Raw genomic sequence first — 54782 nt, forward strand, 5'->3', positions numbered from 1 at the left:
GCGTAGCGCGGTAGCCAAGGGACGAACGCGGGAACCCATGACATTTTTAAAAATACTAAAGTAACTAAATGCGACAACTATATTGACAAACACCGTAACTAACAAGGGACGGCTGCAAAAGTAGTTGTCCTTTTTGGCTTTTACTATTGTAATTCGTCTATTTTCGTCGTCTCAATAATCAAATCGTGTAATCAATTAGATTTGAAAAAAGCCTTTGTATTTCCAATAAGTATGTGAACAAGATGTTGTTAGGCATGGAAGTTATAATGGGTACAAATGTAGTATTAAGACATTTAATGATTGTTCTTCTCAACAGCTTTTGAAATCGAAGAACAGTGAATAGTACAACTTTAGTTAAACATAAAATGGAACAAACCGTTGGAAAAGATGTTGCATCTTTGTCTAAACATCAAGACGCACTTAAACGCAGTAAGGTATATTTGTGCTATATATAGACATATAAGGCTTTTATACATCATATAAAAAACGCAGTCCCGACCTTTGTGTTGGATGCCCCAGGTGGTGGAGGGAAAATTTCCCTGCAACCGAATTACCTTATTTCTCAAAGTGCTTCTAAAGTGGTCGTCCGTAATTTTGAAGGAGTCATCTCCACCTATCCGGAACCGGAAGAATACGTAGCAGGCAGGGCAGATGATTACTTTAAAGAAGTGTATCATGATGAAGAGATTAAAGAGCCTACCATTGGAATTGCCGGCTTGATGAATCAAACCCATTCTTCACTCACCCCAAGTGGACTTAAGCGTTTGGAACGGCGAAAGGAATACCAGGAAAATCCGGATCATAATTCCCTTAAGGACTTTAGGGGGAAGAGAGATCAGCTTAAAGAAAAGAAGCATAAAGCGATGCTATCGAAAATGGAAAAAGATAAAAATGATGATAAGGAAAAAACCATCAATGGATAAAAATAATGCAAAAGTGTGCGAATGGTGTGAAGAAGAGACAGCTCATGAGGAAAAAGCGAACGTGTATTGGGAGCTCCCTGATGGTTCAAGAGCGATTCAAATCTCGAATGTCCCCAGTATGAGCTGCAGTCATTGTGGAATGGAGTATCAGGAAGAAGCGGTCATCAATGAAATAGAAGACCAGCTTATGTTAATCGACACCAAATTAATCGATAAAGTGATCGCGTACACAGATTTAATGGAGCTTCCCCGGTTACTAAAGAAAAATTACTTTCGGTATTAACCGTGGGTCATACAGGGGAAAAGTACTCACCTAAAGCAAAAGCTTTACGAATTCACCTTCTTCCGCTATCCTTTTAGAAAAGAAACAACAAGGGTAGGTGGAACAGGTGAGAAAATCCTTTTATCATTATTTAATGAAATACAGGCAGCCTACTGCCAAGGATGAATTAACTCATTTCGCAAATTCGGCTTATGATGATCATAGCTTTCCTAAACAATCAAAGCAATACCATGAGATTAGTTCTTATCTTGAAATGAATGGTCATTATCTTGAAAGTATGTCCATTTTCGATATGGCATGGGACGCCTATTTATTAGAAGAAAAAGTGTAACTAGATAACCTTAAAGCCAATGAAGCCAATGGACCGACATTTGTTCTAAACAAATGTCGGTCCATTTTTAAAAAGGCTTTTCGTGTATACCGATATGCTTGTTGTTGCATATCATATAAAAAAGGCGATTAAGGGTGAGGGGAGAATGAAAAAACGAAAAGAGCCTAGATTCAGAGTTGGAGAAACGGTAGTTGTAACAATTTATGGTACTGTCGGAAAAATTACCGATATTAAGAAACTCGATGGTGAGTTTTTATATGAGGTAAACGAAAGTGAAGGACTTTTCAAGGAGAAATCATTAGAATTGCTCGATTCTTATGATGGATACATTTTTGAACAGGAACAGATCGATATTGAATATAAATTTCTATTCGGAGATCTTGTTATTGTCAAGGGGTATGAAGAGGATCTCTTTAAGGTGGTAGGATTCAGGACGGAAATATGGCGTTATAAGGACGATGCCTGGGAAGATGTTATTTATGAGTTAATGAGAATTACAGATGGTGAGTGGTTGGAAGCAGACGAAGATGAAATCACCTTAGTTGCAGATGAAGAGCAAGCAGAAGCCTTTATTAAGAAATACGGATTCGTATTTCCGCAGAAAAAAGAAGGCAAAATAAAATCCCTTCGTTCACCTGCTCACCCAAAGCCAAGTTGGATTGATCAGCTTCTGGACCATTATAATGATTACAAAGCACTGTATCTTCTCTTTGAAGATACTAAATATAAGAATAAGATGGACTATGTGTTAGAACAATTGAAAACTCATACAAACTCACAATCTATTGTTAAAGAGAAGGAATAAGCCACATGATATACAGAAAAACCGGAACGCTTATGATTAAAAATGATAGCAATACAACGCGAAGAATCCACTGCATTCCTGAAACAATCATTCCCTCACCATTTTCTAAATCTTTTAACATCATTTTCGTTTTTTGAGTAAATGTGTTTAACATCGAATCGCTCCTTATCTTTGATGATAAAGTCTATGCTTGTCTTTTACGTCTTATGAAAACTTTTTTCTCATAGCATAACTGGAAGCATTCTGTCATAAATTGAGAATCAAAGGGGGCGATCACATGCGGGAGATAGAAGTCTTTATCGACACAGAGGAAATTGCCGAGTTCTTCATGAAAGAACTCGTTCAAAGAGGATTTGTACCGTCAGAAGATGAGCTGGAAGAAATAGCGGATATCACATTCGAGTATCTGATTGCCAAATGTATTATTGATGAAGAATGGGAAGAAGATGTATAGGATCTTTTCAACCATCGAAATGAAAGTCACATCGTAAGGAATGTCTTTTCACATAATGGGGATTAACTCTTAAGTGTCTGTCATGTTTTTTGGATTCCAGAAAAACATGGCGGCACTTTATTTTGAGTTAATCCCTCTTTAGATTCACAAGAAATGAGGTAAATGCTTTCCACTTTTTGGTCATAGAAAAACGATCAGGTACCATCATCGTCATAAGAGGTGCCATCACTTCGATCGGCCGGTCAGTAAACCAGTCAGAATAAGAGAGTGTGAAAGAAGGCATGTTATCCCAAACAGAACATAAAGTGGGACTATATAGACGAGTTTTTTTATTTTCCTTCGAATAAATGTGAGGCCAGTAATCCGCTCTCGATCCGCTGTGGCAATGGTGAATCGCAAATGAGTATGCAGTAGGAAAGACAGAGTGATGAAATAAAATTCCGTATAACCTCTTGCCTAACAGAATTCTGCGCTTAACCTGTTCAAAGTGAGAGACTGAAAGACCGGCTAGAGAGAAGGGGGATTGTTTTCCATATGGGAAGAGAATAGAAGTGAATTCTAAACGATCCTGCAACAGGAAAAGCCATTCATCCACTCCAATTGGTTTCTTCATACCTGTTAATATTCTCTTTTGAATCATATGCTGTTCATTCATGATGAGCCCTATAGTTAAAACTTGTTTATTACCCGTTATAAGAAAGTCCTTCCATATACATTTCATGAACATGGAAACGTTGAATTTTTTTAGAAGATGAAAAGAAGAATGCCCCGTTCTTTTCCAATGTTCATATAGTAATAGTTGAGGATACGCATCTTGGAAAATGGCTGCGTTACACAACTCGAGAAATGAGAAAAACGCATTTTGCCCTTTTTTGGACAAGACGAGTGAAATCAGGTTATTTCGAATGTCAGTCATATGATAGCCAGCATTCCTGGAAACCATATGAGCAAGAAACGACCAGTGGATTTCAGGGTGTTTCTTGAAAAAATCAATGTAACATGCAGTTCTTGTTACGTTATTGAGATTAGCATCCTTTACTTTCCTGACAATCCGTTCATACAGTTGAAGATCCTCTTGGAAATAAACTATCGGAGCAGGCTCTTGGATTGCTTGATTATAAAGCTCACCAATAGATTCCTCTTTAAGGAGCGGCCTCGTATGGTCATTGTTCCCAGGCTTGATAAGGTTTAAAAACTTCTGAAACGGTGAATAGATCAAGGGATCACGCTCCCACAAGATATTTTTTTTTGTTTGAAACTAATTTCAAAATGAGACGTATATAGTAATACAAGTGGAATAGAAACATTTTGGGGAGGTTTGCTTATGTTAAAGAAAATAATCAAAAGTCTGTTAGGTTCGAAACGTCATGGATACAGCTCCAGTGATGCGTGGAGAAAGCATAAATCACCTAAACATAAACATTTTGGACATCAGCATTATAAGAAGCATAAGAGTAAAAGCTTTTTTTCCAGCTTTTATAGCAGCTGATGGAATGAAGGGAAATGGGATATGCCACTCACGCTTTTTCGCAGACTGATCGATGGCTTTGAACAGACGTGGAAACCGGGGGAAAACATCAATGGCTACCATATCATCCGACTAGTTGGAAAAGGAAGCTATGGTACAACTTACTCGGTCATCGACCACTCGAGTGGAAAAGAAGCCATATTAAAAAGAATTCGCCCTTACAAAAAGTTATTTTCTAATCACGTCCAATATGTTCAAAATGAAATGAATGCACTACAAACTTTATCTCATCCTCAGTTTCCATCCGTTTATACAGCAGGTAAGTATAAGAAGACTCCTTATTTCGTTATGGAAAAAATGGAGGGTCAAACATTTGAGGAGTTAATTTTTCAGGAAGGAAAAACATACTCAGAGGGAGAATCACTAAAGTTAGGTGTACAATTGGTTATCCTCGTTCAATGGATCCATGAAAATGGATTCGTTCACAGAGACTTAAGAATCCCTAATATTCTACTGGATCATGGATTGCTTCAAATAATAGACTTTGGCCTTGCTTGTGAAATGAATGCAACACGAGAGACTATCCCAGGGAAACTGAAGGATTATATGAGGGATAAATCCAAGAAAAGTGATTTCTACGCAATCGGGCATTTTCTGTTATTTTTATTGTATTCTTCTTATGAACCGACGATGAAAAAGGAGAGAAGCTGGGAAGAAGAACTTGCCATTCATCATGATACCAGGATGGTGATCAGAAGACTTCTGCAGATTGATTCAGGGTTTAGTGACTCTGAAGAGATTCTGGGGGAATTATACCGGGTGATTGACACATTACAAGAACGATAATCGAGGAGGAAAATCATATGTCTTTTTTTAACAAAGTGTTTGCTTCAATAGGAATCGGAGCGGCTACAGTAGATACAAAATTAGAAAAATCAAGCTACCAGGCAGGGGAAACAGCAAAGGGGATAGTAGAAATTACGGGAGGAAGCGCAGATCAAAACATCGATTCTATCTATTTAACTCTCTTTACTACATATATTCGTGAATCAGATGACAAAAAGTATACTGATTATGCTCCCATTCAAAAAGTGCAAATATCCGAGCCGTTTACCATCGGTGAAAATGAAAAGAAAGAGTTTCCTTTTACCTTTACCTTACCATTTGAAACTCCAATCACATATGGAAATACAAGGGTGTGGGTAGCCACTGGCTTGGATATTAAAAATGCAGTTGATCCTAAAGACAAAGATTATATTGAAATCGTTCCGAATGGATTGACGAATGCGGTGCTCACATCTGTTCAGGAACTGGGCTTCAGGATTCGCAAGGTAGAATGTGAGCAGGCACCACGCCGCTACAGAGGTCGCTATCCATTCATACAAGAATTCGAATTCGTTCCGGTCAATGGTCCATATCAACGAAAATTGGATGAACTTGAAGTGATGTTCCTAAATCAATCTGAAGAACAAGTGGATCTGCTTCTGGAAGTGGATCGACGGGCAAGAGGGTTAGGTGGATTTTTAGCAGAAGCTCTTGAAATGGACGAATCCATGGTTAGACTAACCATTAGAACGTCAGATATCCCTCATCTTTCATCAAAACTGCAAGGTGTGATTAATAAATTCACTTAATGAAGCAATTCGACAAAGATTCCTATGTTTCCATGAAGGATTCGACAAGGTCTATGTGTAATAGTATGAGTACAACATAATGACGGAGGGGTACTCATGCCTTTACTTGAAAAAATCATTCGTCCCAAGCTTTTGAGATCGACCTATGACATGACCATTTTCCAAACTCCAAAGTATGGAGAGGATAAAGGCTATGAAGAGGTATATCGAATCTCGGTTGAAGCAAATAATCATGAAGAAGCCCTGTATAAAACGTTCAGAACATTTAACGTACCAGATTTGGTTCCTAAAGATTATCAGGGCCGATACATTGCTACACGTGATATTATCTTTATTGACGAGGGGCGGAGAGGTCATTATTATTACCGTCTTCAGCCTAATGGATGGAAAAGAGTGAACCGGATCTTGATTCATTAAATAGGGAACAACGAAAAGTAAAAGGAAAGAATCTTCCTCAAGGTAAGATTCTTTCCTTTATTTTATTGGAATTCCTTATATGTGATTACCCGGACCGTTTTTTCGGTTCTGAGCTGAATTTTCCTTCGCATGTGCATTGTGCTCTGCTTCCAGGGCTTCTTTTGGAATATGGTTATTTTTCTTAGGAGCATTGATTCTGTTTCTGTGTTTTTTACCCATAGCAATCTTCCTCCCCGTTATGATTTAAGTCTTTCAGTTCTTGAAGAGTTAGGTTGTGTCCCGGATCGGGTAGAAGGGTTTGTTTCATTTGCATGCTGTACTGCTTGCTTCAATTTCTTACTCATTTTTTCTTTAGCCATGTGAATCCCTCCTTCTGTCGTTAGTTTGACCCCATGCACTGCTTTCTATCCTTCCATTTTCAAGCGTTGCATAAGAAATAAAAAAGGATTACAATGGTGTTTCAATAGACTTGTTAGGAGGAAAAGTAAATTGAGTATACATATTAATGCAAAAGAAAATGAAATAGCAGAAACGGTTTTATTACCAGGAGATCCACTAAGAGCCAAGTACATTGCAGAAACATTTCTGGAAAACCCGACATGTTATAATGAGGTTCGTAATATGTTTGGGTACACAGGGACATATAAAGGGAAAAGAATTTCGGTTCAAGGAACAGGCATGGGCGTACCTTCCATTTCCATTTATATCAACGAATTGATGCAAAGCTATAACGTACAAAACCTGATCCGTGTCGGTACTTGTGGAGCTATCCAAAAGGATGTTAAAGTTCGTGACGTCATTCTGGCTATGACCTCATCAACTGATTCTCAAATGAACCGATTAACGTTTAACGGGATTGACTATGCTCCGACAGCTAACTTTGATCTGCTTAAACGTGCTTATGATGCCGGTGTGGAAAAAGGCCTTAACTTAAAGGTCGGAAATGTATTTACTGCCGACATGTTCTACAATGACAATGCAGAGCACGAAAAATGGGCTCAATACGGTATTCTGGCCATTGAAATGGAAACGTCTGCTCTATATACATTAGCTTCGAAATATGGACGCAATGCATTATCTGTACTTACAGTGAGTGACCATATCTTAACAGGTGAAGAAACGACAGCAGATGAGCGTCAAACAACATTCAATGAAATGATCGAAGTTGCATTGGAAGCTGCTATTCAAGAATAGATTCAACTATTATTAAAAGAAACTGCTTACATTCCCATTTCCGGGTTTATAGGCAGTTTTTCATTTTGTGAAGTTTGTCCTGCTTACAGAAATCTGATTACATGATAAGATGAAGGATGGAACCATTTTAGAGAAACTAGGTGAAAGTATGAAAAAGATCATCTTCGTAACGACTGCTTCCTTGATTATGTTATCGGGATGTTCGCAAGTACAAGATTGGTCAGAGAATTTATTTGGCCAGAAACAACAAGAAACAAAAGAAGAGAAACCTAAGAAGCAAACTCCAGGAGATCAACCGGAGCAGGATGAACAACCGGAACAAGAACAACCTCCCACTTCAGAGGAAGAAGCGGTTCCTCCAGAACTACAATTAGAGTCTCACTACTTTAACGATGTGAAAGTAGTGGGTGGAAAACAAGTGATTCAAAATCCATCCAACCTTTTAGCTCTTGTAAATAAGGAATATGCATTAGATGAATACAAACCAAATGATTTGGTTCGCCCGGATGTTCCGTTCGTATTTGGTAATCAAGAACTTGAAAAGGCATATCTTCGTCAAGAAGCTGCATTGCAGCTTGAGAAAATGTTCGCTGACGCCCAATCACAAGGGATTTTACTAACGGCTATTTCAGGTTATCGTTCATATGAATATCAAAAAATGCTGCTGGAAAGAGAAATTGCTCAATTCGGAGAAGAAAAAGCCGTAATGGCCGTGGCTCCTCCGGGACAAAGTGAGCATCAATCCGGTTTAGCCATTGATATTTCAAGTCAAAGCAATAATTTCCAGGTAAACATTGAATTTGCCGATACGAAGGAAGGGAAATGGCTTGCTGAAAACGCCTATAAATATGGGTTCATCCTTCGTTACCCTAAAGATAAGGTTTCCATTACACAATATCAATATGAGCCTTGGCATTATAGGTATGTTGGTAAGGATGCTGCCAAAGTCATTCATGAAAATGATTGGTCTTTAGAGGAATATTTCAATAATGTGAAAAAGATATAATGATTTTTCAAGGGTTAGGGGCTTTAGGCTTCTGACCCTTTTCTGTGTCACTTGTGATTCATATTGGATGCTCTTATTAAATCCATTCCACCCTGGGGTTGTTCTGTTTTCTCACGAGTTCACATACAACAATAATAGGGGCTGTCCCAGTTTGAGGTGAGTGGGTGAGACGTATGATGAGGACTTTTGGCATTATTATCATAGGAAGTGTGTTTGTAGGGATCGGTATTAATCTCTTTTTCGTACCACATCATTTCCTGGATGGGGGTATGATTGGGATTGGCCTGATTGCCCATTATTGGTTTGGTTTTAAGCCGGGGCTCACGATTATCTTACTGAGTGTCCCGTTATATATGCTGGCTTTTTATGTGGACAGAAAACTTTTCTATAATAGTATTCACGGTCTCTGGTTATCCTCGTTAATGATAGATTTTTTTCATCAGTGGAAGAATATTCTCACTCTTCCCCCGCTTATGAGCGCCTTCTTAGGCGGGACATGTGTTGGGATTGGAATCGGCCTTATGTTAAAAGGAAACTCGGCCACGGGAGGATCTGATTTATTGGCTCAACTGATTGGAAAAAGTTTTCAAATGAATGTGGGGAAGTTAATCTTTGCTTTTGATAGCATCGTGCTGGTGGTCGGCTGGCCGATCATCGGTACGGAGTCTTTCTTATATTCTTTGTTTGCTGTCAGTACAGTAGGGTTTTTTACAACGATTTTGACACATCATAATCATGATAATGGATTTTCCTTTCGTAAATATTGAAAAGCTGATAGAATAAAGAAGCTATGAGTGGGAAGATTGCTCATATAGATGTTTCGTGATAGTGTAGTCGGTAAATTCACACAAGATACATAGCAACGAAAGTGGTGGAAGCTTTGGAACAAGATAAGACAGATCAGTCACAACAAGAAACCCATTCAAGTTTTATAAAAATGAAGAAGTTTAAATTTGTTATGCTCTTGTTTTTCCTTGTATTTGCAACTGCAGGAATTACAACATTTGCACTGGCCTTCGGGGACGAGAAGGCAGTAAATGTAGGGGTAACCGAACGTTCAGAATTTCAAAAACTTTATGAAGCGTATGATAAGTTAAATGAAAATTACTTTAAAGACCTTGATCAGGACACCTTAGTAAACGGTGCTATTAATGGGATGCTTGATAGTGTGGGAGATCCTTATTCTGATTATATGAATGTAGAAGAAGCTGAAAAGTTCCAGGAAAGCATCTCTTCTTCTTTCGAAGGAATCGGTGCAGAAATACAGGAGAAAGAAGGATATATATCCATCGTATCTCCCATAAAAGGTTCTCCGGCAGAGAAAGCCGGATTACAGCCGAACGATACAATCACGAAAGTTGATGACAAAAGTATTCAAGGAATGTCTGTCACCGATGCGGTTCTCCTCATTCGTGGTGAAAAAGGGACAAAGGTTACACTGACCATTCAACGACCAGGTCAGGATAAGCCAATGCAAGTAACCATTACAAGGGATGAAATTCCTATTGAAACGGTTTATGCAGAAATGAAAGAAAATGGTGTAGCGGAAATCCAAATTACGAGCTTTTCGGAGAATACGTATAAAGAATTAACGGAAGCTTTAAATGAAATGAACGATAAAGGCATGAAAAAACTTGTTCTTGATTTAAGACAAAATCCAGGTGGATTACTGGATCAAGCTGTGAAGATCTCTAACTTGTTTGTTCCTGAAGGTGAAGTTTTATTCCAAGTGGAAGACAGCAACGGTAAAGTGGAAAAGTATGTTTCTGAATCAGGGCAGAAGGTAGATGTGCCTACAGCTGTTCTTGTAGATGGTGGAAGCGCAAGTGCTGCCGAAATCTTAGCAGCAGCTGTAAGTGAGTCAAACGATATTCCCCTTGTTGGAACGAAAACCTTTGGTAAGGGAACGGTCCAAACAGCGGAAACCTTCCAAGATGGATCAAACATGAAGTTTACAACGGCTAAATGGTTAACGCCAGATGGCAATTGGATTCATGAAAAGGGGATCACTCCCGATATTGAAGTGAAGATGCCGGAATATGCGCAACTTCCATACATCAATCCTGAAAAGGAACTGAAGGAATCAGACTTATCCGATCAGGTGAAAACAGCAGAGCAGATGCTCAATGCACTGGACTTGAATCCAGGAAACGTTGATGGATATTATGATGAAGATACGACAAAAGCGGTTAAGCAGTTCCAGGAAAACAATGAACTAGAGGTAACTGGAACGTTAAATGCTGAGACGACGGTTAAGCTTATGTCCAATCTTCGAGAAAAACTAAAAGAAAACGATCCGCAAGTGAAAAGAGCGATCGAAGAGTTAACCAAAAATAACTAAGTGGAAGATCTCAGGTGAAAGCACCTGAGATCTTTTTTTTTTGGCTATTGGTTTCTTCTTACTCGTATAGAATATATGAGATGTACCAACAATGAGAGTATATATGAGGTGATGTTATGAAAAAAACGGCGTTACTGCTGACTTTATTATCTTCTGTATTCATTGTTGTAAGTTGTTCACCTTTCTGGGGTGAGAGAGAACAACCTGCACCAAAAGAAGAAGTTCAATCTCAAAAGCATTTCTTAGATGAAAAAGATGAATCGATTTTTCCATTAGTCCTTCAAGAAAAAAAGTCTCCTGTTCATGTACTTCTAATCGGTTCAGATCAACGAAATGACGAACCTGCACGTGCAGATGTTTTAATGATTGCTCAATATACTCCGCAATCAACATCCATGAAGATTGTTTCCATTATGAGGGATACATTTGTAAACATCCCTGGATATGAAAAGAGCAAAATCAATCATGCGTATACGTGGGGTGGAGAAGAGCTCTTGGCTGAAACGATAAAAAGTAATTTCAACATAGAGGTTCACCATACCGTGAAAGTAGATTTTAATGATTTCATAAACGTAATGGATCTCGTTTTTCCAGAAGGGGTCGGGGTTACAGTGTCAGAACCGATGATCAAGTATTGGAAATGGTCAAAAGATCCCGGGAAGCAAGTGTTAAAAGGAGAAGAAATCTTACAATATGTAAGGTTTAGGGGAGACATCAATAGCGATTTTGGACGAGTGGAGAGACAGCAGGAAATCATTTCGTTAGCAGAAAAAAGTCTAATGGAGCAAATGCAGTCTGGAGAAGGAATTACAACCGTCCTTTCCATTATGAGAGAAGGCTTAAAACACGTAGAAACCTCTACACCAATGAGTGAAGTGATTAAGTATGGAATGTCATTAATGCTAAATCCCGTAAACTCTGTGGACACACTTCGAGTACCAATAGAAGGAAGCTTTACGGATCTTTCTACAGTGAATGCAGGACAGGTTTTAGACATGGATGAACAGAAGAATCAAGAAGCCATCAGTGAGTTTCTAAAAAACGGTTGAGTGATTTACCAAGAATGAAACTCGGATAAATATTTCTTGTACTTCGGATCTTCCGCTTGATCATGTTCCACATGCAGAATTTTAAGGTGTTCCAGATGTTCTCTTAATGTACGCTCATCACTGTCCGATCCACCTGACTGGACCTTGCGGAGAATGACGTCCACCAATTTTTCGTGGCTGGCTTCGATTGACTTTGTTCCTTGCCTGGCATAAATGGCCCCATACCTTAATTCACCTCTTGTCACAATAGAGGTATAGGGAACGTATCGTGGATCATAATCAATGATGAGAACCTGGAATCGTTTTAAGTTCAACAAAGGGTGAATCCCTTTAGGGAAAATGAAATCCTCGGTGCGATAACGTAAATATTTAGGAAGCAGATGCTGTAGTTTATTATCAACATCTGCTTTATCTAAAAATTCCTCATCTGACAATCCCTTTAAATCTAACGATCCATCATCATATTGCATCACTCCTATAATGATGCATCCGCCTCCTGTATTGGAGATAGCCAGAATATGCTTCGCCATCTTCGTGAATTCAATCCAATCTGATTTGAAATCCACGTAATCCGTTTCACCCGTATTATGAAGCAACAGATCCTTCAATGTTTCATGAGAAGGATTCTTCAAAAAGTCCCTTAACTTAAGCGGAACGATCTTCTCATAGTACAATGACAACCCCACCTTTTATAGTACTCACATGTGTATTGATCCTGCCGAAACGGAACGGTCTTTTATGATGATAAATCAAAGAAATAAATAACATCCATAAATGATCATAGATGACCCAATTCCTCTTTAGTTCATTCTATGCGTATAAACATAATAAAACGCTTTTTACAATCGCTATTTTCCAAAAGTATGTTGTTTTTTGATTTCATTGTGTTCATAAGCGCTTTCTAATAGAATATGTATAGGATCTATAGAGAGGAAGATTAAATGAAGAAAGATGTATATATACTATCCGGATTCCTTGGAAGTGGAAAAACGACGTTATTAAAAGATTTGCTTCAAGCTTTAAAGGACGAGAATAAGAAACCGGCTGTATTAATGAATGAATTAGGAAGTGTATCCATCGATAGCGATGAAGTTGAAAAAGATACGGCTTTACGGGAGTTGCTTGATGGATGTATATGCTGCACCATATCAGAAAAGCTGGAGTCACAGCTTCAGGAGTTACTGCTTAATGAAAATTTCGATGTACTGGTCATTGAAACAACAGGAGCAGCCCATCCCGTTGAGGTTGTCGATTCCATCTTAACCCCACTGTTTGCAAATCAGTTCGAATTTAGAGGGATTGTTACTGTTGTGGATGGACTACAATGGCGAAATAGAGGTGAATTCAGTCCGGCCGTATTACATTTGATGAGAGAACAAATTCGCCATGCGGAGTATATTGTGGCGAATAAAATGGATTTACTTTCAGAGATGGAGCAGGGAACATTCTCGTATGAGCTTCAGCAAATCAACCCAAATGCGAGAGTGTACTTAACGAACTACTCAAAGGTCTCAATGACAGATCTATTTTCTTTAAAATCGGACAACCGAAACGGTTCCTATGAGAAAGCATCGATCGGCGAGCATTTAACCTTACAAGCAATCGTGTATACATTCAATGGAACAGTAAATGGAGAAGCGTTTGAAGATTGGGTGAAAAATCAACCTGACAGCATCTATAGAATGAAGGGGTATGTTCCTTTACAGGGTCGGAAAAATCCAACCTTGTTTCAATATTCATATGGTATGCCTTTATTTATGCCGGGAGATATGAAATATCCTACCAATTTCGTCATAATTGGAGAAAAATTACATAAATCAGAAATAATACGTTCATTGCAGGAGATAGATATAACCGAATAACCTAAGGGGTGGAGAAACAATTCATGGTGTTTCTATTGTTTAGTGTAGAACTGATCATATTTATCGGTGGACTCTACGGGCTGAGTATACATGAGACAACACTGCAGTTCATTATCTTTACCGGCCTAATCGTACTTAGTGTCATCATGTTTTTATCAACGATCGCGTATTATCAGCGGAAAAAACATAAAAGGGAAAGGACCAATGATTGTTGGGACTGTGCAATTTATTCACCTGACTGCCTTCCTTTGCCACGGGGAAAGAAATTTGACTGTGATTCACCGGACTGTGATTGTACACCGGACTGCAGTCCATAGGGGGGGATAGAGTGAAAGGAATCCTTACATTATCCTTCATGCCGTGTCATAGAATACGAGAACGTTCACTCGTCGTCAGGGGAAAACAATTTCCCTTATGTTTCCGCTGTATGGGTATACTCGCAGGAATCTTAATCGGGATCCCGTTCGTTTGGTTGTATTTCCCTTTGGTAACATTCGTTCATTTGCTATATGTGGGGGTGCTCATCATCCCGCTACTTGCAGATGGATACACCCAGAAGTGGAACTGGAGAACAAGTACAAATTCGTTACGGTTGCTGACGGGTCTCCTTTGTGGGATCGGATTATCGATCAGTATCATTTTATTCTCCAAGATGGGAGTCAGAACCGTCATGATCTTGACTGGTTCATAACCATTGACAGATTATAATAAAATGTTTAAACTATAATAGTTAACTTAGTGAACTATTTATTTAGTGCAAGAAGTGAGAAAGGTCGATTTTTAGTGGGAAAAGAAATGTACGAGTTAGAGGGATTATTCAGATCCGTTTTTAGAATGATGAAATCAGATATTCGAACCATCTTTGGTGAGTTCATTTCCAATGGAGAATTCCGGGTGCTTCAGCTCATTAGCGAGAATGGGGCATTGAAATCCTCGGAAATATCCAAACGTATGGAAGTATCGGCAAGTCACATCACTTCCATTACAGATACATTAGTAGAAAAAGGCTATATCACAAGAATGCGGTCTAACGAAGATCGTAGGGTAGTAGAGTTAGCTTTGACCCCTCAGGGCGAAGAAATGCTTTCTCAATGTGAAGAAAAAAAGACTCAATACTTTCAGGAGTTATTTGTGAAATTTGATACAGAAGAGATAAATCACCTGATTGAACTTTTTGAAAAACTATTGGCATCAAATCGCAAGTAATAAGTGTAAGCATGAGAGAGCAAGGGTTGACCGGATTGGGTCATCCCTTCTATTATGCTGAATTACTTAAGTAAGTGAATTATTCTTATTATAAATATTAAGGGAGACTTAAAAATGGAGCACTTAGAACATCGAAAAAAAGTAATGATCATGATAGCCATCATGTCAGCCATGTTATTTGCGGCATTGAATCAAACGATAGTGGGAACCGCTTTACCACGAATCATTTCTGAAATCGGCGGAATTGACTACTATAGCTGGGTATTTACAATCTTTATGTTAACCAGTTCGGTAACAGCCATATTAGTAGGGAAATTATCAGATATGTATGGAAGAAAGCCGTTCATTCTCCTTGGTATCGGTGTCTTTATGATCGGGTCATTCTTGAATGGACTTTCTTCTTCCATCCTTCAATTAATCATCTTCAGGGGGATTCAGGGCTTTGGAGCCGGGATGATCATGTCTACTGCGTTTACGGCTGTAGGAGACCTATTTTCGCCTCGGGAAAGAGGGAAATGGCAAGGTTTGATGAGTAGTGTATTTGGTCTCGCAAGTGTGTTCGGCCCAACATTAGGAGGCTGGATCGTTGATAATGCAGACTGGCACTGGGTATTCTGGGTATTCCTTCCAGTAGGTTTCGTCGCCTTTGGGATGATTTATAAAATGTTTCCTTCACAGAAACCAAATAGAGGATTGAAAGTGGACTACTTAGGTTCCATTATGCTCACCCTGACGATTATTCCTTTATTATTGGCCTTTACGTGGGGTGGGAATGATTATGAATGGGTTTCCTTTCCGATAATAGGTTTACTGTCAGCAACGGTGTTATTTTTTGTCCTATTTATCATTACGGAAAAGAGAGCAAGCAATCCCGTTCTTCCACTTCAATTGTTCAAGAATAAAATCTTCACGTTATCCAATATCATTGGGTTTATCCTGGGTGCCGGGATGTTTGGAGCCATCATGTATATGCCGTTCTTTATTCAAGGGGTCATGGGGACATCTGCCACTAAGTCGGGCTTGGTGATGATGCCGATGACATTAAGTATGGTGATCACGAGTACAGTTGGTGGACAGATCATCACTAAGACAGGCAGATATAAATTTCTTGCCCTAATCGGTTTGTTCGTAATGAGTGCAGGAATGATCCTTTTATCCTTTATGGATACGAATACAACCAATACAACGGCTCTAATCAATATTATTATAGTAGGAACAGGTCTTGGGCTGAGCTTCCCTGTATTCACTTTAACCGTTCAAAACGCTGTTCAGCATAAGTTCCTTGGTGTGGCTACCGCTGCGACTCAATTATTCAGACAAATCGGCGGTACGATTGGTGTAGCCATCATGGGTACCGTGATGAATACTTCCATGTCCTCGAAGATGACGGAACAAATGTCAGAAGTGAAAGACTCACCACTACTTACGAATCCTGAAACATCAGGAGTGCTGAAGCAGCTTCAGGATCCTCAAAACATTATGAATGGTGAGAAATTAAAAGAATTACAATCAACATTACCTCAAGAATACCAAGGGATATACGCAACCATTCTCGATGGGGTGAGAGAGTCGTTAAGTTTCGCTTTAACGAATGTCTTCTTTATTGGTGCTATCATTCTTCTTGTTGGTTTTGTATTAACGTTCTTTATGAATGAAATCCCTTTACGTATGTCGAATAAAGATGTAACTGAAGAAGAGAAAGATACAAAGCTTAAAGAAGCTTCCAATCATTGATTGGATCCAGTTCTAAAGTAAGAAGAGGGGTAACCGGGTGGATCTGTACTCAAACACAGAGCCAACCAGTTACCCCTTTTTAAAAATGAATTACATCGTACTTTCTCCAAATTTCTTAAACGTCATCTCATCCTCTACCAAACCGCAAGCGGCACATTGTACTTTTAAATCCGGTCCATTGTATGCCAGATGAAAAGGCTCGGTCTGCCCTTCTTCATAACTTTGAACAACTTCTCCAGAGGCAGGATCGAGTTTCACACTCTGAGATACTTGTTGTATAATATTAAACCGGGTACGATTCGTCTTACAGCTGGGACAGCGATAGGGTGTAGTCATGTACATCACCTTTCTTTGTTTTTTTCTAGTATGCTTAATAAATAAACTTTTTATGTAAAGGTTGTTGGATCATGAGATTAGAATCATTCGAAGCATTATTAGATGCCTACAGGCAGATATGGAAAAACCGATTATTGATAAGTGAGGGTACTTCTTCAGAAAAGATCCTGAAGGAAACCATTAAACGTGAACTATTGGACGGAAATAGTCATCCAAGAGTGCGTAAATCAAAAGAAGAAAAATACCTCTCAGCTACGAAGAGAATCATTGAATCAGACCTGACTAGTGAAGAGAAAGTTTCATTAATAAAGGTACATCTTGAAATGGTCTCACAATTGAACGGAGATACATAAAGACATTTAAACGTTTAGCATGTATAACTGAGGACAGACTTTGCGTATGCTTTCATGATGTGGATTATCAGAAAATAAACAAACCATCTCATTCTGAGCGTTTCACTTTCTTATATACCTGCATAGGTATATAATGATGATTAGATTATTAAAAAGGATGATGCCAGTATGCTAGTAATAAGCTTACTTCTATTTAGTGTACTTTCTTATATGATGTTCTATCGATATTTCCCTGTTAGAACTAAGCAATGGTCTTCTCTCGAGGTGACTTCCCGGTATGTAGTGGTGGATGTTCGGGATTATCAAGATTCATCTAAAGAAGTGTGCGATAATATTGTAGCGATCCCATGCGGATATATAACAAGGCATTACCACGATATCCCTGAGGGACCAATTGTCGTAATGGGGAGTAATCCTATTGAATGCAATGTAGGGGTTAGACAATTAAAACGTCTTGGCTTTCAAGTAGAAGGATATATTATCATTGAATCTGACAAAAAATGTAATGAATACCTATCTTTAGGATAAAGTTGCAGGTTTTGTGAAATGTAACTGTAACATCCGTTACAATGAAAGCAGCTTATAAAAGCTGTCAATATTGATATACAGGTAATTATTAGTCTTCAAGACTAAATAATACAACTAATGGAAATGTAAGTTAATCATTATGGAAATACATTTCTTCCTACTAGAATCAGTGGTTACTATAGTACTATAGAGTAATTGTCTTTCAAAACAGAACAATTGATTCCTAGTTACCAAGTTCTCCCGTAAATGTAACAAAAACAGGGTGGTATGATGAATGTGCAGCAAAGAAAAACACATTCACTAAGGAGGAATTCATTTTTATGAACAAGAAAATGATGATTTCAACTGCAACAGCATTCACTTTATTAGCAGCACCATTCGCGGCAGGTAAAGCTGACGCAGCAGCACCATGTCCAACAGATAAGGTTGCTCAACAAGTGAACGCATTTAAATATAGTGGTAATCAAGAAGATTTAAATAAATTTGTACAAGATACTCTAGCAAAATACCAAATCGATGGTAAGGATATTAATGTACAAGAGCTGTTAAAAGGACAAGCTCCTAAAGCTCAGGCAGCGCCAGCGCCTGCTAAGGAAGCACCAAAAGCAGAAGCGCCAGCACCAGCGCCTAAACAAGAAGCACCAAAAGCAGAGGCGCCAGCTCCAAAAGCAGAAGCACCTGCACCAGCTCCTGCAGCAAACGAACAGCAACAGCAACCAGAACAACAGGCTAGTGAAGCAACAGGTCAATTAAGCCAATATGAGCAAAAAGTAGTGGAATTAACAAATCAAGAGCGTGCAAAACAAGGTCTTCCAGCACTTAAAGTAGATACTGAGCTAAGTAAAGTTGCACGTGAAAAGTCTCGTGATATGCAAGCGAATAACTACTTCTCTCACGATAGCCCGACGTACGGTTCACCATTCGACATGATGAAGCAGTTCGGCATCCAATACAGCTCTGCCGGTGAAAACATCGCTATGGGTCAACCTACTCCAGAAGAAGTAGTACAAGCATGGATGGACAGTGAGGGTCACCGTAAAAATATCTTAAGCACAAACTACACTCACATCGGTGTAGGATATGTAGAGAACGGTAACTACTGGACTCAACTTTTCATTGGTAAATAATATTACGCACCATGAAAGCAGCCTCTCTTTTGGAGAGGTTGTTTTTTGTGTTTTTCCACTTTAAAGTTAAAGTGATGTTCACATTTTGCACAACAAAGCCTATAAAGAAGGTTTGAGGTTAGGTTTTCACTCAACTAGGAAAGGTATACAAAGAATAGTGAATGTAAGTTCATGAACACATGACTTAAGAGCTCACATTTGCAATTCAGCCTAATCATTCTTACTATTGAAGTATAACGAGTACGTGGAGTGAGCTTGATGAAAGAAAAAGTTGTGCTAATAACGGGAGGGTCGAAGGGGATCGGCCGGCGAACGGTAGAAGAATTCTCGAAACAAGGCTATACCGTTATCATTAACTACAGGCAAGACGATCAATTTGTTAAGGATCTTGTCTCCCACTTGAAGGAGAAATTTAACAATAAATTAATAGCGGTCAAAGGTGATATTTCTGTACCGGAAGAATGTGAACGAATGGTAACGGAGATATGGACTGAAGTCGAAAGTATCGATATTTTAATTCATAATGCAGGTCCTTACGTGAAAGAGAGGAAGTCATTTGTGGATTACACCCCGGAAGAATGGAATTACATAGTAAATGGAAATTTAAATAGCGTTTTTTATTTATCAAGGCTGATCATTCCTAAAATGCGTGAAAAGAACTGGGGAAGAATCATTACGTTTGGATATGATCGAGTTGAAACAGCACCAGGCTGGATCTATCGTTCCGCGTTTGCGGCAGCAAAAGCGGGACTCGCTTCCTTTACGAAAACGATATCAATAGAAGAAGCTCGTAATGGAATAACCGCCAATATGATTTGCCCTGGAGATATCGTAGGCGAATGGAAAGAGGAAAAGATCCATAAAGCAAAAGAACATCATGATCCGGGCACACCGGTCGGGCGACCAGGGACAGGGGAAGACCTTTCGAGGATCATTTCTTTTCTTTGTAAAGAAGAATCTGATTTCATTACCGGCTCCATCATTCCCGTTACAGGGGGCAAGGATGTGCTGGGAAAGGTATTTCGTCAGTGAATGAAAGAATAGACACGGCAGAAAATAGAATCTGCTGTGTCTATTGATTTCATTTATGGGTTTATTCACTTATAAGGCTATATTGTTTACGATACTTTTTTTGTATGAATAACAGCCTGGCAGTCAATGTTATGGCACCTGCCGTTAATCCGGATGTCAGACCGAGCCAAAATCCATATGGACCAAAGTCAGTGTAGTTTGCCAGGACATAACCCAGGGGTAATCCAATGACCCAATAGGATATGAGGGCCATCATAAAAGTGATATTAACATCCTTGTATCCTCTGAGTGCCCCTTGTACCGGAGCCTGAACGGCATCTGATAGCTGAAAGAATACGGCATATAATAAGAAATGCGCCGTTAATTCCAATACATATGCATCATCTGAATAAAGGTACGAGATTTCTGTACGGAACACGAGCAAGATCACACCGTATATGACTGCCAATAGTAATGCAAAGCATACCCCCATCCAGCTGTAGATCTTTGCATCCCGAAGCCTTTTCGCTCCTACCTCAAACCCTACAACGATGGTTAATGCCATCGATATACTTAGAGGGATCATATAGAGAAAGGATGCAAAATTGATCGCTGCTTGATGAGCTGCGATAACAACGGTGTCATAGTTGCTCATTAACAAAGTAACGGCAGAGAAAATGCTTACTTCAAAGAAAATCGATAAACCGATGGGTACCCCGATTTGAAAGAGCTCTTTCCACTTATGAAGGTTTGGCTTATGAAGGGTTTTAAAGACAAAGAATTGGTCAAAAGGACTTTTCGTATGCACGACCCAAAAGGCAATGAGAGTAATGACCCAATAGGTGATGGCTGATGCATAACCCGCACCTACTCCTCCTAATGCAGGGAAACCGAGTTTTCCGAAAATCAGTATATAATTAAACACCACATTGATTGGAAGGGAAAGCAAGGTAATAAACATGGTGACCCTTGTCATTCCTAAAGCATCAATAAACGATCTCAGCACATTATAGATAAACAATGGAATCATCCCAAACGAAAGTCCTATAAGGTACTCCTTGGCTACAGTACGGACCTGTGTTTCGATATTCATTCCGTTCAGAATTGGATTAAGAACGAATGCACCGACAATCATCACGAAAAGTGATAGAGCAATGGCAGCATAGACACCTTGAAGCACAGTGTGAGGCACATCTTTCTTATTTCCTCCTCCTATTAATTGAGCGACGATGGGGGTAACTGCGAGCAGGATGCCACTTAACCCTGTAAATACCGGAACCCAAAGGGAGGAACCTATGGCGACACCTGCCAGGTCGGCGGGAGAATACTTTCCTGACATGATGGTGTCAAAGAAATTCATCGCAAACATCCCAAGCTGGGTGACCAGAATGGGAATGAGTATAAGTGACAATTGTTTGATTTTCTCTTTAATAGTGTGTGTTTCTCTCATAGAATGAACTCCTTTGCATAACGGCACTTGAACATATGATAAATTCACTATCATACTGTATCATATTTTCAAGTGATAGAGAGTCAAATATGCATTTTAACGCAGCACTCTTATATAATGGTTGTTGAATAGATTAAGTTGTCATGGAGGCAGAGAATGACTATACAATGGCAGGACTGGATTTGGATTGTTTTTTTAATATGGTACGGAGTGGGGATCATTCTCGTTTCTCTCGATTGGCTACCACCGTCCCTTCAATGGGCAAATGCCGTTTTTTTATATTTGGCCGGTTTTTTGGCTATTCTTTATGCAATGAGGAAATTCGGAAGACAGAATGGGGCCATCATCGCGATGTGTATAATGCTGCTTACGATTTTTGCAGAGTCTTTAGGTGTTCATTATGGTCTGATATTTGGTTCTTACCATTATGAAAAAGACTTTGGCATTCAACTGGTTGGTGTACCCGTCACCATAGGCTTTGCCTGGGTCATGGTAATCTTCACGAGTATGGCACACTATGAATTTCTACTATACCAAAGAAGGACTGTAATGGGAGCGTTTATTTATAGCACGTTCACATCCCTTTTAGCGGTGACGATGGACTTGATTATTGATCCGGTAGCTTTTAAAGGCCGTGAGTACTGGATATGGGATGAGGGAGGGATGTATTATGATATTCCATCTCAAAATTTCTTAGGCTGGTTTTTTGTTTCGTTCTTCATTCAATTTATCCTGTACTATTGGATAAAACACGAGGATGTTTCTTCACATTGGAGCTCGCGGATGAGACGGTTGTATTTCCTCGTGATCTTTATGTTTATCGTGACAGCGATCGTAGAAGGCCTGTGGATGGCTGTTTGGATTACATTGGCACTTTACGGTGTGTCTCTCTTACTTAGAAAACGATTGGAGAAGGTAATATGATCGAACCGAAGAAAAGTCCGGGATTTCAACGCATCTTCGCCAACTACCTTACTTATCTGCTGAAAAAACATTTTTATCGTGTATGGATCGATGATCGGAGGGAGGAAAGGAAATCACCTTCCGGACACTTGATACTCGCGAATCACTCGAGCTGGTGGGACGGGTTGATGGTCTTTTACTTAAATCATTATGTTATAAAAGAAGACAGCTATGGGATGATGAGTCGGAAAGGGATGGAGGAATTCTCTTTTTTTCGTAAAATCGGGGCATTCTCTGTGAACCCTGATTCACCTAAAGACTTATTGTCTTCTTTAAAGTTTGCTGAAACACGCCTGCAACAGAAAAAAACTGTCTGGATCTTTCCCCAGGGGAAGGAAGAGCATCTTGAGAAGAGACCTCTTTCGTTTATGAGTGGACCTGGCTTCTTAATTGAACGGAACCCAGGGATAAAGGTGACGATGGTCACGTTTTACTACACATTTCGTCATGATCAAAGGCCTGAATTATTTATCCGGATCTTTGAAGAGAATGGTGATCATAGCAAGCAATCAAGAAAAGAGCTTACAGACAGTTTAAGGACGATTATGGAAAAAAGGCTCGATTCCCTAAAAGCTGATATCATTAAAGAAGACCTATCGAGCTTTCAATTATTACTCAAAGGATTCCCTACGAATAGTGAATGGTTGAGTTTCTGGAAAAGAAGGAAGCGGGGGTGAATAGACATTGAATTATTATATACTCATCACGCTCTTATTTGTTCTGGTCACATTCATCAATCTCCTCTTCTTGCCGAAGCTTTCCAGTAAATTATCTTCGAATGAACTTGTTTCAGTCCTGGTGCCAATGAGAAATGAGGAAAGGAATGTGAAGGGATTAATTGCAAGTATAAAGAAGATTACCCATTCACATGTAGAATTTATCATATTAGATGATGGCTCGACGGATCGTACCGAAGAGCTCCTATCTCAACTGACGAAAGGGGATTCCCGTTTCAAGGTAGTCAATGGGAAGCCCCTTCCAAAAGGATGGGTAGGAAAGGTTCATGCATGCAAGGAGCTTAGCAGACATGCAGGCGGAACCTATTATTTATTCCTTGATGCTGACGTCAGGGTGTCCCCGTCCGTCATTGAGAAAGCATTATTCCAGATGAACCACTACGATGCAGGGCTTGTAACGGGATTTCCCCAATTTCCCATCCCTACTTTTCTCGGTAAGATGCTGGTTCCGTTTCAACACTTCCTGGTATATTTTCATTTACCCATTGCAGTTGCCAATCATACGACTAATAAAGCATTTACCGCGGCTCACGGGTCCTTTATGTTTTTTAAGAGGGAAGCGTATGAAGAGTGCGGTGGTCATGAAGCGGTGAAATCGTCTTTATTAGAAGATGTGCATATTGCGAGGAAAGTGAAGGAGAAGGGGTGGAAGGTAACAATCGTCAACAATACATATGATGTGACATGTCATATGTATGATACCAATAAGGAAGTTTGGGCAGGTTTCTTGAAAAATGTTTATATAGGTTTAGGGAGAAATCCCATTTCGGTTTCACTGCTTTCCCTTTTTTACATCATATTTTACATACTGCCGCTTCCCCTGTTCCTATATGGGTTAATGGCAGGGGAATGGAGCTATTGTGTTCCGTTGGTTACGATCTGGGTACAAACCCTTATTATTGATTTGGCATCCAATCAATCCAGGTGGCATTTTCTTATCATGCCGCTTGCTTCTATAAGCTTTATCATCATTATGTGGGCTTCTATGCTGAGAGGAATGAAGAAACAGGGATACGTTTGGAAGGGGAGGACCTACTCATGAAGGATATCGTCATTATTGGAGGCGGATTAGGCGGATTGTCCGCCGGTATTTCTCTCCAGAGTAAAGGCTATAACGTAACGATCATAGAAGAGAACCTTCATCCTGGAGGGAAAATGATGCCTGTTGAAATGGAGGGGTATTCCTTTGATTTTGGTCCGAATACCATTACCATGCCTGAAGTGTTTCAATCGGTGATCAATGATGCAGGAGGAGACTCTTCTCATTATTTTCAGTTTAAGCGACTTGTAAAACATACGAAAAACGTCTTTCACAATGGGAGAATTCTATATCAATCAGCGGACCCGGAGGAAATGAGAGCGGAACTTGAAAAACTGGATCCGTACGGGGCATCTCATTACAAAGAATACTTAAGGGAAGTGGAAAAGCTGTATACATTAGCCGAGCGGGGTTTTTTCTACCGGGTTTTTGGTTCATGGCGGGATTATCTTTCCCCTCAGCTATCCTATAGCTTTATGAAGGTCCGTCCCTTTGAAAAGATGAATCATTTTCACCGAAGGTTCTTTCAGGATGAGGATGTGTTGAAGGTGTTTAATCGTTATGCAACGTATATTGGATCCTCACCGTATGCGTGCCCAGCGACCTTTTCGTTGATCGGCCACCTCGAGATGAAGGAAGGGGTGTATTATACGCATGGTGGAAACACTGGGATAGCGAAGGGCTTCTGTCAATTCTTTAAAGAACTGGGAGGGACTGTCCACCTGGGGAAAAAAGTTAAAGAGATTGTGGTCAAGGACAAAAGAGCAGTGGGTGTTGTAACTGGAGACGGCGAAACGATATCTGCTTATGATGTGATAGTGAATGGAGATTTTATCACGGCTACGAAAAACCTTATTGAAGAGAAAGATCGACCAAGCCACCCTGATAGGAAACTGGATGCCTATGAACCTTCCATTTCCGCTTTTGTCATTTTGGCAGGGTTACGGACCTTTCAGGATTCCGTTCATCATCACCAGGTGTATTTCACAGAAGATTATCAAAAGGAGTTCTCGGAGATTTTCATGAAAAAAGAGCTTCCAAGTGATCCTACAATCTATATCAGTCATTCAGCTGCCACTGATTCCCGTGTTACAAAGGGAAGTAATTTGTTCATCCTTGTGAATGCTCCAGCCGCTCCGTTATCCGACGAGCAAGCCGATGCTTATAAGGAGAAGATTTATCAGAAATTAGAAGCAAAAGGTCTACCTATACGAGAATCATTAGAAGTAGAGAGAGTATATACCCCGGATACGATCAAACAGAAATTCTCCGCCTATAAAGGCTCTTTATATGGCCTTGCTTCCCACCGGATGACAGAAGCGTTTCTTCGCCCTTCCAACGTCAGCAAGGACATTGAGCACCTCTTCTATGTCGGAGGTACGACTCATCCGGGTGGAGGCTCCCCGATGGTTACGATAAGCGGAAGAAATGTAGCGAATTACATACTGAAGCGAGATAAAGAAGCACTGTTTTAGGAAGTCTTCATTGCATCCTCCTATGGGTTCTTCGCAGAGATTGAAAGGGTTCTTATTGAGCATAACAGGAGGAACCCTTTCCTTTTGTCAAATTTTCTTAGTTCTATCCTACCTGCATTTTTGGTAAAGTGTATAATGATGAATGAGAAAGATAGTAGAAAATCGAGTTAGGAGTCTATACATATGAATAAACGTATTTTATTTACAGGTGGTGGATCAGCAGGTCACGTTACAGTAAACACGGCACTGATCCCACACTTTGAAAAAGAAGGCTGGGAGATAACGTATATTGGATCGGAAGACGGAATCGAAAAGGAAATCATAACAGAACAGTTTCCTCATATTCCGTACGAAAGTATTTCAAGCGGAAAGCTCAGACGATATTTTTCATGGAAAAACTTTTCGGATCCATTCCGGGTGATGAAGGGCGTGTTCGATGCATTAGCTGTCATTCGAAAGACGAAGCCAGACATCATCTTTTCAAAAGGGGGATTTGTTTCCGTTCCCGTCGTCATGGCTGCCAAGATGGCAAAGATTCCAGTAGCGATTCATGAATCAGATGTAACGCCGGGACTCGCGAACAAATTAGCGGTTCCATTCGCGACCAAAATCTTCACCACTTTTCCTGAAACGGTTCAATCACTTCCAAGTGATAAATCATTATGTGCAGGAGCGATAATACGTGAAGAGTTGTTTACAGGAGATGCACGGGAAGGAAAACGATTAACCGGGTATTATGAAGATAAGCCTGTATTGATGATCATGGGTGGGAGTCTTGGTGCCAGAAAAATTAACGAAGCGGTAAGAGGGAATCTGGATGACCTGTTAGCGGATTTCCAAATTTTACACATATGCGGTAAAGGGAATATTGATGAAACTTATACCCCTCAAGGCTATCGACAATATGAATTCATAAAAGGTGAGCTTCCTCACTATTTAGCGATGACAGATTATGTGATTTCTCGCGCGGGATCTAATTCGATCTTTGAATTTCTTGCGTTGAAGAAACCAATGTTACTGATCCCCCTATCAAGGGAAGCCAGTCGGGGAGATCAGATCCTTAACGCTAACAGCTTCGTAAAGCATGGATATGCATTAAAGCTGGAAGAAGAAGAGCTGACAGAAGCAAGCTTCCTCATGAAAGTCAAGGAGTTAAAAGAAAATCGAGATACCTATATCCACAGCATGGAAAAAGGTCAAAAAGCATATACCATAAAAGACATGTATGAGGAACTTTCATCTATGTCCCGATAACAAGTCATTGTACTCACCTTTAAGCATATAGTATATAAATGGTTGAAGGGGAGAGGCACGATGGCTTATCAATTTTCAAAAGGATGGTACCTTCAAGAGCTTAAAAAGGCGGGAATCCATTATCATCCGCTGGAAAAAAGAAAATTGGAGAACTATAAAACCTATGTCGTAAGAAATTTGTATTTCGAGAAAGTAGCGAAAAAGAAATAAAAGAGGGAGCTGCCTGTAGTTTGTTTATCTTTTGAAAAAGAGATAAAACGTCAACGATCAGCAGCTCCTTTTTTTATGAGCTATAATCTATTTATGTAGGCATAGAGAGGAATCGTATATGCATAATTAAACAAAAAACCGATTTCCTCATAGGGAAATCGGTTTATATCCTAAGCTTCCAAAGCTTGCTCTTCTTCTTGGGATTGTTGATGCTGATATAGATAGAGTGTGTATAAGTCTTTAGGGATTTCATATAAATCATATACTTCTTCTTGAGCATTTAATTGTTCGTAAAGAGATTTTCTTGTGTCATTCGCTTTTATTACATATGGAAGTTTTTCTGCTGCTTTTTGGGAGCGGGTATTCACTTTGCGGATTCTCATGAAGATGGTTTCCATACCCAGTTCAAAGAAAAGCTCAGCGAAGAAAGCGTCTTTGGCTGGCTGGTTGTATCCTTTTCCATGATAGGGTTTGCCAATCCAGGTTCCCAGGAATCCAGCATTTTCTTGAATATCAAATAAGTTTATTGTTCCGATCGGGTTGCCCCATTCGTCCAAAATGGTTCGTGAAATGAGTTCTCCACGTTCCTCAGCTTCAATCGTTTGTTTCGTTAAGAATAGGAGTTCGTCATAGGAATGAGCTTTTTGACGCACAAAAGGGAAGACATCCGGGTGCACCATCAGGTCATAGAGCTCATGACACTCATGTAATTCACGTTTCTTGATCATAGTAGACCCTCCTTGAGGGCAGTCTACTTGCGTACGATCCCACCCTCGAAATTTTTAAATGGTAACTAAAAAATTTCGGGGTGGGAATCGAACCCACTAAGACCAGTCAGAAACTGGTGGCGCACCTTTTGCCTTCCCTTCATTACAATCACTCTATAAAGCGTTTTTAGAATAATGTAACCGGAAATATATTATCCATTTGTATCATATACGAAATTTCTCAAAAAGGAAATAGGCAAAATGCTAAATTTTGATGAAAATTTTTAACAAATTTCTACACGTTTTGATAAGCGATTTCTCCATTCACCATCGTAATGATGGGCTTCGCCATAAAATGAAATGGATGGTGACTCCAAAGGACTAAATCCGCATCCTTGTTCATCTCGATACTACCGATCCGGTCAGATACACCAAGGTTTCTTGCGGGTAGGATGGTAATGCCTTCAAGAGCTTTATGTTCTGCCAAACCTTCACGTACAGCTATAGCCGCACACATATTTAAGTATTGAATGGGAGTGTACGGGTGATCTGTCGTGATGGATACTTCGACACCGGCTTCTGTCAATTTTTGATAGGTGATCCAGCTTTTGTTTTTAAGCTCTACTTTCGATCTTCTCGTGAAGGTGGGACCTACCGAAACCTTTAAATTCCTACCGAGAAATTCCTCAGAGATGAGATGTCCTTCTGTACAATGTTCGATTCGTAAATCCAAATTGAATTCGTCGGCAAACCGGACCGCAGACAGGATATCATCTGCACGGTGCGCATGTATCCGAACCGGAATTTCACGTTTTAAAGCGGATACTAAAGGTGCAACCCTCAGCTCTTCGGGTTGATCGCAATATTTAGCTGAGAAAAAGGCTTCTCTAAGCATACCCATAATGCCCATTCTAGTAATGGAATCATTGTTGCCAGTGCTGTGAATCCGCTTCGGGTTCTCCCCCAGGGCAATTTTCAATCCGGAGGTTTCTTTAATGATCATAGAACGAATCGTTGAGCCATGGGTTTTGATCACAGCAGTCGTACCACCGATGACATTTGCGCTCCCCGGCATGACATTAACCGTTGTGACACCGTACTTCAGAGCATCTTTAAAACCGGGATCCAATGGATACACGCCGTCAAAAGCCCGGATATGAGGCGTCATGGGCTCGATGGTTTCATTGGCATCATTACCTGCCCACCCTGTACCTTCGTCATATAACCCCAGGTGGGTATGGGAGTCGATGAAGCCGGGGAAGAGAAATTTCCCCTGGCAATCATACACTGAAGCCTCGGGGGATGGCTCTACGCTATGTGAGTATATCTGTTTGATTTTTCCGTCTTTTATAAGTACAGAGCCATTTTGAATGGGCTTTGATGTGATGGGGTATATGGTTGCGTTCTTTAATAGTATGGAATTCATAGTTAATCCTTTCGTGGGTCTTGTTTCCTTCTTATTTTAAACAATTTCATGGAAAAAAAGAAGTCATTCCTTCCTTTTGTTTCTCCAATTGGAAAAAAACAGATAGAGAAATGTTCCTAACACCGCAATGAAACTTAAAGGCTTTATATAACGTACTCCGATTACTTCTATATGCTCCCAATGAGTACCCAGCTCCATCCCGATGACAATAAACAATAATGTCCAGGGAAGCATGGCTGCAAAGGTATAAAGACTAAAAGTAGATAGAGGCATGCGGGTGATGCCCGCCGGAATACTGATGGCGTGACGGACAATCGGAATAAATCGAGCGGTGAAAATGACGATGGTACCATGTTGATCAAACCATTTTTCAGCAGCGTTCAAATGCTTTTGCTGAATAAGAAGATACTTTCCATATTTTTCGAAGAAGGGGCGGCCACCATAATAGCCAAGCCAATAAAGAAATAGTTGTGCAATAGTGCCTCCGATGACCCCGCTAAGGAAAGCTCCAATGAAGGTTATCTTACCGGCATTCACCATAAAGCCTGCATAGCTCAATACAAGCTCGCTTGGAATCACTTCTATCATGAGTGCAAGTGCGATTCCTGTGTAACCCCAATCAGTTAATTGTGTCAGGATGTGTACAATCGTTTCATGGTTCATCGAGTTCCTCCTACATGATTCCTGAATATTGAAGAAAGAGAATCAAGAGCCCTAACGCCCACACGTAGTAAGAGAAAATTTTCAGCGAGTGCTTTTTCAAGAAATTCACCATCGTAAGGATGGCGAAGTATCCGAACACTGCGGCACTTACTGTTCCGATGGCTAAACTTGAAAAAGAAATCGCTTCAACAGTTCCCCCTATCATTTCTCTTCCTTGAAGCACGATCCCACCGAGAATGGCAGGGGTAGAGAGAAGAAAGGAAAAATAAGCCGCCGTTTCCCTGTCCAGTTTCCTGAATAAACCTGCCGCAATGGTTAAGCCTGACCTTGATAATGCGGGGAATATGGCTGCTGCTTGAAAGCTCCCGATTACCACTGCATCAGTGTAAGAAAGATCATCAAGTTTTTTATAGCCATTTTTCACTCCATCTGCAACATACATAATACATCCCGTTGCAAGAAACTCCCATCCGATGGTGGTACCCGACTTTGAGATTGAGTCGAAGAAATCTTCGAACAAAAAACCAACGATTACAGCCGGGATCGTTCCAATAATGAGAATCCACGATAATTTACTAAAGGGGTGCCTTAGCATGTAAAGAAGTTCCTTTTGATACACAACGAGAACAGCGATCAAGGTTCCGATATGAAGCATTGTATCCAAGAAAAGTCCAGCTTCCTCCAAGCCAAAGCTAAGCCTCCCCAGATAAAGGTGACCTGTGCTTGAAATTGGAAGGAACTCAGTTAAACCTTGTATGATTCCCAGAATAAAGGCTTCAAATTTATTCAAATCCACCACTACCTTTCTGCAAGTCCACTAAGGACAAACTCCTCTATTTAACATATATTCCATCCTTTCACGTTTCATGAGGACTGTCCTGAAGTTTGATGAATTTCTCTTTATGGGGTTTCAAAAAAATACGGGATAAGATGAAACTTTCTGACTGAATGCACGTAAGTATAGAGGAGGATAGAATCAAACTGACTGTTTACTCTATTTTAGGGTGAGCGGTGAAGAGGAGGAATTTCAATATGCCGACAAAAGATGAAAGAATGATGGCTGCTCTTATTTATATATTAAGCTTCTTCACAGCATTCATTGGACCATTGATCATCTGGCTTATCAAGAAGGATGAATCGGAGTTTGTGGACTATCATGGAAAGGAATATTTCAACTTTCTCATTTCATATGCCGTTTATGGTTTGGTAAGCACCATTTTGATGGTGGTGCTGATTGGATTTGTTCTGGCTCCGGTCGTGGGGGTCCTGGCCTTGATCTTTACGATATTGGGAGCGATCAGAGCCTATGAGGGAGAGCATTATAGAATTCCGACGGTCTTTCGTTTACTTAAATAGCAGCTGGGAACCCATGAGCATTCATGGGTTCTTTTTTCTGGTTCATTGAAGAGCATTTTAGAAATAATGTGTTGACAAAGATATCGGAATATTGATAGTTTTATGAAAATATCTTACTGTTTTTAGGTTTGTCCCCGAAAGGAGCATGTCCATATGACGAGGGTGGATAATAAAGAGAGAGTGCTTAGGTTGATGGGTATTTTGAGTGAAGAAACGGATGAGGACCATGAGTTGAGTCTGGATGATATTATTCTCGTTTTAAGCAGATGTTTGGCCCGGACGTAAAATTAAACAAGAATTCATTAAAAGATGACCTTGAGCATCTTATCAGAAATAATTTCGATGTCACCATAAACCAGGAAAAAGAAGGGCTGCCTAAATATTATAGTCATCAGTATCGCCTGTTCGAGCTATATGAACTTCGCATGCTCATTGATGCAGTCGTTTCGGCCAAATTTATATCCAAGAAGGAAACGAGGCAGCTGACAGGAAAAATAAAGCGGCTCACAAGTCTTCATCAAGGTAAAAAGCTGCATAATGAAATACAAATCGATTCCTCCATTAAAAGTGAAAGTCCCTATATTCGCCTCGCTATCCATGATATTCATGAAGCAATCGCAGAACGTAGAATGATTACGTTCCAATATGGTCGATACGATGTGAGGAAACAGTTTAACTTGAGTCATGACGGAAAGCTTTATAAAGTGAAGCCCTATGCCCTTGCATGGGCAAATGATTTCTACTATCTCATTGCCTATTATTTTGAAGCAGACGAAATTCGCCACTACCGGGTTGATCGACTAAGGAATGTAGAACCCCTTTCAGAAACCTTTCCATACGAACCATTTGATGTATCTAAGTATGTACAATCCACCTTTCATATGTTTGCAGGTGATGAAGAATGGATAAAAGTTTCGTTTCAAAATCACCTCATCAATGTGATCATCGATAAGTTCGGAAAGGATGTAGACATACAAAGAAACGGTGAAAACCATTTTATTCTCACAACAAAAGCCCGTGTCAGTACCGGCCTGGTAAACTGGATCTTAAATTTTGGAAGCCAGGCGAGAGTCATATCTCCTCCTTCTCTAGTGGACACCGTTAAAACGGAGGTGACTAAGCTGTATTCCTTATATCAGCATTAAAGAAGCGCTGAACCTCATTGCATGGGGCTCAGTGCTTTTTATTGTTTCAGAAACTTATTTACGCTCTTTTCCCAAAGATTCTTGTTTTTAATATGAGTTCTGCAAGGCTCTGTCAATTAGTGTGTGCTGGATGGTGAGGGGAACTGCTTCGCTTGCAGCTAGCGTTCGGCCGAGCCTCCTCAGCTTAGCCGAACGGGGTCTCGGCACGACCGTACTTCCGCAGGAGTCTGCGCAGTTCCCCTCACCATCTTAAATAGTATTTTCATGACAGAGCTTCAAGGTGTGCAAGAAAACAATGTAACGAGAAAAAAGTAATCCTTCTCCCTAAAAATGAAATTCCATCTCTTTAATGAGATTGCTTGCTAAAATCCTTGTTTTTATTGTTTTCCATTAAGGATACATGCTCAGAAAGTTGATTGGAGTGGAAGGATGCTCGACTCCTGCGGGAATAGCTGGACAGGTGAGACCCCGGAGGCGCAGCCGAGGAGGCTCACCGCCAGCCCCGCGGAAAGCGAGCATCCTGTAGCGGAAATCAACTCTTACTTTCTCCTCTACAATAGCAACAGACTTTACGAATAGAGCCTTAAAAATAGACAAAAAGAAGACAAAAGCTTCAGCAAAACTTTTGTCTCCAAAGAAAAGAAATTAGAATGGGTCTTACATAATAAAGATTTAAACAAAAAGAAAGCTACCCCACTTTCTTTTTGTTTAGGAGTGATAAATCCTTATTCATAAGCAAGATTTATTGTAACGGGTGAAAAGGTGAACCCCATTAGAGCAAGATTAAAATTTGATGAGAAAATCATTTTCCCCCTTCATTCTCCACTACTCTATCAGAAAAGCATCCTGATACAATGTATGATATGATAAATAAGAATTCAGAATGTTACAATTCATTTTCAGTGGATGAAAGGATGGAAAAATGAAAATCGATTTAAACTGTGATTTAGGAGAAAGTTTTGGTACATATACAATTGGACAAGATGAAGAAATGATGAAATTCGTTTCCTCCGTCAATGTCGCTTGCGGATTCCATGCAGGAGATCCCCTCGTAATGAAACAAACAGTCACAAATGCATTAAGTCACAATCTAAAGATTGGTGCTCACCCTGGATTACCTGACCTACAAGGGTTCGGAAGAAGAATGCTACATATCACTCCTGAAGAAGCATATGCCCTTGTACAATATCAAACTGGCGCCCTTCTCGCTTTCGTCAAGGCACAGGGAGGCAAGTTGTCACATGTAAAGCCTCATGGTGCCCTCTATAATATGGCTGCGAAGGATTCCGAACTGGCTGCATCGATTGCTGAAGCAGTATACGACCTTGACCCTGAGTTAACATTGTTCGGCCTATCTCAAAGTGAGCTGACAAAAGCAGGAGAGGAAATCGGGTTGCATGTTGCTCATGAAGTATTCGCCGATCGAACTTATCAACCTGATGGTTCACTAACTCCCCGTTCCCTTCCCAATGCCGTACTTCATGATGAAAATGAAGTCGAAAAGCAAGTCTTACGAATGGTGGAGAAACAAGAAGTAGTTTCAACAGATGGTGAGGTTTTATCAATTAAAGCGGATACCATTTGTCTTCATGGAGATAACATGGCTGCTTTAAACCTTGCTAAGAGATTATATGAAAAGTTAAGTTGAATCATTTAAGGGCTATATTTAGCCCTTATTCTATGGAGAATGTATAGAAGATAGGAGCAGTCTCTAATGAATAAGACTTTACTACTCGAAGGCTTCCGCTGGATGTTCATCTTACTTGTTGCTTGCGTTATTATAATATATGGCTATCAGCGGTTCCTTTTGCACTCTAGCATTGAAACATCTCTACAAACCGTATCTCCCGACTCAACCATCATTGGAATCATTCAAACTCATACCACTGATAATAAAGAAAAAGTGTATGAAGCCCTATACAGGACAAAAGACGGAAAGTGTTACAGAGCTTCATTTGAACGTAATGGGCATACATTCATAGGAAATCAAGATGCATCATGTGAATAAAAGGAGTAGACCGATGAAACGAGCCATTCATATCTTTCCTCAAATGGAATCAGCAGAAGAAATTTGTAGAATCAGAAAAATTCATGATCCACTTGGGATTAAACCCCTCCCCACATTACGCCCGTTTTCCCGTTTTACTGCGAACATACCAACTTGTGAAATTTGTTAAAGAGTACGGCTGGTTTTAAGAAAGCCTTTTAGTGGAATGTAGAGGAATGAGACTTACATAGAAAGGGGCATTGCTATGATAAAAACTCTTACAATCGATACCAAAAAGCGCGATGAAATGATTGATATCACCACGTATGTCCAAGAAGTCGTCAACCTCGAAAAAATGAAGGAAGGCGTTGTCATGGTTCAATCCTTACACACAACAGCCGGAATCACGGTGAATGAAAATGCGGATCCCGATGTGAAAACAGATTTTCTACGTCGATTAGACGAGGTATACCCTTGGGAACATACTCTCGACCTTCATGGAGAAGGAAACACGGCTGCTCATTTAAAGACAAGTACAGTCGGACACTCTCAAACAATCATCGTCAGTAATGGGGAACTTCTATTGGGAACTTGGCAAGGCATCTACCTCTGTGAGTTTGATGGTCCACGTTCTGGAAGAAGGGTTTCGGTTAAAACAATTAAAACTGAATAAGGAACGAAAAGACTCGGGGGGATTTCCTCGAGTCTTTCTATTCTATAAAACGTTCTCTTATGTTTGGCGAAGGCAGCATACAACTCTCTTGTTTCCCAAACCATTTGTATCTATTCATGGCAATCCATCTGTAAACCCTATCTCTTAAGGGCTTAGGAACGATTATGCATGTAGTGAAAAACTTCCATGGCCATGTCAAATGAGAGCACACCTTTAAAGCAGCGGTTGATTCCACATACGCTTTATGATCTTCAATTAATACAAAGCTATCTGTTGTATAAGGAATGTTGTGCTTCTTCAATAATTGCTGACCAATATCGCTTTGTAAGGAAGCAAACTGGTAGATTCCTTCAGGATCACGCTCGATAATAAATCGCACACTACTATTGCAAAAATTACATATGCCATCAAACAAAATTATTGCCAATGAAATCACACCGTTTCACGAATATCCATTTATGCACTTCTCATTATAATAGAATTCATAACGTCTTTCCAGAAGGCTCTATTCGTAAAGTTTGTTGCTATTGTAGAAGAGAAAGCAATCTCATTTAAGGTAAAAGAGATTGCATTTCATTTTAAGGAAGAAGGATTATTTTTTTCTCGTTACATTGTTTTCTTGCACACCTTGAAGCTCTGTCATGAAAATACTGTTTAAGATGGTGAGGGGAACTGCGCAGACTCCGGCGGATTTTGGGAGTGCCGAGACCCCGTTCGGCTCAGGAGGCTCGGCCGAACGCTAGCTGCAAGCGGAGCAGTTCCCCTCACCATCAGCATAAACCTGGTTGACAGAGCCCTGGCAGACTCTATGCTAGAAAACAACAATCTTTGCGAAAGTTACCTGCTCTCAAGCTTTATGAATGCTCTGATAGGTGACCTACTTCGTTATAGGAATGAACTGCCCATCGTTTATTTTTCATATGGAGATTGGTCAGGCAACCGTTAAATAACTTCACTTGCCCCAGTATTGCATCCTCTGCATGAAACTCCCGTAATACTGCACTGATGACAGCACCGTGAGCAACTAACAGTACCCTCTTGCCGGGAAACTGAGCATGAATATCGTCCAGCCCTTCCTGCACCCTCTCGACCAACTTTTCATACGATTCCATATTCGGAAAGATAAAGTCAGGATATCGCGCTTCTCTTTCTTCACGGGACAGTCCCTCCCCCTCACCAAAATGGCGTTCCTTGAAATGATCCATTTCAACTAAGGGCAGTTCCAGTGATTCATTGATAATATCCGCTGTTTTTCTCGCTCTCATCAAAGAAGTGGTTATGAGAACATCCCATTGTGATTTCTTCAAAAATTCTCTGCATTCTTCTGCTTGAAGCTTTCCAGTTTCATTTAATGGTATATCTGTTTGCCCTTGTAATTTACCCAAGAGATTCCATTCTGTTTGACCATGCCTTACTAAACATATTTGAGTCATTTCATTTACTCCCTCTGTTAAAGTTGCTGTTTATATTGTCCGTACATTATCCATGCTTTAAGAAAGTATAATTCTACTAGATTTTATGATATACTATATTACCATTAAAAGAGATTATTTTGAAAGTTTTAAATAAATGAGCAGTATAAGGAGTTGACTGAAAAGAATGAGAGATGAATTATTATATCTGGGTCAAGAAATCGTTTCACATAAATCCGAAATTGCTAAATATATAATTGACTATCAGGAACAACGTTACTCTGAACAACTGAAGTTTTCAGGTTTGCAAATGGAGAAGATCACAGAGTGGAGAATTGAATTGATACACATACTGGGTGAATCTTTATATGAAGATCAAAGGGATTCTCTCATTAAAATAAAAGAGTGGTCTCAGAAAGTTGGGGAAATAGCCATACAAAGAGGAATCTCCCTAAACGACTCTCTAAAAACTCTTTCCACATTCCGTACGGCCATTTGGGATTTTTTCAATGAGCAAATCGACAATCAAATTTCTGCCTCCATTATGCTGCAATCAAATAAAAAGATAAATCCCTTACTCGATGAAATTGCTTATCTTTTCAATGAGCTATTTATAAAGCAGCAAAATGATCAGTTAGCCCTTGTTCATACTGCTATGGATGAACTTTCAGCACCAATCGTGCCGATAGCTGACAAAATTGCGATTCTTCCTCTTGTCGGGGAAATTAATACTCATAGATCCAGCTCTGTTATGGAAACGGCACTAAAAAAAAGCTCTGAATTACAATTAGACTATTTATTTATTGATATTTCCGGTGTAGCAATCATGGATACGATGATTTCACATAATATCTATCAAATTGTAAATGCTTTAAAAATGATGGGTGTCCAGTCGGTATTGACAGGTATCCGTCCTGAAGTTGCCCATACTTTAGGGAATCTCGGTATAACCTTCGACGATTTAAAAACAAGCTCAAGCTTAAAACAAGCTCTCGAAGACATCGGATTCAATCAAAATGATCTGGCCATTCCCCTATAATGTAAATCCAGAAGCCATTTGCAACATGGCTTCTGGATTTTTTGTTTATTTCTTAACACCAGTCACTCTTGTTTATTTTATGATGAAATAATAGTTGAATGCTTTGAACCGCCATATAAATGGGGATCGACCAATACATTTCATACCCTTTATCAAAATGGAATATACCGATTTTGAGCGTGAACCATTCCATCAAGAGAGAAAAAGCTGTCCAAATCAATAAATAAGCAAGATTCATGACCCCTCTTATCTTTAGCTTTTTATATAAGTAAATGAAGAAATAACTATAAGGTCCATACATGATGTAACTTAAAAAGTCGATTGCCTGGTAAGCGGAACTGTCATTGACATCATAAAAATCCCATGGAGGAATGCTTATGGTATGATCATAGAACATTCCTATTGATATGCCATAAAGATAATAACTTAACCCTTCGAGGAATGAAAATATTTTCGGAGTGATCCAGATCAATAAAAGGAGTGCAATGAGACTAATGATGATAAACCACTCGTTTAAGTCAAATGACCTCTCATAGATTCTGTCCACTATCTCTCTCCTCCTTTTTCTGCAAATAATAAAGCCCTAGTCCTATCCAAATACAAATCAATAAATATATACCATTCACGATAATTGTATTTAACAGGCTCCATTGAGGATACTCAATGGTTTTAAAGTGTATGTGAAGGATATCCAATACACTGATAAAGAATAACAAGCTTACAAATAATAAGAATCGATGAGTTCTATTTCCGTCATTCAAATAACCATTCACCATGACAATCCCGACCAATGGCAAAATGAATTCCCGGTTTATCAATAAGCTGATAAATGGAGTGACATCCTCCGATGCCCTCAACCACTCCAGATTATTGGTCATAATCGTGATGTAATTCGTTGAAATGATGGATAACGCCATGAACTGTATGGAGTTTGAAGTAAATGAAAGTTTTTTTTGCATAAAAATGACAATATAAATCAGTAGGATTAATATGGAAATGAAGAAAGGAAGAGACATTGATTTCTCCTTAGATTTTTCTTACTATCCTTGCCTTAATCGACTCGTTACATAACCAAAATTGGGACAAGAGAGTTCGGAAGTTTGTATGAATTTAACAAAGGGAATAGAGTAAAGGAGAATGAAGGAGGGAATTTGATGAAACATGAATCTATCAACCCCAAATATGCAAGAGATGAAATAACAGAAGTCTTTATTGATGGTTTGCAGCGTGACTTATCACCTGAAGAAGAAAGACTTATCTCAGGATGGACCCAAACCTTTAACAAAGACGAACGTGCCACCATCATCAATCTTCTTAAAGAACTACTAAACAAGCATAAACGACATGACTAAACCAAAAAGAGAAAAGGCCAGCCTGGATCCAGGCTGGCCTTTTCTCTTATATAGTAATGTTCCTCTTAAATATCACTTGTCAAATCCAGAAGTTTATCAATATCAATGCGATAGATTGGGCGATTTATATCCTCTTGACCAAGTTCTACGGTATCTTCTAGTACATCATCAATGTTCATACTTTAAATACCTCCCAAGTTGTGTGTCTACTCTGCATGGCTACAAGCCTTTTGCCTTCTTATCAAAGAATACGAAAGAAGGATACCATTCATGGGGGTACTTTTAAAATATTTTATCACGATGAATTGTAGGTAATAATCTGAAATTTGAATCAAATCAATCATTATGTTAATGTTAAACAATTATTGATTCTACTTAAATAATCATAAATGGGTAGAATAACTTTCTCCTTAAAGGAGGCATTTTTATGAAACGATTTTCCATGCTTCACGTTCCTCAGGATTATAGGCATAGAGGGCGTCCAGCTATTACCGTTCACGTTCTGCCTGTTCATAAAGAATATTTCGCGATAGGTAAATCATTAAAAGGGAACGGTCGGGCTGCAAACAACAATGAAAAACTAGCCGCATATTATGCGTATCTGGATACTTTAAAATAAACGCTTCTCTCGATAGAATAATTTACGAAAAAAGCTGATCAGAACCTAATCTGATCAGCTTTTTTGTAATCACTCCCAAAGTGTACAGACAGGGACTGAGTTACCCTGTTTAATTTCACAAGGGAGGGAGATCATTACACGGGACCTGAAACACAGATCGAATTAGAACGTTATATATTGACATGCCTCAAAACCATTTCCATCTAAGTCCCAGAACTCAAAAAATGCAACCCCCCCATCCTCTTTTATCCCTCCAACCTTTACGTCCTTCTCCACAAGCTTTAACCGGCTCTCTTCCAGCGCATCAGAAAAGAGAATCGGCTTAATGGATGAGGGACGGACCTCTCCCTCTTGAACCGTTAGAGTAGAGTCTCCTTGACCTATTTGAAGTACAACATACTTTCCTGAATCAAAAACCTGCTCAAACTCCAACACTTCTACATACCATTTAGTAGACTTTTTTAAATCTGTTACACATATATGTACTGTATCCACTTTAGAAAACAATGAAATACCTCCTTGTTCTTCTCTAGTTTTTTAATAGTGTTAAGTGCCCGACAATTTCTTTTGCTTCAAACTTTTCCATGGGCGGAAGTGCCACTACTGTTAAAGATCCCTCTTTGATTTCAGTTAATCCGCTATCATGAATACTGAAATATCCATCACCCTCTAATTTCTCCAGCTCACCGGCTTTTCCCTTTAGAACAATTTTTTTCATTCCTGTTTGCACCCATTCTACAAAGTCTGCTTGTCGATTTTGAAAAGGTGAATCAGATGACATCATCGCCAGCGTGCTAAGAGTAGCAGCATGTGCCACTTGCGCTGCCGTTTTTCCCTTTGACATATTCAGTTCCTTATTAACAATAAAATATTGAACGAGATCACGTTTATTCATTCGTTTAATCAGCCCTTTTATCATTTAGTACCTGTTATTTTACCATGCGAAGGGTATGTACCTCAGTATTATTTACTTCCTTCTTAATTTCACATAATTATTTTCAACTGAAACTATTTTGACCTTTTCTCCTATTTTAAAATCTAAATATTGATCACAATCCAGCTTATAGGTATGACCGTTATCAAATTTCATAGAACAAGACGGATCACTGCTGTTTTCATCTATAACCTCTCCTGATTTAATTCCTTCCGCACCTTTTCTATCATTCGCCGGAAAATACTTTTCCTCAATCATTACCCAATCTTCTTGGCTGATAACCACCAGCTTCAGAATAAAGAGCCCCACCAGAAGAACAAGCAACATACCAAGTATTACAAATTTCACCCGTAAGCCCATCATCTATATCCCTTTCCTTCCATATAAAAATCAACAGATGATTATATGAAAGAAACCTGTAATACATTCGATTATTTTGAATTGTAGATTATTTTTTCCCCTCTTGCAAAAATTCAAAAATGGATTTACAATAAAACTAACGACCGTTAGTTAGTTATTAGAGAAGGTGAATAAACATGAAAAATGACAATAAACAACTCATAAAAGATGTCGCATTGGATTTATTCGGTCTAAAAGGCTACGAGGATACTTCATTAACGGAAATTGCAACCGCTGTTGGTATTAAAAAGCCATCCATTTACAACCATTTCCGTAGCAAAGAGGATTTATTTATGGAAGTAATTGAAGATTTAAGTGTGTCTGAAGTGTCGGCGTATAAGAGTGCAGAGGAAATAATGAATCCTAGTGAACCACTAAGAAATTTAAGAATGCTCTTTGACTTATTTTGTCACCGATTGATGACAACAAAAGAAGCCCTGCTATGGAAGAGAGTGACATTCTTTCCTCCAGAAGCTTTTAAAGATCTTATTCAAAAACAATTCATTCAGTTTGAAATGGTTACATCAGCGATTTTAGTATCCATTTACCAAGAAGGCCTAAAACACAAATTGTTTATTGAAATTGAGGAGGATGAATTTATTGCCTCCTTTTTATGTTTAGTTGATGGTGTCTTTTTAGAACATCACTATTACACGGAAGAAATTTTCAGACAACGAATTGAATCGGCTTGGAAGGTTTATGAATTAGGTATATCAAGTCGCAAAGGAGAGTAGCATCATGGGTTGGATATACGTTATTATTGGTGGTATTTTGGAGATTGGCTGGGCAACTGGGTTATCCCTTTCAGAGGGGTTTACAAAACCTGTCCCAAGTATTGTCACGGCTCTCCTCATCTTGGTAAGTTTTTATTTTTTCTCCAATTCCATGAGATTATTGCCTATCGGGACTGCCTATGCGGTCTTCACCGGTATTGGAGCAGCAGGCACTGCTGTAGTGGGAATGGTATTTCTACATGAAGGGATTAGCGTGTTGAAGGTCGCTTTTATCACACTTCTCATTTTCGGGGTGATCGGCCTCAAAATGAGTGATAAAGAAGAACAAGATACAGGGAGGTCCTATTAATGGCGTGGATATTTCTCATTTTTGCCGGGTTCTCTGAAGTTGTGATGGTAACATTTATGAAACTTTCTGAAGGATACAAGAAGCTTGCCCCTTCCATCGTTAGCTTCGCAGCAGGAGGGATAAGCTTTTATTTATTATCCCTTTCTCTACTGGATATCCCGGTAAGTACGGGGTATGGAATCTGGACCGGGATAGGCTCAGCAGGAGCTGTCCTCGTCGGGATGATCTTTTTCAGGGAAACGAAGGATATAAAGAGATTATTTTTTATTAGTTGCATTATAGGGAGTATTATTGGTTTAAAGATGGTTTCATGACTGAAATAAAAATGTCCAGCCTATAAGTAGTGGAACTATTAAAGGCTGGACATTTTTGATAAAGATACATATTAATTAATAATCCCGTGTCCCACGATATCCACTTTTAAAGTCGGTTCAATGGTAATGGTGGGGTATGTTTCTTCCCAATTAATTTTCTCCCATGTTTTTGGGTGATATGCAATTAACTCCCTACCAATTCCAAATAAATCTGAGTTGGCAAGTTGAATTTTTTCAATCATTTTTTTTGCATCTTCTGTTAAGTCCTTTGAGATTTTTTTATTCAGTTTTTTGAGTTCACTCTTGTCAGTTAATTTGTCCTTAGGGTACTCTACGATTGAAATATCCATTTTTACATCGATTTCCACCTGAATATTCTCTGGTGTGTCTGAGACAATTTTAAGCTTGGATTTAGATTTAGAAACATTGTACGTAATATAATTGTCAATGTTCATTTTATTATCATTCTCTATTTTTGAAACGAATCGTGTTCGCTTTGCTTGTTGATTGTTCATAAGCAGATATAAAGATGATTCTTTAAAGGATAAGGTACCCGATAGTGAATTCTTGTGAAAAATTGCTGTTCCATCTAATACAACTTCTCCATCTTTCATTTTAAGGAGAGGAAGTGCAAAATCCTTACCTTGATCAAACATTATTGTACAAACTGTTTGTAAATTTTGTTTAGGAATTCCTGTAGAAACTTCCGCACTTGTAAGTAATTCTATAATAAATTCAGAAATCAATACATTTTTCTCACTCAATTTAGTGAGGATGTCTCCCCCATTTCCTTCCACCACGGCCAATTTAGCAGAAATGGAGCTATTGGGATCACGGTAAAAAATATCTAAAAATTTATAAATATCTTTCTTAGCCAATTCTTCCCCCAATAAGAAGACCCGGTTTTTTGAGGGTTCAAATACTCCGGAAAGTTTCCTATCCATATTCATTCTTGTTTCACGAATCGTTTTCCCTTCACCTTGTATCACCACATTAGTGGGGGTTTGATCTTTAAAGTCACGAATGATGGCAGTCGCTCTAATGGTATCCTCATCAACCTGGTCAAAGGAAGAAGAAAAAACAAGCCTACCGTTTTTCAGTAACCGTTGATCCCAACACCCTGCCAAAGAAAGGTTAATGATAAGCAGAACGATTCCTATAATGAACTTTTTCTTCATACGTTCTTCCCTCTTTCCTTTTTCTTGAAAATAAAAGAGATTCCTAAAAAAAGAAATGGAATGACAAGTATGAATAAATAGGATGTATTAATCACCCATTTGTTGTACAACTCCATTTCTGCTTCTTTATTGGGAATTAAGGCAATGATAAAAGATAAACTGCCAAAGAAAATTGTTACGACAGAACGATTGATTCGTTTAAACGTATGAGCGACTCCCTCCGTTGATAGAAAAAGGTAGCTGGTTAACGAAGTTATGACACTTACCACCCAAAGGGAAACAAATACCAAATCAATTCTCTCGACAATTTGCAAATACAGGGATTTCACATAGTATAGTACCGGCTGAGGAATAATGACTATTTCTTCAGGACTGAACGTCACAAGACTGACTATTGTGAGAAATGCATAGAGCAATGTCACAAAGAGATTGGCCATCGAAGCTGAGAATAAGACGGTCCGTTCCCCATTATGCTGGAAATAAGGAAAAAGAAACAAAAGCAATTCAAAACCAAGCATTGAAAAATATGCTTCTTTTATCCCTTTTAGAATATTGGTTCCTCCTGAGTGACCAATCGGAAGCAAATACCTCCAATCAACAGGATAAATGATCAATACAACGATAGATATCAAGATCAGAAAGAAAATCAATCCCGAAACGACCACATAAACATTGCAGATGTCAGATAATAATTCCCTTCCTAAATAAACTGCGGTTCCCATCAATAGAAACATAATGATCCATTTTGGTGTAAGTGTCAGCACCCACGTTTTGATGATGGCAGTTGAATACATCATAATAAGGCTGGTAACTAGCAATCCATAAATGACATAGGAAATATTGATGAATGTTCCTCCTGCTTTTCCTACTAATTGCATTGAATATTGAAAAAGGGATTTAGCAGGGAACCTTCTGCCCAAGACCCAAAATATCGTGATAAATAATTGAACAACAATACCAGCCAGCAATACTGAAATCCAAGCATCACCTTTGGAGACGGAAAATACGCTGAATGGAAGGCCAAGAACCCCTACTCCAATTTGTGTTTGGACAATGAATAACATCAACTGTATGGAAGTAAGATTACTCTGATTCTTCATTTTTTTTCCATCCTCGAGGATCTGTCGTTTTCCACTTATACTGTGGTTTCAAATCCTTTGGCCTTTCTTTCATCAGCCACATGGGAACACGAATAAAGGTGTCTTTCAGTGATTTGAAATCCAAAGGCGCAACAGGGTATAAATAGTATTGACCTAATGATTTTAGCGTCGACATATGGATCAACAGCAACATCAACCCGATTACTATTCCGAGGACCCCAAATAAAGCTGCAAATATCATGAGGGGAAAACCTAGTATCCTAACGGAAGTACTCATTTCATTAGATGGAATAACGAAAGAAGATATAGCTGTAATCGCCACTACGATAACCATGGTATTTGAAACCAGGTTCGCTTCTACAACAGCCGTCCCGATAACAAGTCCCCCCACCACCCCAATGGTTTGTGCGATAGGGTTCGGTAAACGGATAGCAGCTTCTCGAAGTAATTCCAATGTTAACTGCATAATGGCCGCTTCAATCAATGGAGGAAATGGAACATACTCCAGGGAGCTTTTAATCGAAAATATTATTTCCACCGGTATGATCTCATAATTGTAGGAGATGACAGCTATATAAAAAGCGGGTAGACAAAGAGTAGCAATAAAACTGATTAATCTGATGAATCGCACGAATGAACCGATAAATGCCCGATTATTATAATCCTCAGCGGTTTGAAAGAAAGACAAGAAGTTAACAGGCAAGAGTAAAACGGTAGGACTTCCTTCCATTAGTAGTGCTATTCTGCCCTCCATTAGATTACCAGCTACCCGGTCCGGCCGTTCCGTATTTAAAAACTGCGGAAATGGAGAAAACGAATTATCTTCTAAAAATTCTTCGAAATACCCAGGGGACTGAACTGCATCTGCTTGAACATAATTGATCCGGTCCTCAATCGTTTTCACCAATTTTAGATTTGTTAAATGCGATAAATAAACCAAAGCGTATTTTGTCCTTGTTGTTTCTCCTATACTGGAATATTTCACAGTCAGTTTCGGACTTGATATTCTCTCTCTAATAAGCTGCACGTTTTCCGTGATATTTTCACTGAAGCCTTGATGTGACCCTCTAATCACCTTTTCGTTTATTGGTTCGAAACGATTTGTAAGAATTTTAGGCATACTGATAAAGGTCAGGATTTCACTGTCTTCGGTTAGTAAAAGGCAGTGTCCATCCACCATTGCACTGAGTGCCTCGTCTAAATACAATGTTTCTTTGATGCTATTACTGCTTACGACATCACGTATATCGCCGGAACCTTTCTCTAATAAAGGTTTGATAATATACGTCTGTAAGCTCCTATTATCAATGACAGAATCAATAAACATTATGGTCAATATTTTACTATTAAAAGTTAATTCTCTTAGTTTTAAATCATCAGTATTAAATAAACCATTACGAAAGTAAGAGACTTTCTCTTCAAGAGTGAGAAATTCAGGCACAACTTCTTCTTTTTCTGAAAGCAGCTGCTTTGGTATTCTTCTATTCCTTTTATTAAACGAACTCATATTAGCACCTTCAGTAAGAATCTTTTTTTCTATGCTTCCCAAATTAGGTGCCATTATGCATCTCCAAGGTTCCTGTTAACCTTCCTCCCTGTCTAAAAGTACACCCCATACATTTTCTAAAATGTTTAAGAACGTTTCGTTTATTTCTCCCCATTGAAACGATTCATCGCTGGGCAGATCCTCCAGAGTCCCCTCCATTTTAAGTAAATCTTCTCTTATGTACTTTTCCATAAACATTAAGATGGGGAACGGAACCACCTTCCCATTTACTCTTGATAGGAGCATAGAGGAGATGGTATCCTTCACTTCTTCATTCATAGTAATAGAGTCAACCATTTCGTTCATCCCATTTGGTGGAAACGTTTGATACTCTTTAATCCACTTATAAGCAAGCCACGGTCTGATAATCGTCATCATTTCCTTCAAGTCTTTGATTTCCTCTTTCGAATACTTTTCCATATTGCGTTTACCCATGTGATAATAATGAATCAAACAGCGGGCTGGAGAAAAAGTCTGGTCTCTCAGCTTTCTGACTTTCTCTATGTCCGGGTGCTCAATATACACATTTTCATTTGTTAACCACTCCATTAGAGAAGGGTTTGATTTACGCAGAAGCTTGAGTGCTTTACTAAGGTCCCATCCGCTGAATTCAATGGAATACTGTGCAGGCCATACAATAACGTCCTTGGTCCCTTGAAGATTTAAATATGCGGGCACCTCCCGTATATATATAAACCGGACATCATAATCGCTTTCATCTGTATGATACCCCCATGCCCGACTCCCGGCTTCGACGGCATACAGAATCCTGACTCTCTCTTCTCTTTCGATATTTTTCAACTTATCCAGAATGATTTTTCTCACAAAATAATTCTCCTTGTCCTCTATATATTAGTAGGGTTTTCCTTTCAGTATTTGATATACTTAATCACACAAACAAGTCGATAGGTAGAGGTGAATAGCTTGACCAAGAAAAAGATGTACTCATGGAGCCTTCAGATTCTCATTATTCTTACCATTATTTATGTTTCAACAAAGATTTCATTTTTATTTGAACCGATTGTCGTCTTCGCTTCAACATTATTTTTCCCGATCATCATTTCAGGATTTCTGTATTTTTTATTAAATCCATTAGTCAATCTCCTGGAAAAGGCAAGATTGCCGAGAACCATTGCCATCATCGTGCTTTATGCTGCTATTATTGGAGTGATGGTGTTAATTATAGGGAATATCGCGCCGATTCTCTCGAAGCAGATCACAGGGTTGTTCAATGAGCTTCCGGAGTATGCAAGACAAACTAGGAATTTTATCGAATACTTATCTGAGACTCAACAATTCAAATGGATGATGAGTCAGGATTATGTGTCACTAAAAGATGTAGAAAAACAGTTAATGGACTTTGCTAATACATTACCAGATAATATTACAACTGCTCTTAAAGGATTAGTAAGTGTTCTGACCAGTATAACGATCCTGATTGTCACCGTCCCTTTTCTATTATTCTTTATGTTTAAAGACGGCCATAAATTTCCTAAGGCCATTTCAAAATTTCTGCCTCCTGCCTACCGGGAAGAAGGGATCAACACTTTAAAGGATACGAGTGATACACTTGCCGCATACATACAGGGACAATTGACGGTAGCTTCTTTTGTGGGGACCCTGACGTTTATCGGGTATTTGATCATTGGACTTCCCTACGCATTGGTGATGGCGTTAATAGGGGCGGTAACAAACATCATTCCGTTTATCGGTCCATTTATCGGTGCTGCACCTGCCATCATCGTGGCCCTGTTTGATTCACCGACGAAAGCCATTCTCGTCATTGTGGTGGTCACGATTGCCCAACAAATAGAGGGGAACCTCCTTTCACCCCTGATTTTAGGCAAGCGCCTCGATACTCATCCAGCGACGATAATCATTTTATTGCTGGTGGCTGGAAACCTGGCAGGTATTCTTGGAATGATCCTGGCCGTTCCTTTTTACGCGGTAACAAAAACCATTGTGTTAAATTTAGTGAAGTTTATTAAACTGAGAAGATCTGCTATTCAAGAATGATAATGGAGAAACAACCGGGCTTTTCCCGGTTGTTTATTTATGTCGTGACTAAATGTGGAAGCTGTATAGGAAGAAGGTTAAGGAGCAGATATGTCATTTTTATATTGCCTCGATCCCAACAATCATATCTGTTTATACATAATCACATGTGGCCCGATTGGTTCTATTTCAAATACGTCCCCAAACTGAGTTAAGCCCAATTTTTCATAATATTGCCCAGCCGAAATTCTGGCATTGCACCACCACATTTCACAGCCTTTTTCTCTTAGAACCTTTTCGCTGTATTCGATGAGCTGCTTTCCAATGCCATTCCCCCTGTAATCCTTAAGAGTGGCCATTCCCCTTAGCCGGTAAGGGAGACATCCATTTAAACCCGGTTGTGCCTCCTGATAAAAGGAACCGATACTGATCAGCACCTTTCCTTCAAAAACGCCAATGTGAAAGGAACTATCGTCTGAATCTCCTTCATAATGACACTCCTCTATTGATTGCGTCGGCCTTAAGATTTCTTGTCTAATGGCATATGTATCGGTAGCTGAAATAAAACGAATGCGAGTCATTTTCACCCTCCACTTTGATCTGAGTTTTTCATCTCCATTTTATCATAGCATCTTCGTCATATTAGAGGTGAATAAGAAAAGGAGCAATCCCTCCATAGGAAATCGCTCCCCTCGCTTACTTATTTCTTTTTAAATAACTTATTGGATGCACCCTTGACTGCCTTGCTTGCTGTGTCTACTGTTTTCCCGACCATTTTGTTTCCGGTATTGCTAACATTTTTCACAAAATCTGCCGATGTATCTGACACTTTCCCTACAAGTCCGCCTTTACCGCTAACACTTTTGATTATTTCGTTAGCTGTGTCTGCCGTTTTATTGACTAGTCCGCTGGCTTGCTTTGACGTGTTCTTTACTAAGTCACTTGGAGTATTTCGTTTGTCTTCAGACATGGTGTTCTCCTCCTTAGAAAAAGACTCATCACTATCCCTATGTCATCGAACTTGAAAGTATGCTGATTCAGTGACTATCTTTTTACCTGTTTTAGATATTCTGTCGATAAAACCGTTTCGTGCATATCGTTCTCTCTCATTTCGACCCAATAGGCGGAAGCATGAGCTCTTGAACTCACTACTTTATAAAGATTTTCACCTATGAAATGTAAAGCAGCTCCATCATCCGCCCCATAGCCTGCTTGAAGTTTCCCTTTACGGATAAATGAATGAAAAAGGGGACGCCGATCTTTTTCGCCGTCATAGGCGTATCATTATTTCATTGAATCAAAAAATTCCAATAGAAAAACCCTCTATACGAAATAGAGGGTTCATCACTTATTTTATTTCATCTCCTGTTAAGTAACTCACTTACCAGCAGCAGACGTTCTATTCTTTCTTTTTCATTTTCATTTCTTTTTGGAATGAAAGAATTAATCCATATGTCATGACAAATAAGATTATCCCCAATGGTAAGGCTGTGATGATGGTGGCTGCTTGCAATCCACTGATACCGCCAGTCCCCATCAGGATCGCCGCAATGGCAGCCAGTACGATCCCCCAGCTGAACTTCACGAAGAATGGAGGATTCAAACTTCCATTAGACGTTTGCATCCCCAGTACAAATGTTGCCGAGTCGGCCGACGTCACAAAGAAAGTGATAATCAAGATTAGGGAAATAATTGAAAGGACCCCACTTAGAGGCATTTGATCATATACATAAAATAATGCCGTCTCCAAACTTTGACCCGCTACATCTACACCTTGAACAAAGTCGTAATACAATCCTGTGCCTCCGAATACTCCAAACCACAGGGCGCATACGATTGTAGGCACAATGATGACGGCGATGATAAACTCACGAACAGTCCTTCCTTTTGAAACCCTCGCAATAAAGGTTCCCACAAACGGTGTCCATGAAATCCACCATGCCCAATAAAAGATCGTCCAATCCTTCACCCATTGATTATTCTCCACATTAAATGGTGAAAAGCGTAACCCCATACTAGGAAGGTTTTGAACATAGCCCCCAAAAGTGGTCAAAAACAATTCCAGGACAAATTGCGTAGGACCTGCGATGAGAAAGACAATGAATAACAAGACCGCCAATATCATATTGGCATTACTCAAATATTTAATTCCTTTAGATAAACCAGTTGCAGCAGAAGTAATAAATAGAACCGTTGCAACTCCCATGATGATCAGCTGAACTTTAAAGTCAATCGGGGTTCCCATCAGGTAATTAAGTCCACTGTTAATTTGTTGTGCACCAATTCCAAGTGAGATCGCTACACCGAAAATCGTGGCAAACACAGCGACAATATCAACAATATACCCTATTGGACCTTTCACTCTGTCCCCAATGACTGGATATAATGTGGCACTCATCAACCCTGGCATGCCCTTTCTGAATTTATAATAGGCAAGGGCCAATGCTACGACTGCATAAATGGCCCAGGCATGGAATCCCCAATGAAGATATGTATAGCGTAATCCGATTTTAGCTGATTCTATGGTCCCGCCTTTTCCAAATGGTGGAGTGGAATAATGAGAAACAGGTTCCGATACTCCATAGAATAGGAGTCCGATTCCCATTCCTGCACTAAAGAGCATGGCAAACCATGTCAATGTGGAATATTCAGGTCGATCAGTGTCCTTCCCTAATCGAATCTTCCCATATTTACTAAATGCAAAGAAGATGGCGATGATGAAAAAGAATGAAGCTGAAAATTGATAAAACCAGCCAAATTTGTCCAGAAGAACTCCTTGGGTATTGGACATGATATCAATCAATGCCTGAGGAAAAATAACCCCCCAAGCCACAAAAATGATGCCGATGGTAATCGCAATCCAAAACATTGGTGTGAAATTTTTCAAATGACTTCCCCCTTAATTCGTTGATGTAGCTCTATCATGTAGAAATAGGTATGTAAAGAAAATAAATGCACAAACTTATTAGTACCCCCCTTTTCAAAGGGCTAAACTAGTAAGTAACTGGAAAGTGAGGGACGGACCTCTTCAAGGTCCGTCCCTCACTCTAAATTTGAATATGGAAACTTCACAAGTTTAATTTGATTTTTCATGTATCTTTTTTTCTTTTCGGGGCAAATTATAGTAGACGGAGGTGATAATCATGACTAACAACAACAACAACAAACCACAACAACAAAAAAATGAAGCAGAATTTGCTCAAGAGCAAAACGCTGCTGAAAGAGCTAGAAAAGCTGCTAAACAACAAAATCAACAAAACCAACAAAATAAATAAAACATAGTGACACAATTGAATACTTAACAAGAGACTAGTCAACGGACTAGTCTCTTTCTATGGAGCCCGTCACTATCAGTGAAGGAATTCTTAAAACAACTCCTTAATGTGTAAAAATGGACCTTCACGATAACTCTTATGTGTTGAATAGATTCCATCTAATGATGAACATTTCCCTCATACATATTTAACATAGAAAAACCTCCCAGGATTGTTCCGGAAAGGTTAGTGTGATTAGCTTATTCTTATTGATATGAAGTGTGCACATGGACAGAAATAAGGTGAATTCAGCCAGGTTAAGCCTGATCTTTCTTCTTTAACGGTTTGTACGCAACAAAAATAGCAAGTACAGCTGCTGCGACATTGATTAAAGTCCCGATAACGGGAGATCCTTTAAACCCATTACTATGATACAAATTTGTTAAAATCAGACCAGCAATAATACTTAATATGATGTTACTTCCTATGAAAACTCCAATAAAAATAAAAAATTTCTTAGCGTTTTTCCACAAAATTCAGCACTCCAATAAATAAAGTATCGTTACCAGTACAGTAACAGAATTTTTCAGGAAAAACCAGTATAGATACTGAACAGAGTCGAGTATCCACTGGACGTGGGAAGACACAAAAAAACAGAGCACGTCAGCCGACGTACTCTGTTTGGAGTTTTACGATTGAATTACTTTTGAACGTTAGCTGCTTGTGGTCCACGAGCACCTTCAACGATTTCAAATGTAACGTCTTGACCTTCTTCTAATGATTTGTATCCTTCACCTTGGATAGCAGAGAAGTGAACAAAAACATCGTCTTGACCTTCAACTTCGATGAAACCGAAACCTTTTTCAGCGTTAAACCATTTAACTTTACCTTGTAACATAAAACAAGTACCTCCTAGTGCAGTTGCACATAAAAATATTTATATTCCTGCTCTGATTAAAATTCAAGACGAATGTTCTTCAATCGTGCATATTAACCGAACAAAAATAACTATCTTTACTATAACAGAATCTCATGCAAAATTCAAGAATTTGAATGGGTCTTTTTGTAAAATACGATGTAGGATTTAGTCCACGATTGAAATATTGTGTTCTTTTGCATAGAGTTTTTTGATCATGCGAATTTGTCCCCTATGATTGATTTCATCTTCAAATACATGAAACCATTTAAAGAAGTTATTTCCCTTTTCACCGTACCACCAGTCCGTTTCTTCATATAGCCAAGTTTCATCCAGTTGTTTGAACTGCTCCACCGTTTTGTTCCTGGTCATCTGCAAGTTCTCAAGGTAAAATTCGACTTTATTCCCTTTAATCCTTTCGGCTGCCTTACTGCCTAAGCTTAAGGCAGGTTCCAAGGTCATTGCGTATTCCTCAATTTCATCATCACTTAGGTTTCCGAAGGTAAGGACCTGATAAATTTTTTCAACTGCATCAAAATGGGCAAGAAGCATACCGATTGAATTTGCTTCATCGTGACAACGATAGTCAAGCATTTCAACCGGTAAGTTCTCAACTTCGCTAACAGAAGTGAACCGTGCATAGTCCATCATTGAAAGGAGTAAAGAAAAGTCTTTCTTCATTCCATTTTTTTCTTTAATTAAATATAATGAGTTGATTTCCATTGTTTCTCCCCCTCTTGTTCTTCTCTTACTATATATTGGATAAATAAAGGAAATCTCCTTGTTTTTTTGTCGATTAATCAATTATTCAGGACTGTGCCGGGGATCTTTTAATAAATCACGTATCTCTTTAAGAAGCTCTTCCTTCTGATCGACCTTCACTTCCGCTTTGATCTCTTCTTTGCGTTCCATTTTCTTATATAGCCGAATAATAAAGAATATAACGAGGGCTATGAGGAAGAAATCCACTACGTTTTGCAGGAACACCCCATATGTAATGACAGCTTCTCCTACCGTAACTTTTAAGTTCGTAAAGCTGATGCCACCAAGCAATATACCTAGAAGGGGCATAATGATATCATCGACCAGGGATTTAACGATTTTACCAAAAGCAGCACCTATAATGACCGCCACTGCAAGATCTATGACATTACCTTTCACGGCAAACTTTTTAAACTCCTGCCACATTCGCATTCTCCTTTAGTCTATATATGACGTACAGGCACTTGGCCTGTCAGGATTTAGTTTGCCACAATTATACAAATTTATATGTTGGATGACTTTCTTTCTGCTACACTAGCCTTTCAGAATTTCATTGTTTTCTTTGTTCATATTTGACATACATATTGTTTGATTAAAAATTCCCAAGGCTGGGATTCATACCTGTAATCGGCCCGTTATGTTACGATGGAAGAAAGTCGATGGGAGGATTATCTATCATGTTTACGAAGATACCAAAAGAACAGAAAGATACTATGATTGAGCGAATTCAGACATTTCATTATAAGCAGACCGGTGATGAAATTGGAGATTTAGGTGCTGGTAATTGGTTTGATTTCTTTATGAAAGAGATTGGTCCATACCTCTATAATCAGGGAGTGATGGATTCTAAAGATGTATTGATGGATAAGATGCTTCTTCTCGAGGACGATTTGTATGCCTTAAAAAGACCGGTCAATACCAAGTAATCAGGACAGACAAAGGAGCAGGTCATTGCGGACCTACTCCTTTGTTACATTATGAAGAACTTGATCATCAATTCGACCGTTATCATTAACAAGTTCAATCGTGACGGCTTCTTTATCTTTATTCTTTATTTCACTCATTAACTTATCGATCTCTTCCGGCTTTTTAATATCCACTGTTTTCTTAACCTCAAACTCTTGTGGTGATTCTCCCTGTTTACGGCTCTTTAACTCCTCATCTGTATAAATCAGATCCGTTCCCAGTGCATTTTTAATCGTGGCTCCCTGCAGGTAGAAACGGGTTTGAAACGGAGTATCCGGTTCAAGTGCTTTGTCTGAGAGCACTCCTCTGAATGTAATCGTATTGGCCTTTTCATTTATTGTCACTCCACCACTCATCACCATTTCAGCAGCATTCCGGTTACAGGCACTTAATAGAACGGCCATAAGGATTACGGCTATGATTACTACTTTTGATCCTTTCACTAAGGTGTCCCCCTTATATGTATGTACTATATTATTTTACCAAATGTTAAATGAAAAGTGGAAATGGATGATAGGGGAAATATAAGAAATTAATAATTGAGATAGGATTCAGGGGACATACTGAGTTGAGGTATGTATTTTTTTAATAAATAAAAATAGAAGTCCTGGGGTGTAAGGACTTAGCCATCCTATTTTATCTTTGCATAACAATACGAAAAATCACTTGGTGGCTGGATCGAAGTAGCCATGTATACTCCTGGCTATCGTACACAGAGTGTGTACCGATTTCCTATATAGCTTTTTTGATTCTTCATTATTTCGGT

General features: G+C 39.3%; 73 protein-coding genes and 1 pseudogene. 44 read left to right on the top strand and 30 right to left on the bottom strand.

Annotated elements, in window-relative coordinates; translation table 11 throughout:
• Positions 1 to 488: 488 nt before the first annotated feature.
• The 4 genes and pseudogenes from DET59_RS17810 to DET59_RS17825 all read left to right on the top strand — a co-directional run.
• Positions 489 to 923 (top strand): annotated as a pseudogene (locus DET59_RS17810) (lysine 2,3-aminomutase); the annotation flags it as partial.
• Entirely contained in the window at positions 916 to 1206 is a 291-nt protein-coding gene (locus DET59_RS17815; protein WP_113970953.1) for a YokU family protein, read from the top strand. The pseudogene DET59_RS17810 and the gene DET59_RS17815, both read left to right, overlap by 8 nt.
• Positions 1207 to 1312: 106 nt before the next feature.
• Entirely contained in the window at positions 1313 to 1537 is a 225-nt protein-coding gene (locus tag DET59_RS17820) for a YozE family protein (RefSeq protein WP_113970954.1), read from the top strand.
• A gap of 145 nt (positions 1538 to 1682) precedes the next feature.
• Positions 1683 to 2342 carry a hypothetical protein gene (locus DET59_RS17825; RefSeq protein WP_113970955.1) on the top strand — a complete coding sequence of 220 codons (660 nt, stop codon included), beginning with the start codon at positions 1683 to 1685 and terminating at the stop codon, positions 2340 to 2342.
• Here the strand turns inward: DET59_RS17825 and DET59_RS21775 are convergent.
• Positions 2326 to 2496: a hypothetical protein gene (locus tag DET59_RS21775; RefSeq protein WP_181778224.1), complete on the bottom strand. Its 171-nt coding sequence runs from the start codon at positions 2494 to 2496 to the stop codon at positions 2326 to 2328. The two genes, DET59_RS17825 and DET59_RS21775, sit on opposite strands and share 17 nt — an antisense overlap.
• Before the next feature lie 123 nt (positions 2497 to 2619).
• On the opposite strand from DET59_RS21775, the gene DET59_RS17830 reads away from it, so the two are divergent.
• Entirely contained in the window at positions 2620 to 2796 is a 177-nt protein-coding gene (locus tag DET59_RS17830) for a YozD family protein (RefSeq protein ID WP_113970956.1), read from the top strand.
• Positions 2797 to 2923: 127 nt separating this feature from the next.
• On the opposite strand, the gene DET59_RS17835 is transcribed toward DET59_RS17830, so the two are convergent.
• Positions 2924 to 4015, bottom strand: a complete 1092-nt coding sequence (locus tag DET59_RS17835) for a DUF2515 family protein (protein WP_181778225.1) — start codon at positions 4013 to 4015, stop codon at positions 2924 to 2926.
• 105 nt (positions 4016 to 4120) lie between these two features.
• Between DET59_RS17835 and DET59_RS21780 the strand changes: the two genes are divergently transcribed.
• The 4 genes from DET59_RS21780 to DET59_RS17850 all read left to right on the top strand — a co-directional run bounded on the left by DET59_RS21780 (position 4121) and on the right by DET59_RS17850 (position 6315).
• Complete coding sequence (locus tag DET59_RS21780; protein ID WP_181778226.1) at positions 4121 to 4285, top strand: hypothetical protein; 165 nt, start codon at positions 4121 to 4123, stop codon at positions 4283 to 4285.
• Positions 4286 to 4306: 21 nt separating this feature from the next.
• Positions 4307 to 5110, top strand: coding sequence for a serine/threonine protein kinase (locus DET59_RS17840; protein ID WP_113970958.1), 804 nt, complete (start codon positions 4307 to 4309; stop codon positions 5108 to 5110).
• A gap of 17 nt (positions 5111 to 5127) precedes the next feature.
• A complete protein-coding gene (locus tag DET59_RS17845; RefSeq protein ID WP_113970959.1) occupies positions 5128 to 5898 on the top strand; it encodes a sporulation protein in 771 nt (256 codons plus the stop codon).
• Between the two features lie 96 nt (positions 5899 to 5994).
• A complete protein-coding gene (locus DET59_RS17850) occupies positions 5995 to 6315 on the top strand; it encodes a YodL domain-containing protein (protein ID WP_113970960.1) in 321 nt (106 codons plus the stop codon).
• Positions 6316 to 6390: 75 nt separating this feature from the next.
• Here DET59_RS17850 and DET59_RS21785 read toward each other — a convergent pair whose 3' ends face one another.
• Positions 6391 to 6534, bottom strand: a complete 144-nt coding sequence (locus tag DET59_RS21785; protein ID WP_181778227.1) for a hypothetical protein — start codon at positions 6532 to 6534, stop codon at positions 6391 to 6393.
• A gap of 17 nt (positions 6535 to 6551) precedes the next feature.
• Positions 6552 to 6674, bottom strand: coding sequence for a hypothetical protein (locus DET59_RS22175; protein WP_258549720.1), 123 nt, complete (start codon positions 6672 to 6674; stop codon positions 6552 to 6554).
• Positions 6675 to 6804: 130 nt separating this feature from the next.
• Between DET59_RS22175 and deoD the strand changes: the two genes are divergently transcribed.
• From deoD to DET59_RS17875, 5 genes are all read left to right on the top strand, one after another.
• A complete protein-coding gene (gene deoD, locus DET59_RS17855; RefSeq protein ID WP_113970961.1) occupies positions 6805 to 7509 on the top strand; it encodes a purine-nucleoside phosphorylase in 705 nt (234 codons plus the stop codon).
• 148 nt (positions 7510 to 7657) lie between these two features.
• The gene (locus tag DET59_RS17860) at positions 7658 to 8515 is read left to right on the top strand and encodes a D-alanyl-D-alanine carboxypeptidase family protein (RefSeq protein WP_113970962.1); all 858 of its coding nucleotides are present in this window, start codon (positions 7658 to 7660) and stop codon (positions 8513 to 8515) included.
• A 173-nt stretch (positions 8516 to 8688) separates the two neighbouring features.
• Positions 8689 to 9282 carry a YitT family protein gene (locus DET59_RS17865; protein WP_113970963.1) on the top strand — a complete coding sequence of 198 codons (594 nt, stop codon included), beginning with the start codon at positions 8689 to 8691 and terminating at the stop codon, positions 9280 to 9282.
• A gap of 170 nt (positions 9283 to 9452) precedes the next feature.
• Positions 9453 to 10856: a lmo1851 family serine protease gene (locus tag DET59_RS17870; RefSeq protein WP_113971013.1), complete on the top strand. Its 1404-nt coding sequence runs from the start codon at positions 9453 to 9455 to the stop codon at positions 10854 to 10856.
• Positions 10857 to 10972: 116 nt separating this feature from the next.
• A complete protein-coding gene (locus tag DET59_RS17875) occupies positions 10973 to 11905 on the top strand; it encodes an LCP family protein (RefSeq protein ID WP_113970964.1) in 933 nt (310 codons plus the stop codon).
• Positions 11906 to 11910: 5 nt separating this feature from the next.
• Here DET59_RS17875 and DET59_RS17880 read toward each other — a convergent pair whose 3' ends face one another.
• Positions 11911 to 12579 carry an AlbA family DNA-binding domain-containing protein gene (locus tag DET59_RS17880; RefSeq protein WP_113970965.1) on the bottom strand — a complete coding sequence of 223 codons (669 nt, stop codon included), beginning with the start codon at positions 12577 to 12579 and terminating at the stop codon, positions 11911 to 11913.
• Positions 12580 to 12846: 267 nt separating this feature from the next.
• On the opposite strand from DET59_RS17880, the gene DET59_RS17885 reads away from it, so the two are divergent.
• The 5 genes from DET59_RS17885 (at position 12847) to DET59_RS17905 (ending at position 16707) form a co-directional block, all read left to right on the top strand.
• A complete protein-coding gene (locus tag DET59_RS17885; RefSeq protein ID WP_113970966.1) occupies positions 12847 to 13767 on the top strand; it encodes a CobW family GTP-binding protein in 921 nt (306 codons plus the stop codon).
• A 23-nt stretch (positions 13768 to 13790) separates the two neighbouring features.
• Positions 13791 to 14084: a hypothetical protein gene (locus DET59_RS17890; protein ID WP_113970967.1), complete on the top strand. Its 294-nt coding sequence runs from the start codon at positions 13791 to 13793 to the stop codon at positions 14082 to 14084.
• A gap of 38 nt (positions 14085 to 14122) precedes the next feature.
• Positions 14123 to 14458 (top strand): DUF2085 domain-containing protein, encoded by a 336-nt coding sequence (locus DET59_RS17895; protein ID WP_113971014.1) that lies wholly within the window; start codon positions 14123 to 14125, stop codon positions 14456 to 14458.
• 104 nt (positions 14459 to 14562) lie between these two features.
• Positions 14563 to 14973, top strand: coding sequence for a MarR family winged helix-turn-helix transcriptional regulator (locus tag DET59_RS17900; RefSeq protein ID WP_258549723.1), 411 nt, complete (start codon positions 14563 to 14565; stop codon positions 14971 to 14973).
• A 114-nt stretch (positions 14974 to 15087) separates the two neighbouring features.
• Complete coding sequence (locus tag DET59_RS17905) at positions 15088 to 16707, top strand: MDR family MFS transporter (RefSeq protein WP_113970968.1); 1620 nt, start codon at positions 15088 to 15090, stop codon at positions 16705 to 16707.
• Between the two features lie 90 nt (positions 16708 to 16797).
• Here the strand turns inward: DET59_RS17905 and DET59_RS17910 are convergent, their stop codons facing one another.
• Complete coding sequence (locus DET59_RS17910) at positions 16798 to 17043, bottom strand: DNA alkylation repair protein (protein WP_113970969.1); 246 nt, start codon at positions 17041 to 17043, stop codon at positions 16798 to 16800.
• 71 nt (positions 17044 to 17114) lie between these two features.
• On the opposite strand from DET59_RS17910, the gene DET59_RS17915 reads away from it, so the two are divergent.
• From DET59_RS17915 to DET59_RS17930, 4 genes are all read left to right on the top strand, one after another.
• Positions 17115 to 17396, top strand: coding sequence for a hypothetical protein (locus DET59_RS17915; protein WP_113970970.1), 282 nt, complete (start codon positions 17115 to 17117; stop codon positions 17394 to 17396).
• A gap of 168 nt (positions 17397 to 17564) precedes the next feature.
• Complete coding sequence (locus DET59_RS17920; protein ID WP_113970971.1) at positions 17565 to 17924, top strand: hypothetical protein; 360 nt, start codon at positions 17565 to 17567, stop codon at positions 17922 to 17924.
• A gap of 320 nt (positions 17925 to 18244) precedes the next feature.
• Positions 18245 to 19051 carry a CAP domain-containing protein gene (locus DET59_RS17925; RefSeq protein ID WP_113970972.1) on the top strand — a complete coding sequence of 269 codons (807 nt, stop codon included), beginning with the start codon at positions 18245 to 18247 and terminating at the stop codon, positions 19049 to 19051.
• 258 nt (positions 19052 to 19309) lie between these two features.
• On the top strand, positions 19310 to 20083 hold the full coding sequence (locus DET59_RS17930) for an SDR family oxidoreductase (RefSeq protein WP_113970973.1): 774 nt from the start codon (positions 19310 to 19312) through the stop codon (positions 20081 to 20083).
• Positions 20084 to 20144: 61 nt separating this feature from the next.
• Here the strand turns inward: DET59_RS17930 and DET59_RS17935 are convergent, their stop codons facing one another.
• On the bottom strand, positions 20145 to 21512 hold the full coding sequence (locus DET59_RS17935) for an MATE family efflux transporter (RefSeq protein WP_113970974.1): 1368 nt from the start codon (positions 21510 to 21512) through the stop codon (positions 20145 to 20147).
• A 156-nt stretch (positions 21513 to 21668) separates the two neighbouring features.
• Between DET59_RS17935 and DET59_RS17940 the strand changes: the two genes are divergently transcribed.
• From DET59_RS17940 to DET59_RS17965, 6 genes are all read left to right on the top strand, one after another.
• Complete coding sequence (locus DET59_RS17940; protein WP_113970975.1) at positions 21669 to 22436, top strand: carotenoid biosynthesis protein; 768 nt, start codon at positions 21669 to 21671, stop codon at positions 22434 to 22436.
• Positions 22433 to 23152: a lysophospholipid acyltransferase family protein gene (locus DET59_RS17945; protein ID WP_113970976.1), complete on the top strand. Its 720-nt coding sequence runs from the start codon at positions 22433 to 22435 to the stop codon at positions 23150 to 23152. Before DET59_RS17940 ends, DET59_RS17945 begins: the two co-directional genes overlap by 4 nt.
• Before the next feature lie 7 nt (positions 23153 to 23159).
• Positions 23160 to 24254 carry a glycosyltransferase family 2 protein gene (locus DET59_RS17950; RefSeq protein ID WP_258549724.1) on the top strand — a complete coding sequence of 365 codons (1095 nt, stop codon included), beginning with the start codon at positions 23160 to 23162 and terminating at the stop codon, positions 24252 to 24254.
• Positions 24251 to 25726, top strand: coding sequence for a phytoene desaturase family protein (locus DET59_RS17955; RefSeq protein ID WP_113970977.1), 1476 nt, complete (start codon positions 24251 to 24253; stop codon positions 25724 to 25726). Before DET59_RS17950 ends, DET59_RS17955 begins: the two co-directional genes overlap by 4 nt.
• Before the next feature lie 183 nt (positions 25727 to 25909).
• Positions 25910 to 26980, top strand: a complete 1071-nt coding sequence (locus DET59_RS17960) for an undecaprenyldiphospho-muramoylpentapeptide beta-N-acetylglucosaminyltransferase (protein ID WP_113970978.1) — start codon at positions 25910 to 25912, stop codon at positions 26978 to 26980.
• A 60-nt stretch (positions 26981 to 27040) separates the two neighbouring features.
• Positions 27041 to 27190, top strand: coding sequence for a DUF2639 domain-containing protein (locus tag DET59_RS17965; RefSeq protein ID WP_113970979.1), 150 nt, complete (start codon positions 27041 to 27043; stop codon positions 27188 to 27190).
• Between the two features lie 170 nt (positions 27191 to 27360).
• On the opposite strand, the gene DET59_RS17970 is transcribed toward DET59_RS17965, so the two are convergent.
• The 4 genes from DET59_RS17970 to DET59_RS17985 form a co-directional block, all read right to left on the bottom strand.
• Entirely contained in the window at positions 27361 to 27918 is a 558-nt protein-coding gene (locus tag DET59_RS17970; protein ID WP_113970980.1) for a GNAT family N-acetyltransferase, read from the bottom strand.
• 274 nt (positions 27919 to 28192) lie between these two features.
• On the bottom strand, positions 28193 to 29323 hold the full coding sequence (locus DET59_RS17975) for an amidohydrolase (RefSeq protein WP_113970981.1): 1131 nt from the start codon (positions 29321 to 29323) through the stop codon (positions 28193 to 28195).
• 63 nt (positions 29324 to 29386) lie between these two features.
• Positions 29387 to 29986 (bottom strand): undecaprenyl phosphate transporter UptA, encoded by a 600-nt coding sequence (gene uptA, locus DET59_RS17980; RefSeq protein WP_113970982.1) that lies wholly within the window; start codon positions 29984 to 29986, stop codon positions 29387 to 29389.
• A 10-nt stretch (positions 29987 to 29996) separates the two neighbouring features.
• Positions 29997 to 30776 carry an undecaprenyl-diphosphate phosphatase gene (locus DET59_RS17985; protein WP_113971017.1) on the bottom strand — a complete coding sequence of 260 codons (780 nt, stop codon included), beginning with the start codon at positions 30774 to 30776 and terminating at the stop codon, positions 29997 to 29999.
• A 242-nt stretch (positions 30777 to 31018) separates the two neighbouring features.
• Between DET59_RS17985 and DET59_RS17990 the strand changes: the two genes are divergently transcribed.
• The 6 genes from DET59_RS17990 (at position 31019) to DET59_RS18010 (ending at position 35147) form a co-directional block, all read left to right on the top strand.
• Complete coding sequence (locus DET59_RS17990; RefSeq protein WP_113970983.1) at positions 31019 to 31342, top strand: DUF4870 domain-containing protein; 324 nt, start codon at positions 31019 to 31021, stop codon at positions 31340 to 31342.
• Between the two features lie 153 nt (positions 31343 to 31495).
• Complete coding sequence (locus tag DET59_RS22180; RefSeq protein ID WP_258549725.1) at positions 31496 to 31627, top strand: hypothetical protein; 132 nt, start codon at positions 31496 to 31498, stop codon at positions 31625 to 31627.
• Positions 31609 to 32487: a helix-turn-helix transcriptional regulator gene (locus tag DET59_RS17995; protein WP_258549726.1), complete on the top strand. Its 879-nt coding sequence runs from the start codon at positions 31609 to 31611 to the stop codon at positions 32485 to 32487. The genes DET59_RS22180 and DET59_RS17995 overlap by 19 nt, the downstream gene beginning before the upstream one ends.
• Before the next feature lie 922 nt (positions 32488 to 33409).
• Complete coding sequence (locus DET59_RS18000; RefSeq protein WP_113970984.1) at positions 33410 to 34135, top strand: LamB/YcsF family protein; 726 nt, start codon at positions 33410 to 33412, stop codon at positions 34133 to 34135.
• 66 nt (positions 34136 to 34201) lie between these two features.
• Positions 34202 to 34495 (top strand): hypothetical protein, encoded by a 294-nt coding sequence (locus DET59_RS18005; protein WP_113970985.1) that lies wholly within the window; start codon positions 34202 to 34204, stop codon positions 34493 to 34495.
• A gap of 244 nt (positions 34496 to 34739) precedes the next feature.
• The gene (locus DET59_RS18010) at positions 34740 to 35147 is read left to right on the top strand and encodes a secondary thiamine-phosphate synthase enzyme YjbQ (RefSeq protein WP_113970986.1); all 408 of its coding nucleotides are present in this window, start codon (positions 34740 to 34742) and stop codon (positions 35145 to 35147) included.
• 37 nt (positions 35148 to 35184) lie between these two features.
• Here DET59_RS18010 and DET59_RS18015 read toward each other — a convergent pair whose 3' ends face one another.
• A complete protein-coding gene (locus DET59_RS18015) occupies positions 35185 to 35574 on the bottom strand; it encodes a thiol-disulfide oxidoreductase DCC family protein (RefSeq protein WP_113970987.1) in 390 nt (129 codons plus the stop codon).
• A gap of 427 nt (positions 35575 to 36001) precedes the next feature.
• Positions 36002 to 36580: a histidine phosphatase family protein gene (locus DET59_RS18020; protein WP_113970988.1), complete on the bottom strand. Its 579-nt coding sequence runs from the start codon at positions 36578 to 36580 to the stop codon at positions 36002 to 36004.
• 166 nt (positions 36581 to 36746) lie between these two features.
• Here DET59_RS18020 and DET59_RS18025 point away from each other — a divergent pair, with 166 nt between their 5' ends.
• Positions 36747 to 37598, top strand: coding sequence for an STAS domain-containing protein (locus tag DET59_RS18025; protein WP_113970989.1), 852 nt, complete (start codon positions 36747 to 36749; stop codon positions 37596 to 37598).
• 52 nt (positions 37599 to 37650) lie between these two features.
• Here the strand turns inward: DET59_RS18025 and DET59_RS18030 are convergent, their stop codons facing one another.
• Both DET59_RS18030 and DET59_RS18035 read right to left on the bottom strand, forming a co-directional pair.
• Positions 37651 to 38145, bottom strand: coding sequence for a hypothetical protein (locus tag DET59_RS18030; RefSeq protein WP_113970990.1), 495 nt, complete (start codon positions 38143 to 38145; stop codon positions 37651 to 37653).
• On the bottom strand, positions 38129 to 38614 hold the full coding sequence (locus tag DET59_RS18035; RefSeq protein WP_113970991.1) for a hypothetical protein: 486 nt from the start codon (positions 38612 to 38614) through the stop codon (positions 38129 to 38131). Before DET59_RS18035 ends, DET59_RS18030 begins: the two co-directional genes overlap by 17 nt.
• 138 nt (positions 38615 to 38752) lie before the next feature.
• On the opposite strand from DET59_RS18035, the gene DET59_RS18040 reads away from it, so the two are divergent.
• Entirely contained in the window at positions 38753 to 38950 is a 198-nt protein-coding gene (locus DET59_RS18040) for a hypothetical protein (protein WP_113970992.1), read from the top strand.
• Positions 38951 to 39377: 427 nt separating this feature from the next.
• The gene (locus DET59_RS18045; protein ID WP_113970993.1) at positions 39378 to 39569 is read left to right on the top strand and encodes a hypothetical protein; all 192 of its coding nucleotides are present in this window, start codon (positions 39378 to 39380) and stop codon (positions 39567 to 39569) included.
• Between the two features lie 162 nt (positions 39570 to 39731).
• Here DET59_RS18045 and DET59_RS18050 read toward each other — a convergent pair whose 3' ends face one another.
• The 3 genes from DET59_RS18050 to DET59_RS18060 form a co-directional block, all read right to left on the bottom strand.
• A complete protein-coding gene (locus DET59_RS18050; RefSeq protein WP_181778228.1) occupies positions 39732 to 40076 on the bottom strand; it encodes a VOC family protein in 345 nt (114 codons plus the stop codon).
• A 22-nt stretch (positions 40077 to 40098) separates the two neighbouring features.
• Positions 40099 to 40464 (bottom strand): aminoacyl-tRNA hydrolase, encoded by a 366-nt coding sequence (locus DET59_RS18055; protein ID WP_113971018.1) that lies wholly within the window; start codon positions 40462 to 40464, stop codon positions 40099 to 40101.
• Between the two features lie 72 nt (positions 40465 to 40536).
• Complete coding sequence (locus DET59_RS18060) at positions 40537 to 40866, bottom strand: hypothetical protein (protein WP_113970995.1); 330 nt, start codon at positions 40864 to 40866, stop codon at positions 40537 to 40539.
• Between the two features lie 173 nt (positions 40867 to 41039).
• Between DET59_RS18060 and DET59_RS18065 the strand changes: the two genes are divergently transcribed.
• Genes DET59_RS18065 through DET59_RS18075 form a run of 3 tightly spaced genes read left to right on the top strand, consistent with a single transcriptional unit; the run spans position 41040 to position 42299 of the window.
• On the top strand, positions 41040 to 41636 hold the full coding sequence (locus DET59_RS18065) for a TetR/AcrR family transcriptional regulator (RefSeq protein WP_113970996.1): 597 nt from the start codon (positions 41040 to 41042) through the stop codon (positions 41634 to 41636).
• Positions 41637 to 41640: 4 nt separating this feature from the next.
• Positions 41641 to 41985 (top strand): DMT family transporter, encoded by a 345-nt coding sequence (locus DET59_RS18070; RefSeq protein ID WP_113970997.1) that lies wholly within the window; start codon positions 41641 to 41643, stop codon positions 41983 to 41985.
• Entirely contained in the window at positions 41985 to 42299 is a 315-nt protein-coding gene (locus DET59_RS18075) for a DMT family transporter (protein ID WP_113970998.1), read from the top strand. The genes DET59_RS18070 and DET59_RS18075 overlap by 1 nt, the downstream gene beginning before the upstream one ends.
• Before the next feature lie 71 nt (positions 42300 to 42370).
• Here the strand turns inward: DET59_RS18075 and DET59_RS18080 are convergent, their stop codons facing one another.
• The 4 genes from DET59_RS18080 to DET59_RS18095 are packed head-to-tail and all read right to left on the bottom strand — an operon-like array spanning position 42371 to position 46948.
• Positions 42371 to 43477 carry a Ger(x)C family spore germination protein gene (locus DET59_RS18080; protein WP_113970999.1) on the bottom strand — a complete coding sequence of 369 codons (1107 nt, stop codon included), beginning with the start codon at positions 43475 to 43477 and terminating at the stop codon, positions 42371 to 42373.
• The gene (locus tag DET59_RS18085) at positions 43474 to 44577 is read right to left on the bottom strand and encodes a GerAB/ArcD/ProY family transporter (RefSeq protein ID WP_113971000.1); all 1104 of its coding nucleotides are present in this window, start codon (positions 44575 to 44577) and stop codon (positions 43474 to 43476) included. Before DET59_RS18085 ends, DET59_RS18080 begins: the two co-directional genes overlap by 4 nt.
• Entirely contained in the window at positions 44561 to 46138 is a 1578-nt protein-coding gene (locus DET59_RS18090; protein ID WP_113971001.1) for a spore germination protein, read from the bottom strand. The genes DET59_RS18085 and DET59_RS18090 overlap by 17 nt, the downstream gene beginning before the upstream one ends.
• Positions 46139 to 46159: 21 nt before the next feature.
• Positions 46160 to 46948 carry a nucleotidyltransferase domain-containing protein gene (locus DET59_RS18095; RefSeq protein ID WP_181778229.1) on the bottom strand — a complete coding sequence of 263 codons (789 nt, stop codon included), beginning with the start codon at positions 46946 to 46948 and terminating at the stop codon, positions 46160 to 46162.
• A 99-nt stretch (positions 46949 to 47047) separates the two neighbouring features.
• Here DET59_RS18095 and DET59_RS18100 point away from each other — a divergent pair, with 99 nt between their 5' ends.
• A complete protein-coding gene (locus tag DET59_RS18100) occupies positions 47048 to 48139 on the top strand; it encodes an AI-2E family transporter (protein WP_113971003.1) in 1092 nt (363 codons plus the stop codon).
• Positions 48140 to 48261: 122 nt separating this feature from the next.
• Here the strand turns inward: DET59_RS18100 and DET59_RS18105 are convergent, their stop codons facing one another.
• The 3 genes from DET59_RS18105 to DET59_RS18115 form a co-directional block, all read right to left on the bottom strand.
• Entirely contained in the window at positions 48262 to 48699 is a 438-nt protein-coding gene (locus DET59_RS18105; protein WP_113971004.1) for a GNAT family N-acetyltransferase, read from the bottom strand.
• A 119-nt stretch (positions 48700 to 48818) separates the two neighbouring features.
• The gene (locus DET59_RS18110; RefSeq protein ID WP_113971005.1) at positions 48819 to 49088 is read right to left on the bottom strand and encodes a hypothetical protein; all 270 of its coding nucleotides are present in this window, start codon (positions 49086 to 49088) and stop codon (positions 48819 to 48821) included.
• A 429-nt stretch (positions 49089 to 49517) separates the two neighbouring features.
• The gene (locus DET59_RS18115) at positions 49518 to 51005 is read right to left on the bottom strand and encodes a glycine betaine uptake BCCT transporter (protein ID WP_309472482.1); all 1488 of its coding nucleotides are present in this window, start codon (positions 51003 to 51005) and stop codon (positions 49518 to 49520) included.
• Between the two features lie 256 nt (positions 51006 to 51261).
• Between DET59_RS18115 and DET59_RS22185 the strand changes: the two genes are divergently transcribed.
• Positions 51262 to 51393 (top strand): hypothetical protein, encoded by a 132-nt coding sequence (locus DET59_RS22185; RefSeq protein WP_258549727.1) that lies wholly within the window; start codon positions 51262 to 51264, stop codon positions 51391 to 51393.
• A 296-nt stretch (positions 51394 to 51689) separates the two neighbouring features.
• On the opposite strand, the gene DET59_RS18120 is transcribed toward DET59_RS22185, so the two are convergent.
• The 4 genes from DET59_RS18120 to mscL form a co-directional block, all read right to left on the bottom strand.
• Positions 51690 to 51905, bottom strand: coding sequence for a hypothetical protein (locus DET59_RS18120; RefSeq protein WP_113971006.1), 216 nt, complete (start codon positions 51903 to 51905; stop codon positions 51690 to 51692).
• Positions 51906 to 52072: 167 nt separating this feature from the next.
• Positions 52073 to 52270: a cold-shock protein CspD gene (cspD, locus tag DET59_RS18125; protein ID WP_032088076.1), complete on the bottom strand. Its 198-nt coding sequence runs from the start codon at positions 52268 to 52270 to the stop codon at positions 52073 to 52075.
• A gap of 186 nt (positions 52271 to 52456) precedes the next feature.
• Complete coding sequence (locus DET59_RS18130) at positions 52457 to 53011, bottom strand: DinB family protein (RefSeq protein ID WP_113971007.1); 555 nt, start codon at positions 53009 to 53011, stop codon at positions 52457 to 52459.
• 81 nt (positions 53012 to 53092) lie between these two features.
• Positions 53093 to 53476, bottom strand: a complete 384-nt coding sequence (gene mscL, locus DET59_RS18135) for a large conductance mechanosensitive channel protein MscL (protein WP_113971008.1) — start codon at positions 53474 to 53476, stop codon at positions 53093 to 53095.
• Positions 53477 to 53727: 251 nt separating this feature from the next.
• On the opposite strand from mscL, the gene DET59_RS18140 reads away from it, so the two are divergent.
• The gene (locus tag DET59_RS18140; protein WP_258549728.1) at positions 53728 to 53976 is read left to right on the top strand and encodes a DUF2164 domain-containing protein; all 249 of its coding nucleotides are present in this window, start codon (positions 53728 to 53730) and stop codon (positions 53974 to 53976) included.
• A gap of 33 nt (positions 53977 to 54009) precedes the next feature.
• Here the strand turns inward: DET59_RS18140 and DET59_RS18145 are convergent, their stop codons facing one another.
• Positions 54010 to 54459 (bottom strand): hypothetical protein, encoded by a 450-nt coding sequence (locus DET59_RS18145; protein ID WP_113971009.1) that lies wholly within the window; start codon positions 54457 to 54459, stop codon positions 54010 to 54012.
• Positions 54460 to 54782: the final 323 nt, after the last annotated feature.

The organism is Rossellomorea aquimaris, assembly GCF_003315075.1.
Classification (GTDB): domain Bacteria; phylum Bacillota; class Bacilli; order Bacillales; family Bacillaceae_B; genus Rossellomorea; species Rossellomorea aquimaris_C.

What these genes read in the sequence shown, in the direction of transcription:
- DET59_RS17815 (WP_113970953.1), top strand. Translation starts at nt 916, where the DNA reads ATGGATAAAAATAATGCAAAAGTGTGCGAATGGTGTGAAGAAGAGACA.
- DET59_RS17825 (WP_113970955.1), top strand. Translation starts at nt 1,683, where the DNA reads ATGAAAAAACGAAAAGAGCCTAGATTCAGAGTTGGAGAAACGGTAGTT.
- DET59_RS21775 (WP_181778224.1), bottom strand. Translation starts at nt 2,496, where the DNA reads ATGTTAAACACATTTACTCAAAAAACGAAAATGATGTTAAAAGATTTA.
- DET59_RS17830 (WP_113970956.1), top strand. Translation starts at nt 2,620, where the DNA reads ATGCGGGAGATAGAAGTCTTTATCGACACAGAGGAAATTGCCGAGTTC.
- DET59_RS21780 (WP_181778226.1), top strand. Translation starts at nt 4,121, where the DNA reads ATGTTAAAGAAAATAATCAAAAGTCTGTTAGGTTCGAAACGTCATGGA.
- DET59_RS17840 (WP_113970958.1), top strand. Translation starts at nt 4,307, where the DNA reads ATGCCACTCACGCTTTTTCGCAGACTGATCGATGGCTTTGAACAGACG.
- DET59_RS17845 (WP_113970959.1), top strand. Translation starts at nt 5,128, where the DNA reads ATGTCTTTTTTTAACAAAGTGTTTGCTTCAATAGGAATCGGAGCGGCT.
- DET59_RS17850 (WP_113970960.1), top strand. Translation starts at nt 5,995, where the DNA reads ATGCCTTTACTTGAAAAAATCATTCGTCCCAAGCTTTTGAGATCGACC.
- DET59_RS21785 (WP_181778227.1), bottom strand. Translation starts at nt 6,534, where the DNA reads ATGGGTAAAAAACACAGAAACAGAATCAATGCTCCTAAGAAAAATAAC.
- DET59_RS22175 (WP_258549720.1), bottom strand. Translation starts at nt 6,674, where the DNA reads ATGGCTAAAGAAAAAATGAGTAAGAAATTGAAGCAAGCAGTACAGCAT.
- DET59_RS17860 (WP_113970962.1), top strand. Translation starts at nt 7,658, where the DNA reads ATGAAAAAGATCATCTTCGTAACGACTGCTTCCTTGATTATGTTATCG.
- DET59_RS17865 (WP_113970963.1), top strand. Translation starts at nt 8,689, where the DNA reads ATGATGAGGACTTTTGGCATTATTATCATAGGAAGTGTGTTTGTAGGG.
- DET59_RS17870 (WP_113971013.1), top strand. Translation starts at nt 9,453, where the DNA reads ATGAAGAAGTTTAAATTTGTTATGCTCTTGTTTTTCCTTGTATTTGCA.
- DET59_RS17875 (WP_113970964.1), top strand. Translation starts at nt 10,973, where the DNA reads ATGAAAAAAACGGCGTTACTGCTGACTTTATTATCTTCTGTATTCATT.
- DET59_RS17885 (WP_113970966.1), top strand. Translation starts at nt 12,847, where the DNA reads ATGAAGAAAGATGTATATATACTATCCGGATTCCTTGGAAGTGGAAAA.
- DET59_RS17890 (WP_113970967.1), top strand. Translation starts at nt 13,791, where the DNA reads ATGGTGTTTCTATTGTTTAGTGTAGAACTGATCATATTTATCGGTGGA.
- DET59_RS17895 (WP_113971014.1), top strand. Translation starts at nt 14,123, where the DNA reads ATGCCGTGTCATAGAATACGAGAACGTTCACTCGTCGTCAGGGGAAAA.
- DET59_RS17900 (WP_258549723.1), top strand. Translation starts at nt 14,563, where the DNA reads ATGTACGAGTTAGAGGGATTATTCAGATCCGTTTTTAGAATGATGAAA.
- DET59_RS17905 (WP_113970968.1), top strand. Translation starts at nt 15,088, where the DNA reads ATGGAGCACTTAGAACATCGAAAAAAAGTAATGATCATGATAGCCATC.
- DET59_RS17910 (WP_113970969.1), bottom strand. Translation starts at nt 17,043, where the DNA reads ATGACTACACCCTATCGCTGTCCCAGCTGTAAGACGAATCGTACCCGG.
- DET59_RS17915 (WP_113970970.1), top strand. Translation starts at nt 17,115, where the DNA reads ATGAGATTAGAATCATTCGAAGCATTATTAGATGCCTACAGGCAGATA.
- DET59_RS17920 (WP_113970971.1), top strand. Translation starts at nt 17,565, where the DNA reads ATGCTAGTAATAAGCTTACTTCTATTTAGTGTACTTTCTTATATGATG.
- DET59_RS17925 (WP_113970972.1), top strand. Translation starts at nt 18,245, where the DNA reads ATGAACAAGAAAATGATGATTTCAACTGCAACAGCATTCACTTTATTA.
- DET59_RS17930 (WP_113970973.1), top strand. Translation starts at nt 19,310, where the DNA reads ATGAAAGAAAAAGTTGTGCTAATAACGGGAGGGTCGAAGGGGATCGGC.
- DET59_RS17935 (WP_113970974.1), bottom strand. Translation starts at nt 21,512, where the DNA reads ATGAGAGAAACACACACTATTAAAGAGAAAATCAAACAATTGTCACTT.
- DET59_RS17940 (WP_113970975.1), top strand. Translation starts at nt 21,669, where the DNA reads ATGACTATACAATGGCAGGACTGGATTTGGATTGTTTTTTTAATATGG.
- DET59_RS17945 (WP_113970976.1), top strand. Translation starts at nt 22,433, where the DNA reads ATGATCGAACCGAAGAAAAGTCCGGGATTTCAACGCATCTTCGCCAAC.
- DET59_RS17955 (WP_113970977.1), top strand. Translation starts at nt 24,251, where the DNA reads ATGAAGGATATCGTCATTATTGGAGGCGGATTAGGCGGATTGTCCGCC.
- DET59_RS17960 (WP_113970978.1), top strand. Translation starts at nt 25,910, where the DNA reads ATGAATAAACGTATTTTATTTACAGGTGGTGGATCAGCAGGTCACGTT.
- DET59_RS17965 (WP_113970979.1), top strand. Translation starts at nt 27,041, where the DNA reads ATGGCTTATCAATTTTCAAAAGGATGGTACCTTCAAGAGCTTAAAAAG.
- DET59_RS17970 (WP_113970980.1), bottom strand. Translation starts at nt 27,918, where the DNA reads ATGATCAAGAAACGTGAATTACATGAGTGTCATGAGCTCTATGACCTG.
- DET59_RS17975 (WP_113970981.1), bottom strand. Translation starts at nt 29,323, where the DNA reads ATGAATTCCATACTATTAAAGAACGCAACCATATACCCCATCACATCA.
- uptA (WP_113970982.1), bottom strand. Translation starts at nt 29,986, where the DNA reads ATGAACCATGAAACGATTGTACACATCCTGACACAATTAACTGATTGG.
- DET59_RS17990 (WP_113970983.1), top strand. Translation starts at nt 31,019, where the DNA reads ATGCCGACAAAAGATGAAAGAATGATGGCTGCTCTTATTTATATATTA.
- DET59_RS22180 (WP_258549725.1), top strand. Translation starts at nt 31,496, where the DNA reads ATGACGAGGGTGGATAATAAAGAGAGAGTGCTTAGGTTGATGGGTATT.
- DET59_RS17995 (WP_258549726.1), top strand. Translation starts at nt 31,609, where the DNA reads ATGTTTGGCCCGGACGTAAAATTAAACAAGAATTCATTAAAAGATGAC.
- DET59_RS18000 (WP_113970984.1), top strand. Translation starts at nt 33,410, where the DNA reads ATGAAAATCGATTTAAACTGTGATTTAGGAGAAAGTTTTGGTACATAT.
- DET59_RS18005 (WP_113970985.1), top strand. Translation starts at nt 34,202, where the DNA reads ATGAATAAGACTTTACTACTCGAAGGCTTCCGCTGGATGTTCATCTTA.
- DET59_RS18010 (WP_113970986.1), top strand. Translation starts at nt 34,740, where the DNA reads ATGATAAAAACTCTTACAATCGATACCAAAAAGCGCGATGAAATGATT.
- DET59_RS18020 (WP_113970988.1), bottom strand. Translation starts at nt 36,580, where the DNA reads ATGACTCAAATATGTTTAGTAAGGCATGGTCAAACAGAATGGAATCTC.
- DET59_RS18025 (WP_113970989.1), top strand. Translation starts at nt 36,747, where the DNA reads ATGAGAGATGAATTATTATATCTGGGTCAAGAAATCGTTTCACATAAA.
- DET59_RS18035 (WP_113970991.1), bottom strand. Translation starts at nt 38,614, where the DNA reads ATGTCTCTTCCTTTCTTCATTTCCATATTAATCCTACTGATTTATATT.
- DET59_RS18040 (WP_113970992.1), top strand. Translation starts at nt 38,753, where the DNA reads ATGAAACATGAATCTATCAACCCCAAATATGCAAGAGATGAAATAACA.
- DET59_RS18045 (WP_113970993.1), top strand. Translation starts at nt 39,378, where the DNA reads ATGAAACGATTTTCCATGCTTCACGTTCCTCAGGATTATAGGCATAGA.
- DET59_RS18055 (WP_113971018.1), bottom strand. Translation starts at nt 40,464, where the DNA reads ATGAATAAACGTGATCTCGTTCAATATTTTATTGTTAATAAGGAACTG.
- DET59_RS18060 (WP_113970995.1), bottom strand. Translation starts at nt 40,866, where the DNA reads ATGATGGGCTTACGGGTGAAATTTGTAATACTTGGTATGTTGCTTGTT.
- DET59_RS18065 (WP_113970996.1), top strand. Translation starts at nt 41,040, where the DNA reads ATGAAAAATGACAATAAACAACTCATAAAAGATGTCGCATTGGATTTA.
- DET59_RS18070 (WP_113970997.1), top strand. Translation starts at nt 41,641, where the DNA reads ATGGGTTGGATATACGTTATTATTGGTGGTATTTTGGAGATTGGCTGG.
- DET59_RS18075 (WP_113970998.1), top strand. Translation starts at nt 41,985, where the DNA reads ATGGCGTGGATATTTCTCATTTTTGCCGGGTTCTCTGAAGTTGTGATG.
- DET59_RS18080 (WP_113970999.1), bottom strand. Translation starts at nt 43,477, where the DNA reads ATGAAGAAAAAGTTCATTATAGGAATCGTTCTGCTTATCATTAACCTT.
- DET59_RS18085 (WP_113971000.1), bottom strand. Translation starts at nt 44,577, where the DNA reads ATGAAGAATCAGAGTAATCTTACTTCCATACAGTTGATGTTATTCATT.
- DET59_RS18090 (WP_113971001.1), bottom strand. Translation starts at nt 46,138, where the DNA reads ATGGCACCTAATTTGGGAAGCATAGAAAAAAAGATTCTTACTGAAGGT.
- DET59_RS18105 (WP_113971004.1), bottom strand. Translation starts at nt 48,699, where the DNA reads ATGACTCGCATTCGTTTTATTTCAGCTACCGATACATATGCCATTAGA.
- DET59_RS18110 (WP_113971005.1), bottom strand. Translation starts at nt 49,088, where the DNA reads ATGTCTGAAGACAAACGAAATACTCCAAGTGACTTAGTAAAGAACACG.
- DET59_RS22185 (WP_258549727.1), top strand. Translation starts at nt 51,262, where the DNA reads ATGACTAACAACAACAACAACAAACCACAACAACAAAAAAATGAAGCA.
- cspD (WP_032088076.1), bottom strand. Translation starts at nt 52,270, where the DNA reads ATGTTACAAGGTAAAGTTAAATGGTTTAACGCTGAAAAAGGTTTCGGT.
- DET59_RS18130 (WP_113971007.1), bottom strand. Translation starts at nt 53,011, where the DNA reads ATGGAAATCAACTCATTATATTTAATTAAAGAAAAAAATGGAATGAAG.
- mscL (WP_113971008.1), bottom strand. Translation starts at nt 53,476, where the DNA reads ATGTGGCAGGAGTTTAAAAAGTTTGCCGTGAAAGGTAATGTCATAGAT.
- DET59_RS18140 (WP_258549728.1), top strand. Translation starts at nt 53,728, where the DNA reads ATGTTTACGAAGATACCAAAAGAACAGAAAGATACTATGATTGAGCGA.